Below are 57,671 nucleotides of genomic sequence, written 5' to 3'. Positions count from 1 at the left end.
GGGGCTATCGCTATGACGCGAACGGCAACGTGGTTCAGAAGAATCATCCGACGGCTGGCTCCGTCCCGAACGGCGCGACGGTCGAGGTGGGCGTCAACGCCAACATGGTCGACGAGCGCCAGAACGTGACCTTCGTTCTCTCGGAGCCTGACTACACGACGGCAAGTCGCGTGGCTGATGCGATCAACCAGCAACTCGGTGGCGGCTTGGCAAAGGCGCGGGACGCCACGGGAATCGAGATTGCGGTGCCTCCGGTCCAGCGCGACCAACTCGTGAGCTTGTTTACCCGCATCGAGAACGTCACTGTGGAGCCAGACCGGCGCGCCAAGGTCGTGATCAACGAACGCACCGGGACTGTGGTGTCCGGAGGCGACGTACGAATCTCCCGTGTTGCGATCTCGCATGGCGACATCAAGATCGCGATCTCCAGCCAGAACACAGCCTCCCAGCCCTACAACGTGATCGGAGGCGGGCCCGATATTCGCACGGCGATCGTGACCAACACGCGCGTCGATGTGGAGGAAGCCAATGGAACCGGCTTCGTCAGCGGCAGCAACACCGTATCGGACCTGGTTCAGTCGCTGGCTCGCCTGAAGACCAGCACCCGTGACGTGATCTCGATCCTGCGGGCAGTCAAGGCCGCCGGTGCCTTGCACGGCGAGCTGGTTGTCCAGTAGCCGCCGCTTGCCGCCCAACACCCCATCGAAGACTTTCATGAATTTTCTCGGTATGTGGAGACAAGAATGACTGACGGAATCGAAGCAGTGACCCGATCGGCGCTCGCGCTCGCGCTCGATGCGGCCAGCATGCGCCAGCAGGCGATCGCGACCAACATCGCCAACGCGAACGTCGTGGGCTACGTACCGCAGCGTGTGAGCTTTGAATCTCAGATGGTCGAGGTCCAGCGCAGCATGGAGCAGTCGGGTCGCATCGACGCATTCGCACTTGCGCAAGTTCGCCCGCGCATCGAACCGGCCGTGGACGAAACGGGTGCTGCGGGGCAGGTGCAACTCGATGTGGAGGCCGTCGATATGGCCCGCAATGCTGTCCATTACCAGGCGCTCGTCAAGGGTCTGTCGCGGCATTTTTCGATTCTTTCAATGGCTGCCGGCGACGGCAGGAAGTGAGTACAGCCATGGACTACAGCCAATCTTTCGCCATCAGTGCCGTGGGCATGAACATCGAGCGCACACGCGTGGATGTGGCGGCGTTGAACCTTGCCAATGCCAACACGGTGCAGGGGGTGGGAGGTGTCAGCTATCAGCCGCTTCGCGTCATTGCCCAGGCGGGCGGATCCGGGCCGGTGGGCTCTGGTGGAGGCGTTGCAGCTGCGTTCGGCGCGCTTGTTGCCCAGGGTCTGGATGCCGACACGAGCGGGGCATCGGCACCTACGGTGCAGGTCGTGCCGACCAATGCGCCTGCGCGCCTGGTCTACGAGCCGACCCACCCGCTGGCCAACGACAAGGGATACGTGGCCTACGCGGCGGTGGATAGCGCGACGGAGATGGTCAGCATGATGAGCGCCACGCGTGCCTACGAGGCCAATGTGTCGGCCATGAACACGACGCGCACGCTCGCGTTGCGCGCTCTGGACATCGGGAGCAACGCATGAGCACGTTCTTGCCCGTCGAAGCCCTGTCGGCGCTTTCTCCGCAGGCGCAGTCCATGGTCGTCGGCGCCCAGGCGTTGCCTGCCGTACAGGCAGGTGGTGCTGCTGGCGCGGTCGATGCGTCGAGCGCCCAGGACATTGCCAGCGTGTCGGCGCCAGGTTCCTTTGGCCGCATGGTGTCCGACGGCATCACGCAGATCAACAGCAAGTTGGTCGAAGGCGAGATCGGGCTGCAGAAACTGGCTGTCGGTGACGCGCAGAACCTGCACCAGCTCATGATCAACCTCGAGGAAAGCCGCCTGTCGTTTCAGGTCATGATGCAGGTCAGAAGCCGGCTGCTTGAGGCGTATCAAGACATCATGAAGATGCCGATATGAACTTCTGGCAAGGTTTGACGCACCGCGCTCGCGCGGGGTTGATCGGTGGTGTCCTGATCATCGTCATCGCGGTCGGCGTGGCCGCGTGGTGGGTGTTCCATACGGAGTACCAGGTTCTCTTTTCGGATCTCAAGCCGCAGGATGCGCAGGCGATGACGACCGAGCTCGAACGGTTGAAGATCCCGTACCGTCTCGGCGACAGCGGCACCGCGATCCTCGTCGACAAGGCGACGGTCCATGCCACGCGCATCAAGCTGATGGGCAAGGAACTGCCGCTGCAGGGCGCGGTGGGGTTGGAGTTGTTCAACAACACGGATTTCGGGATGACCGAGTTCGCGCAGAAGATCAACTATCAGCGTGCACTGCAGGGCGAGCTCACCCGCACCATCCAATCGCTGTCCGAGGTGCGCGAGGTCCGTGTGCTGCTTGCGCTGCCGGAGCAGGGGCTCTTCAAGCAGGCGACCTCCAAGGCCAAGGCCTCGGTCACGCTCACGATGCGCCAGGGCCAAGCTTTGCGGCCGGAGCAGATCACAGGCGTGCAGCGTCTGGTTGCAGCGGCGGTACCTGGCATGGCGACGCAGGACGTCACGATCGTCGATGGCCACGGAGTGGCACTCACCAGGGCCGAGGCTGGCAACGGCGAGTTCGACTTGAACAGTGCCCGGCTCGACCTCAAGCGCGACACGGAGGCCTATCTTTCCCGCAAGGTGGCTGCCGTGCTGGACCGCAGCTTTGGCGCGGGACAGGCGCTCGCCAGCGTCGACGTCACTCTCAACATGGATCAGATCCGTACGACGACGGAGGATGTGCTGCCTGCCGCTTCGCGCTCCGGCCTTCAGTCCACGGGCGTGATCGTGCGCGAACGCGAGATGCTGCGGGACAACGCGGGCAACGACAGCCGGATGGTCGACATGGGCGGCCCCCGCGCTGGCAGTGCGCAGCGTGATGTCGAGTACGCGGTGGGACGCCGGGTCGAGCAGGTCGTGAGCCAACCGGGCTCGATTCGCCGTGTCCAGGTCGTTGCCGTGGTGCGCAAGGCGCTCGATGCCGTCCAGGAAGAGCAACTGCGCAAGGTGATCGCCGCAGCGGTAGGGGCTTCGCTCGAGCGAGGCGACACGGTGGTCGTCCAGTCACTGGCGAACCCAGCCACGACCTCGTCCAGCGTGCCCATGACATCGGCATTGGACGCAGGTGCAAAGGGAGGGTCGGGATCCGTGCCGGTGGCGATCGATGAGGAGATCGTCGCTGCGCCTGCAACCGTTGTCGCGACGGATGCCGGCGATATGGGATGGCTGCGCTGGATCGTGGGCGGTGCACTGCTGGCGGGGGGAGGCCTGTGGCTGTGGCGTGCGAGAGCGCGTGATCAACGGGGTACCGGACGTGCGGCTCACGGTGCGGCGATGACCGATGCCGAGCGCGCCGTGGCGCTGCGCCGAGTGCGCGAATGGTTGAACGAGTCGGACGCGATGCCGGCCGGTGGAGCGGTCAATGCCCGCGGAGGCCGCGGATGATGTCGCTCGTTGGAGGCTCGGTCATCGGTTCGCCCGAACAAACAGGCGGCCCCGAGCGCAGTCGTCGCCCGGGTGCGGCCGTATCCGAGTCGGGTGGCGCACGCCATGCGGCATTGCTGCTGCATGCCATGGATGCGGAAGATCGCACGTGGGTGCTGAACGCCCTGTCCGACGGCGAGCGGGCGTCGATGCACCGTTTGCTGGCGGAGCTCGAAGCGTTGGGCATCCAGCGCGACGCGACGCTCATTGCGCAGGCCACCACTGGCATCGATTTCGATACACCCTCAGAGCCGAACGACGAGGCCAGGCTTATGGCGCTCGACGTGGTGGGTATTCAGCGGGCGATCGATTGCCTGCGCGCGGAGCCGGTCGGACTGATCGCCCAATGGCTGCGTATGGCGCCATGGCCATGGAAGCCGCAGTTGATCCAAGCGCTGGAGCCGGTACAGCGCAGGCGCCTCGAAGAGGCTCTGTCCACGCCGCCAACCGTCAGGGAATCTGTGCCGCCGGCGATGCGCGCGGCCCTCATCGCCGAGGTGGCGCGATACGTACGGTCGGCTCCCGCGAGGGGCGACCGTATCCGCTCGCCCTGGCAGCAGATCCGGCACTCGGTCGGCAGCCTTTGGGCTCAGCGTTCGGTGCGCCGGAGTACACAGCGATGACGTCGCCGTTTCCTCGCGAAAGAGCCCTCCATCACGTGACTGAGGCGCTCGGGCCTGCCGCTCGGGTGCTGCGAGATGTTGTCTTTCAGGGGCAGATTTCGCCTGGGCGGCCTCCTCGCGCGGCCGTGGAGGTGTCCGTCCCGAAGGACGAGGCTGCCCTGAGGTTGGCGGCCGCGCGTGCTCCTGCGGGTGGAGTCGCATCGCCCTCGCGAACACCGCTGCTGACCACCCCGCCAGCGTCCGCTGCAGCCTCCACCCGTGCAACCGTGACCCAGACTGCCGACCCCTCGGCAGAGGACGTCGGCTATCGCCGTGGGTACGACGCGGGCCTGGCCAAAGGTCTGGCCGAAGGCCGTGCAAGAGCCGCCGAGGAAGCGAGCCAGGCAAGCGAGGTGGTAAACCGCCAGGCGCAGCAGGAGCTTGCCGAGCGTTCGGAGAAGATGGGCCGCGAGCTGACACAGCAGGCGCAGGCCGCGTATCAGGCCCGTGCCAAGGTGTTGACGCAGCTCCTGGAGGCATTGCCTCAGCGTATCGAGGAGCGGCTCGCGGCCGTCGAAGACGACATGCTGGCGCTGTCGTTCGAGGCAGTGTGTCGAATCCTTGGGGAACATGCCGCAACGCCCGAAGGTTTGCGTTCCCAACTGCTGCAGTCTGTGCGCGCGCTGCGTGGAAGACGCTTGGTAGCGGTACATCTGCATCCCGACGATCTCGCTGCCGTGCAGCGCGAGTCCGCGCATGCGCAAGTCCTTGCCAACGAGGAAATTCAGTGGATCGCGGATCCCGAGATTCTTCTGGGCGGTTGCATCGTTCGCTCGCCCGAGGGCGGTCTCGACGCCCGGCTGGAAGTACAACTCCAGTCGTTGCGAGGCCTGCTGCTGGATTCGCGGTCTTCGGAAAGACCCGCTGCCGCGGAGGGTGGAGTTTGATATGAATGCATTGGCCACGAGCCGCCAGGCATTGCGCGCCGCTGTCTTGTCGCGGCGCATTGGCTGGGTGCGGGAGATGCAGGGTCTGGCGATCGATGCCTCGGGTCCCGACGCCGCTGTGGGTGAGTTGTGTCGAATCGTGGTTCGGTCTGCTGGTGGCACGGATCGCGCAGCCGGACGGAGTGCCGATGCCGGCGGTGTCCTGGCCGAAGTGGTCGGTCTCAAGCCGGGCCGCGTCACGCTGATGCCCTACGGGTCCATCGAAGGCATTGCCGCCGGCTGCGAGGTTCATGCCCTGGGAGCGGATTCGCAGATCGGTGTTGGTCCCGCTTTGCTCGGGCGCGTGATCGATGGCTTTGGTGAGCCGCTCGACGGCAAACCCAGGCCGGCGGCGATTTCGCGTCGCTCGCTCAAGGCCAAACCTATCAATCCGATGCAGCGCCCGCCAATCGATCGCGTGCTGGAGACCGGCATTCGAAGCATCGACGGGTTGCTCACGCTCGGGCTGGGCCAGCGTGTAGGCATCTTCGCGGGCAGTGGCGTCGGCAAGAGCACATTGCTTGGGTTGCTGGCCCGTCATGTCAAGCCGCAAGGCACCGTGGGCGGAGTCGCACAGCCAAGCGGGATCAACGTGATCGCACTGATTGGTGAGCGTGGGCGGGAAGTGCGCGAGTTCATCGAGAAGCAACTTGGCCCGGAAGGACTGGCCCGTTCGGTGGTCATCGTGGCCACCTCAGACCAGCCCGCGCTTGCGCGGTTGCGCGCGGCGTACGCGGCACTGTCGATTGCCGAGCACTTTCGCGACGAGGGCCGCCATGTGCTGCTGACCATGGATTCGATCACGCGTTTCGCGATGGCGCGCCGCGAGGTTGGCCTATCGGCCGGCGAGCCACCAACGGCTCGTGGTTACACGCCTTCGGTGTTCGCCGAGCTTCCGGAACTGTGCGAGCGGTGCGGCATGGCGCCCGGCGGTGGGTCGATCACGGCGTTGCTGACAGTGCTGGTCGAGGGTGACGATTTCAACGAACCCGTTTCGGACGCCCTGCGCGCCATCCTGGACGGCCACATCGTTTTGACGCGTCAACTGGCCCATCGTGGCCACTATCCGGCGATCGACGTGCTCAAGAGCGTCAGCCGGTTGATGCCGGAGTTGGCCAGTAAGGAGGAGCGCTCGCTTGCGGTGCTGGCCGTGCAGAAGCTCGCCCTGTTGGAGCGCAACCGCCAGATGATCGACATCGGCGCCTACGAACGAGGCTCGAACGCCGAACTCGATCGCGCATTGGATATCGAGCCGGCGTTGCAGGATTGGCTTCGTCAGAGCCAGGGTGGCGTGGACCGCGCGCAGGCCATCCAGGCGCTGAGCACCGCGCTGGCTTCGAATCCGGGTGCGGTGCAGCGTGCTGCCGGAGGCAACGCATGATGGCCTCATCCAGCGTGGAGAAAGCGGGCGTGTCGCGCGATATCGATGCACGAGGCTTCGTTTACGCGCTCGAACCGGTACGGCAACGCCAGGAGTGGCGCCTCGACAAAGCGATGGCTGCACTGGCTCAAGCGCAAAAGAGGCTTGCCGAAACCGAGGCGAAGATGACAAAGCTGATGGCGTCACACGATGAGCAAGCGCAGCGACTGAGCCAAGCGCTGGTCCAGCGCCTCGATCCGGCCGTGCACCGCCGCAGTCTGGCTTATCTGACCGATCTACGTGGACAGTGGCACCAGGCCGACGTGCTGGGGAAGGAGCAACGCGCGGAATGTGACGCGTTGCGAGCGCTGTGCCTGCAGGAACAGGTGCGTCTCGAGGGCCTTACCCAGCACAAGGAAGACGCGCTCTTGCAGTACGGCGACGAGGCGCGTCAGCGCAGCCTCACCGAGCAGGATCGTGACTGGCTGGCGCGTCTGCCGGCCAACGCCGATCGCTCCGATTTTCAGGAGGACCGTCAATGAGCACGACCGATCCCACCGGAGCCTCGCCCAATCTGGCGGGCCTTCTCAAGCGGCCGGTCTTTCCGGATGATGCCCGGTTCGGCGACAACTCCGAGCGTCGTCTTGCCTGGGCCCGTGAAATGGAGCGTGCGCAACTGGACAGCTGGTTCAAGCCGATGCTGGCCGCACCCAGGAACAACGAGCCTGAAGTCTCCAGGACAGCGAGCGCAGGGCCGATGCGTGGTGTTCACACGTCCTTTGCGTTGTCACAGCCGTCGCGGCGGTTCGTGACGGCCGAGGATGCACCGTCTTCGAAGCAAACGTCCCACGAAATCTACGATCAGTCTCTTTCGGAACGAGAGCGGCTCGGTCAAGAAGCTGGAGAGGGCGAAGCTCTCCCGCAATCGTTGTCTGCGAAGCACGATGTCCGGAGCGCGCTCCGGACGGATGCCTCGTCACATTCACGGTCGGCATCGCAGGCCCTCTCCGCGGAGACGCCCAGTGCTTCCGCGAGCGAACTTGTCGAGCACCCCGGTGTGTTGCCCGCGCAGAAGTTCGTGCAAGGTGAGCATTTCGCCGGTCACGCGCTCGATGAACCCGGGTCTTCCGGCATGTCTAGCCTTGCGACCGTTGCATCCAGCGCGCAAGCCATCGCCACCACGCAGGTCCCGTCGATGCCTGTGTCCGTTGCGACATCGGAAGGGCTGGATGCATCGCCTGTGGGGATGCTGGATGCACCAGGGAGGGCACTTCCTGCGCAGGTCGAGATTTCTTTTTCGCTTGCGGCTGTACAGGCGCCCGCGCTTGCCAGCCCAGAGGTCGATATCGCTTCGACGCGAGCGGGCTTTGACTTCGCACTTACAGCGGATCCGACGGGTGAGGCGCCAGTTGGTGCACAGACCTCAACGCAAGCCCGAGGTGTGGACGTCCACCCCGCCTCACAGAACCGAAGCCCAAGTCCGGTCCGCTTGCATGAGGAGAGCACGCCGAAAGGGCAGGCCGTGTGGATTGCCATGCGAGCGGACGACGCCACGCTTGCCGCGATGCTCCCCCAATGGGTCGACGATCTGCAACGTGCGATGCGATCCCGCGGCGAGCGGCTGCACCAGGTCGTGTGCAACGGTCAGATTGTCTGGCGTGACGGCAAGTCGACGCCTGTGCGGGCAGCGATGGGTGCGAATGCTCCCTCGTACCCATTCATGTTCGATTCGATCAAATCCAAGGAGGCGTGATGGCCATCGATGCAGTGAGCGGTTCCGGTACAGCCAACCTTCAGGCGAACAGCCTGGGGATGGAGGACTTCCTCAAGATCCTTCTGACGCAGCTGACCTATCAAGATCCCATGAAGCCCGTGGACAACCAGCAGTTCATGGCACAGATGGCCCAGTTCACGAGCCTGGAGCAGACGCAGCAGCTCAACACCAAGATCGAGACGCTGATCACCAATCAGGCCGCGCTGCAGTCTGTGGGGCTGATCGGCAAGACCGTGGACGTGATCAGCGCCTCCGGCACGGTCACCGGCACTGTCAGCGCGTTGTCGCTGTCGGGCGATGCGCCGCTTCTGACGGTCCAGACCGCCGCTGGCGCCACGCTGAACAACGTGTCCCTCAGTCAACTCGCCGCGGTCCGCTGATCGCAACTTCATTCCAAAGGAAAAACCCATGCTTGAATCGATCTATGTTGGCATGACAGGCCTGTTGGGCTACTCGAAAGGCTTGCGCGTGATTGCCAACAACACAGCCAACCTCAATACCCCGGGCTTCAAGAGTTCGAGCCTGCAGTTCGCCGATATGTTCTACAGCGGCAGCGGTGCGAGCGGCAGCGCCAATCAGGGTGAGCACGTGGGTTTCGGCCTGAATACGGCCGGTACGACCTTGTCGTTCAAACAGGGCGAGTTGCGCCAGACCGGCAACGACCTGGACATGGCCATCGATGGACAAGGGCTCTTCGTGCTCAAGGACGAGCAAGGAAAGATCACCTACACGCGCGCCGGTCAGTTCAAGTTCGACACGGATGGCACGCTGGTGAATCGGATCAACGGCGAGAAGGTCATGTCGATGGACGACAGCGGTAGTCTGGCCTCGATCTCTTTGAACGGCAAGATGATCAACCTAGGCAAACCCACGACACGCGTGGATTTTTCCGGCAACTTGTCTAACACGGTCACCGAGCAGACAACGGCTGGAATCAACGTCATCGACGCCGGTGGTGCCAGTCACGCACTGTCGGTCAAGTTCTCCGTCAAGAGTTCTGACGCGACCGGCACGACGATGAAGGTGGAGTTGCTCGATGGCAGTGCCGTCGTCAACACCAGCGAGATGGTGTTCGTCAACGGCAAGCCGACGGCCGCCACCGCGACTATCCAGGCCACCTACACCCCGACCGGCCAGCCTCCCATGGCCCTCACGCTGGATTTCAGTTCCGACGTCGTGTTGTTCGCCGGCCAAACCAGCCTCAAGGTTGACTCTCAGGATGGCGTCGGACCTGGCTCGCTCAGCGGCGCTGCCTTCGACACCACCGGGACCTTGGTGATGACCTACTCGAATGGGCAGACCGTCAAGGGAGCCCGATTGGCGCTTGCACGCTTCGACTCGTTGGACGCCGTGGGTTCGGTTGGCGACAACCAGTTCGAAGCACTGGACCAGAACGCCTGGCACTACGGCTCGGCAAGCGACGGTGCCTTCGGCAAGGTCCAATCCGGGCGCGTGGAAATCTCCAACGTGGACTTGTCCCAGGAGTTCAGCGACCTTGTCATCATGCAGCGTGGTTACCAAGCCAGTTCGCAGGTCATCTCGACGGCCAACGACATGCTGCAGGAACTGTTCTCGATGAAGAGCAGATGATTGCCTTGACGATTCAGGAGCGGCACCAAGGTGCGCCGAAGAGCGCGCTGCTGGATGCGGATGCATCGATGCGCTACGCGCGGACGCTGCGCAGCTGGTCGCAAGCACACAGAGCCGACCTGAGCTCGCGCTTCGCGGCGCTGGTCGATGCGTGGAGCCAGGAATGGCTTCCTGTGCGTACCGATGTCGTCGCAACGCGCGTGGATGTGCTGGAGCCCGATGGCACCTGGGGTCTGGAGTGCGCGGAGATCGCGCGCTGGGCGTTCGATCCGGCGCGCCGTGCGGGCGGTGCCCGACCCAGTCTCTCCGGGCTGCAAGGCGCCTCGGCGACGCAAACTGACCCGGCTTTGCCAGCAATTCGCGCGCTGGGGGAACGCATGTTTGCCACGGATGACGGTTCGGCGGGCCTGTCGAGCGCTTCGAGTCAGCTCAAGGCCGGTTTCACCGATCCAGGCAGTACCGGGTTGGCGGGGACCTTGGCGCGCGCGGCCTGGTCCGACTGGATGAATCGCCTCGGCATGTTTCTGGAGGATTGGCCGCTTCAAGCGCGCACCGTCCTCGACACGGCCGTTGCACTACCTTGGTCCGGTGCTCTGCTCATTCGTGCAGCCTGGTGCGGCGGGGAATGGACGCTTGCCTTGCCTTGGGAAACTGCGAAGCGCGTGCTTGGCGACGATTCGAAACATCCTGCCGGCGCGAGCTCGACCACCGTGGAAAGCCGCCAGCCCAAGGCGCGGCTCGACAACGTGCTGTCCGATCATCGCGTGACGTTGCGTGTGATGCTCGAAGGAGTCCAACTCGATCTCGGGCAGATCCAGGGGCTGCGCGCAGGCGATGTCATCCCGCTCGAGCATCGTCTCGATGCGGCCGCCCGGATCTTTGGCACAGACGGCGAGCATGTCTGCGACGCCTGGTTGGGGCAGAGCGAAGGCCACCTGGCCGTGGAGCTCGCCGCAATGCCCTTGCCCAGTGCTTCCAGTCCAGCGGTGCCACCGCGACAAGCAGTGCCATCGGTCTCGTTCGGGCGCCCCCAGAACAACACTCCAACATCGAAGGGAAACTTCAAATGACGACTGCTGTAGAAGGGATCGCGGCAGACACTCGCGTGAGTGCCGCGGATACCAGAACCCGTTTGGGACAGAGCCAAGCGGCTCATCCGACCGCCCAGATCATCGCCTTGCCGGATCTGCATCCGAACCCGGACGGTGACGACGTGCAGCCTTCCACTGGCGGTCCCGTGCTCAAGGGCTGGAATCCGCTCCATCAGATCAAGGCCAGGCTCCAGGTCGTGGTGGGCGAGGCCAGCATCTCCGTGGGCGAGCTGCTCGGTGCCAAGGAGCATCAGGTCTTGCGGCTGGACCGCGAGGTCGATCAGGCGGTAGACCTCACCATCGAGGGCAAGGTCGTCGCGCGCGGTCAACTGGTTGCCGTGGATGGACATTTCGCGGTTCGCATCACCGAGCTGCCTGTGGCACTAGACCTGACTGCCGGGAACTGAGGGATGACCGAACGGGCATCGTGGTCGACCGCGGTCGAGAGAGCCTGCGCGCGCGGCGCCTCTTGGCGGCGATTCGCTGCCGCAGGAATGTGGGTGGCCGCCGTTTGCCTTGCGGTACCCAGCTGGGCGCAAGGTGAACGAGTCGACACCGATCCAGCAGGACGATCTGCCGAGGGAGGTGCTCAGCAGCAGCCACACGTTGTGGGCACGCCCCTGCCTTCGAGCATTCCGGTGCGACGGGACAGCGCAGCCAGCGAGGATCCGGACTTTGGTGGCCGCTGGTGGGCATTGTTACTGCCTCTGGGCGGTTTGCTGTTCTACGGTGTCGTGATGGGGCGCCGCAGGCGCAGCGCCAAATGGTCGAGCGATGGGCCGGGCGCTCCAGGCAATGCGACCGTCTCCTGGCTGCGCTTCGGTGGGTGGATCGACAAGGTGTCTTCGAACGAGATCCAGCGTGTCGCGAGCACCCGGCTGTCACCCCGGCACAGCCTCCACGTCGTGGTCTGGGACGGCAAGCGGCTGTTGCTGGGCTGCACGGACCAATCGATCCAGGTGCTGTCGCAGGCCTCGGCATCAGAGCATGCTCCGTTCTCGGCCGCAGGAGAGAGCACGCAGGGGGAGAGCAGGCAATGACGACCTGTCGCCAATCCCGCTCGCTGGCATGGTTCGTCCTGCAGATGCTGATGTTCATCGTCTTCGTCGGCGCGTCCGTTTCCAGTGCGAGGGCCCAGGAGGTCGTTGGCACCGAGCCCGTCGCAGCGGAGTCGCAGAGCACGACCTCGCCTCGTGATTCCGCCTCGTCGAATGCGCCGGCCCCACCGGAGCCCGGTGGCGACGTCCATGCGCGGTCGGTGTCCTCGGCACAAGCGCCTCCGCCCTCCGTGCCGCCTGCGCAAGGCCCGTCGGTATCGGGTTCCGGGGAAAGTTCGTCGAGTGTCGCGAAAGCGCCGTCGGTGAGCGTGGGCGCCGTGCGCTCTGGTGCGACTCAGGCTGCGCGCGGTCCCGCGTCCGGTGGCTTGGCGTCGGCCGCGGCTACGCCCGCGACCGAAACTGCGCAGGCGTTGCGCGTCGTGCTCGGCCTGACGGTTCTGGCGATCCTGCCGGCACTGCTGGTCTGCCTGACCAGCTTCCTGCGCATCATCGTGGTCTTGTCGATGCTTCGGCACGCCATCGGGATGAACGAGACGCCCCCCAACACGGTGCTGATCGGGCTGGCGCTCTTTCTTACCCTGTTCACCATGTCGCCCGTGCTGCAGAAGGTCAATCACGATGCCTTCGAGCCCTTCATGGCAGGAAAGCTTTCGATGGAAGACGGCTATGGCAAGGGCGTGGCGCCGCTGCGCGAGTTCATGGTGCGGCAAACTCGCGAAGCAGACCTTGCGCTCATGGTGGAACTCTCGAAAGCACCGACGCCGAAATCGATGGACGACATCAGCAACGTGCAACTCATCCCGTCGTTCATGCTGTCGGAACTGCGCGCGGCCTTTCAGATCGGCTTCGTGATCTTCCTGCCGTTCCTGTTGATCGATCTGATCGTCTCGAGCGTGCTCATGGCCCTCGGCATGATGATGATGCCGCCGACGACGATCGCATTGCCTCTGAAGATTCTGATGTTCATCCTGGTCGACGGCTGGAGTCTGGTGCTCAAGGCGCTGGTCGGCAGTTTTCACTGATTCGCCATCGTCGATTCGCGACTGAACACCCATGGGACGTTTGAGCTCCTCGCTGCCCAAGGCGCCGATTACCCCGCTTGCCCCGCTTCCGCGGCAGGAAACGGCGGCTGGCGGCACTGCGATGCGCGAAGAACCGAACAAGCTTCCGAAAGAGCCGGACCTGAGCGCGCCGCTCTGGGCGCGCTGGCGCACGGCGGGCGACGAAAGCGCGCGCGAGGCTTTGATTCGGCACTATCTGCCCTACGCACGCATGATGGCGGCAGGGCTGTATGGCCGCCGCTCCCACAACGACGTGGAGTTCGAAGACTACCTGCAGCTTGCGAGGGTCGGCTTGATCGAAGCGGTGGACCGGTTCGACCCGACGCAGGGCAACCAGTTCAACAGTTTCGCTTCCAAGCGCGTGCATGGGGCGATCTTGAATGGCCTGGTACGGCTGACCGAGAAGAATCAGCAGATCAGCGTACTGATGCGCTTGCGGCAAGAGCGGCTCGCATCGATCAAGGAAGCTGCGGCGCATGAGGAGGCGGATGCCACGGCAGAGCCCGACGCCGCGAATTCATCGCCACGTCCGGAAACAGCCACCGCACGCGGCGCCGACAAACTTTTCAAGTACCTGGCAGAGGTCGGGATCGGTATCGCGCTGGGGATACTGCTCGAAGACACCGGAATGGTGGATGCGGAAGCCTTCGACGGGGAGGAGGCTGCGCACGCACCCTCGCCAGAGGTCAGCTATTTCCGCAGAACCGAGATCGTGCAGCTTGGCACTCTCTTGCGCAGCTTGATGGATCGTCTCAGCGATCACCAGAAGACAGTGATCCGCTATCACTACCTGCAGGAGGTCCCGTTCGACGAGATCGCCTCGCGAATGGGCCTGACTCGCGGACGGATCTCCCAGCTGCATCGACAAGGGTTGCTGCGACTGCGCGAACTGCTCGGCAAGGATGCCCGACTGGACGTGTCGTTGTGAACTCGCCATTCATCCAGATCTTCATCACCGATTTCCTTACTCACTGTTGCCATGAATGACATTCCCCTGAACCCGAGCACTTCTTCGACGGCGGCCCCCTTGCATGCCGAGCCGCGCGTGATCGCTGCGCGGCAGCGGCTTGACCGGATGGAGGGATTCTTGCGCGAAGACCCGTCGAACAATGCACTGCTGATCACTGCCTTCGAAACGGCACTGTCCTGCGGCGAATGGGAGCGTGCCGAGTTTTATATGCGCCAGGCGCAGGCATTGCGGGGCGACGAGCTCGGGTGGCGGTTGCGGGAAGGCGACTACTGGTTGGCCCAGCAGCGCTACGACGAGGCACAAGCGGTGCTGGAAGCCCTGGCGGGTACCCCGCAGCCCCCGCCCGGGTTCATCGACGTGCTGATGCACAACCTCGCGTTCATAGAGATGCGCCGAGGCCGCAACGCCGACTGCGTGGAGCGACTCGCAAGGTTCCTGGAAGTGCCGGTTGCCACCGCCGCGGCAGCCGGGCAGGGGTCTTCGCCGGCTGTGGCCGCGCGTGCCTTGCAACAGCTTTGGCTGCGCGCCTTGCACCACGACGGGCAGATCGAGAGGGCGATGAACTGGGCGCTCGCCGCACAGCAGAATGGAACGCTCGACGCGCAAGCGGCGGGAATCGCAGCCCTGATCGCGATCGACGCGTCTGACTTCGCCGCTGCACAGCGATGGTCGGATCTGAGCCTCGGTAGCGGGACACCGCAGGAGCAACCTCCTGAGGCGTTCACGACCAAAGCTTCATTGGCCCTGGCTCGACGCGATGCGGCAACGGCCAGCAAGTTCGCCGACGCGGCACTCGAGCGTCATCCCGGGGATGGACGAGCCTGGTCGACGCGTGGATTCGCGTTCCTGCTGAGCGGGGATTTGGGTCAGGCTTTTCAGGCGTTCCGGCGGTCCCTTGCCGTCATGGGCCAGCACATCGGAACCTGGCACGGACTGGGTTGGACGCAGCTTCTGCAAGGCGATCTGGCCGGTGCTCAGGAGAGTTTCGAGACCGCACTCGGCCTGGATCGGAACTTCGCGGAAAGCCATGGCGGGTTGGCGGTTGCACTGGCCATGCAGGAGAGGCAGGGAGAGGCGAGAGAGCATGCGGAACTGGCACTGCGGTTGGATCGAGCCAACCTTTCCGGCCGCTATGCCCAGGCACTGCTGACGGGAGACGTGAAGGATGCCGGCGACGTACAGCGATTCGGGCGGCGTTTGCTGGCGGGGATGCCGGGCCCCTTCGGGGAGGATCTTGGCGACCTTCTCCCCGCGCTCGCCGAGCATCCGCCAAAGTAAGGCTTGTGGGGGGATGACTAGCGTGCCACGGGCGCACCGGGTGCGCCTGGCCCCGTGGCGATCGCATCGGCCAGCAGGAAGTCCCCCGCTTCGCACATGGCCGCTTGCAGTTCCGCATCGGCCTCCATGCGTTGGATCACCGTGTCGACCAATTGATCGAAAGCATGGCCATCGATCCGGTCCCGCCCAAGGGTTTGCAGCAGAAGGGATTCCAGAAAAAGACGGAAAGCCTTGCGCTGACGCTGAGGGTCATCAGGAGACAAGGCTCGTACTCGTACAGCAACCATCCGCTGTACCTGTGCATCGGCACCACCGGGTTCCAGCGTGTTTGATCTGTCGTCATCCGACAGGCTTGCACGGCCTCGAGCCGTCTCGCGCGAAGCGGCGTCATGCGTTCGCGACTGCACCTGGAACTGCGCTCGAAGCTGAGCGCGGATCATTGTTGCGAGTTGCGTGGTCGGATCGATCATCAAGAGCCAATGCGGAAGGCTTGCCGAAAACGGGGGCGTGGCAATCAGTGCATCCGACCCTGCTGCCCGTAGTTGGCGAGCAGGACATGCGCGAGCGAATCCTCCGAGTCTTCGCCGGCACCACCCGACGGAGATTTTTGCTCCGCGGGCGAGCCACCCGAGCGGCCCGGGAGTGCATGGATGCCGTCGATCACCTTCTGGATATCGCTGGACAGCGCCTTGTTCGAACCCTCGAGTGCCAGCCCCTGCGCATAGCAGGCAAGGGCATCGTCGAATTGGTCCTGGGCCAGCGCGGCAAAGCCCCTGACGAAATGAGGCAGCGGATCCGTGGGGGAAAGATCGAGCAAGGGCTGCCAGGTCAGCAGGGCCACTGCAGCACGCCCCGAACTGAACTGGAGCAGGCCGAGTTGATAGCGTGCCAGGGGAAAGTCGGGCGCGAGCCTCGTCGCGTTCGCCAGGGCCGTCTCGGCATTGACCATGTCTCCAAGCGCCGCGTATTCCGAACCCAGCATGAACTGAGGCAGCGACGCGCCTGGCAGAAGTGCGCTCGCATTCTGAAAGCCTTCAATCGCACGCGCGGCGTCGTTTGCCTGGCTGGCAGCGATGGCGTCGGCCATCAGTGCATCGAATGCTTGTTGGCTGGAGTCTTGCATGAAGCTTGCCTCGGAATCTTGCTTGGATGATCGAACTGGCAGGGAAGCATTTTCCTCTGCTCTGGTCCAGCAGAGAAGGAATCTGCAGGATCGATCAGCTTTTTTATCGACTTTGCTAAACAACACGAAGATCTGGCGGATAAGTTGCAAAGGTGCGCTCTCGCCGGGTTCAACCCAGATCAACGCCTGGAGAAAAGCCGGCTGCATGTCGACGAGGTCGGAAAGATCTCGAAGACGGACGTTGCGGACTGGACGAACACGAGTCGATTGCTCGCCATGTGGGCGCGCGCAACTCGTACCTTCCATCCGTCATCGACCGAAGAACATCCGTGTTTGGTAAAGCGACAATGAACCACCCAGGATGAGCGGCCTTCCGATGAGGATTGGCTGCATGCGAATCGGTGGAAAAGAACCCGTCGGAAGAGATATGCAGAGTGATCCCGGGATGAGCTAGGGCGAGAAGTACCCCCTTGGATGCTGGCAATGATGTCGGTGAATACAACAACTTGAGGAGCTTGAATGTCGAATATTGGAAGAGGGAAGATTTCCCTTGCGGTCTGCCTTGCACTGTTGATTTCTGCCTGTGGTGGAGGGGGCGGCGGCGGCGGGGGAATTCCGCTGTTGCCCACGACATCGGTGCCGGACTCGAACTCAAACGCAAACTCGAATCCACCGTCGACCGACACTCCGGGCGATCCGCCGGTGAGCCCTTCGGCGATCACGCACTACTCCTACAAACTGGGGGACGCCGATCTGGCCAGTTTCGACGCTTTCTCCAAGGAGCTCGAGAGTCCGGCGGTCGCAGGGTTGAGGCCGTTCATGATGCTGGGCATCACTATTTCTCCACCCGATACGCTCTTCGCTACCCGCGCGATCTATCGGCGTGACGGCGAGAAAAGCGACTATGTACATCGGGTCGTTCCAGCAACCGACTCCTCGAATTTTTCCAAGATCCAAGCCCTCGGCGCCGAAGGCTATCAGCTCACTCAGGTGGTGCCGCTTTCTACCGACGGCGCGTTCAGCTCGATCTTCAGCAAGGACAAATCGGCAAACATCACCTATGTCTTCACGGACGCTGGAAGGCTTCCTTTGAAGGACGCCGACAAACCGGCATTCCTGGAGTCGTTGAACAAGCTGGGAGGCGAGGGGTTCTGCAACCCGCTGCTCGCCATCGATACCGAGGGTGCCGAAGCCAGCTTTCGCGTGCGCCTCATGCGAGAACAGCCGACGACCGCTCGTTGCTCTTTCGCGTTGTTTCCGTTGGCCAAGAGTGCCGACGAGCACATGGCCCAAGCAAACACGTTGGGTGCGGAGGGCCGGAAGTTCGTGATGGACGTTCCAGGAGCGCTTGCAGAAAGCTTGTACGTCCGGGATACAGCCCAGAAGACGGTGTTCAAGTACCACTCGGTGGAAACCGAATTGAAGGATGGGCCGGGCAGCCTCGACTACCTGAAGACCTTGGTGTCGCTGCTGAATCAAGAGGGAGCGAAGGGCGCCATTCCCACAGACTATCGGGTGGATGGAAGCCGCAGCTACACGACTTTTTCGACGGCCTACGATTGCACCGGAATTCTTTGCCGATAGTGGGTAGCGTGTAGAACCATCCCTGCCTCACCTGGCCGCCGTGGCTGCGGACCGGGTCGAGGCGGGAGTTGGGTCGTTGGTTGCCTTGGCTGAGCGCTATGAGTGCGCCGAGGCCAGAATGGGGATCTTTTTGCGCATGCTCGGGCGCATGACCGGACCGTCGATGCGTTCCAGGCGCAGTCCGAAGGCTCTGCGAAGGGTCCCGTCGAGGATACCCAAGCCAAACTGATATTCGTTTTCGCAGGACTGCGCGAACTGGTCTCCTTCGAGATACATGCAGGAGCCGCCGCAGATCTGCAGCACCGGGCAGTTGCTGCAGCATTCCCTGTGCGCCCAGTGCGTGGACGTATCCAGGCGCACATCTTCCATTTTCAAGGCGGAGCCAAGGCGGTGCTCGCCCGAACCGCCCGTGTTGTGACAGGTCAGAACATTTGAGTGGAGATCCACGGCGAGATGGTCGCTGCGATCCATGCCGCATTTCTGCCCCATCGACGTGGACGGGGTCTCCAGTTCGATGAACTTCAGGAAATTCCTTGCCCGCTCTACGAGCGCCGGCATCTTGAGTGCTTCGCCGGTTTCGAATGATTCGGCGACGGCTCCCTTGAGCTTGCCGTACTGTTCCGTGGACCATACGCCCGGACCCGCGAGTGCCTTTTCGTCATGGGTGGCGACCACCCCTTCGAAGGACGTGACGATCGAGTCGTCGCCAAACTTGTCGATGAACCAGCGTCGAATCTCGGTTGGATCGCAGTTCTGCGGCGTCAGTACCGAACTGATCACCATTCGCCGGTGAACCTTTCGATCCTCCCACAGGGCTCGAATCGCCTGGAAGCGGTCGGGATCGTCGAATGGATCCTCGCCCCGCACATGCTGGCCGGGGCCGTCATGCGAGAGCGTGATATTGATGTCGTACCGCGCGATGAAATCGACGATCTCCTGGGTCAGCAGACTTCCGTTCGTCACCATGGAGAAGTCTGCATCCGGGAACCTCCGGTCGAGCTCGGGGACAAGAATCTCGAGCTTTCGGAAGTAGAGCAGAGGCTCACCCCCCCAGAACTCGATCTGGTCCGGTGCCCCTTCGATCCAGGAGTCGAGATCGCGCAAGAAGGCGTGTGCGTCCGAGGTCCTGGTCAGTGCCATCGAGCCGACCTGGCTGGACTGATTGCAGTAGGCGCAACTGTAGTTGCAAGCCAGGCCGAGTTGGATCTTCAGGACGGAGGGGTTGGCTTGCTTGCGGGCCGGCTGCCGTGGGTGGACTCGAAAGGCGTCCTCCCAAGCCACCGATTCGGCGGTGGCTGCGCTTTTCGCGAGAACGGGTGTCCCGTCGAAATTCGTGAGGCTGCTCGTGTGCGGGTCGTACTGCAGGCGTACGGCACTCCCGGCTGCATTCTTGCAATGGAACGTGAACATCCGGGAGGCCTCCGTCGATTCGTTCGATCAGTGCGCAGCCGCGCGCAGCACGCGGCGCTTGCCGCGCGGCGTGTCGGGCAGCGGCGAGATGGTACCGCAGTCGTTGGTTGCGGAACCCGCGATGAAGATGGACTGATCGGAAAGAAAGTCGATGTTCCTGGCTTCGACCACCACTTTGCATTCGAGCGGAAGAGCGGAGGGGCGACGCTCCACGGTGTTGTTGGCGAGATGGTTCTTCATGGGTACTCCGGGTTGAAAAAATGCTGAAGGGAAGGAAATGGGTTGGGGTTCTCGATACTGGCCTCCTGGCATGCCGACGTCAGGTGCAGGGATGAACGCCGCGGGTGGCAGGAAACCTCGATGTCGCTGCGAGGGACACCACGCTCTGGAGGCCCAGAGGCTCCAGTCCGAAGCCGAACCACAGCGGAATCAGGCCGGTCGCGAACGCCCTGGCGACATGCAGGGGGCGGCGACCCTGGTCGATCGCGGCTTCCGGCGGAGTCAGGTCGCAGAAGAGGATGTGGTGTCCCTTTTCAAGCAGCACCGCCAGGAGCTCGGCTGGGCTTCGTGCACAGGTGGCGGCGGCGATTTCCCCGGCTGTCACGGCCACCGTGTTCCGGACCCACCAGTCCGCCTTGTCGAAGGCCGATTGCGTAGCGAAATACTCACCGTGCTGGCTGGCGCTGATTACCTGGTTGGTTCGCAGGGCCACGGCAGCAGCTTTACCGTGATGTTGCTGGATGCGGCTTTCCGCCTCGCCGATGCAGGCGTCGAGCGCTTCATCCAGCCCGAGGCCCGAACCGGTCGTCAAGGCAGTCATGCATCCGACTCGGCTTTGGGCAAAGCACGCGACCACCGGCAGCGTATCGGACGGCAGCCAGTGCAGGGAAATGCCATATCCAGCCGCGCGCAGTTGCTGGAGGCGTCCGCGGGCGATGGGTTCGATCGTGGACTCATCGATCCTTGCGGGGGCGCTACCGGACAGCCAGTGGCGACAGAAGGCATCGCGTTCGACGAGTTCGATGAGCGCGCGGGTCTGGGCCGTTTCCCTGTCGGTGAATGCGGCCAACCCCGAAGTGTTGGAGCGGGTGAAAGGCGGCTCCGAATTGCCGTTGCTCAGAGCGCTGGCCGCGTAGACGCACTGTGCCATGACCCATCTGGTCCTTCCGTTCGACGCATCGATGGCCGGGACCCATGGATATGCGCGCGCGGGAGAGAACGGCTGAAATGGAAAGCTCGAACGGCGATGCTGCGCGGCCGAATAGGCCACCAGTTTCCGGGGATCCAGGGCGTCCTTGCCGACGTCCGAGATCGTCGTGTGCTCCAGGCCGCGAGGAGCGCTGCACCAGCCCATTCGCTCCCAGGCCTCGGCTTCTGCCTTGATGGCTGCAGTTCTCGGGCTCTGCGAGCGACCGGCCGCCCAAAGGGCTTGGCCTTCGATACCCGGGATGACGAGCGGACCGGCGACGGCGATCCGCGCGGCCAGCGGAAGCGCCAGCGTGTGCTGCGGTACGGGGTGGACCGGAACCTGTTCGTTCGCGCGGTGGGCAAGCGCCTCCTGTTCGGGCGTAGGTGCCGCGCCGAGTAGCAGCGCGGGGAGCGGGTAGAGCGCCTCGGGAAGCCCGAACAGCGCCTGGACTTCGGTCTCCACCGTGTCGCCGCGCACGATGGAACTCGCCTGCTCCTCGAGCGCGGCTAGCGCGGCGTTCTGCAATGCGTGGCCCGCCTCGATCATGGCCAGCGTCAGAGCGCGATTGCCGTATTTCTCGCTGATGAAAGCCAGGTCTGCGACCGGGAAGATCGCCGCGTGCGCGTAGCGCAGCGAATGAGGGGCAAGAAGGGTGCTCCACACGTTTTCGGTGGCGCCAGGCAGTATGGAAAGGGTGAGCGCGCCGCCGAACTCATCGGTGGCGTGGTATTTGATTTCGTAAAGGCCTGGCACGTAGTGCCCGGCCGGGCGCATGAGTGCGATGAACCACCGCAGCCCGTACAGTGCACCTCCAGATGGGACGGTGCGGCGCACTCGTCCGCGGTGTTCTTCGAGCACCCCATAGAGCGACCACAGGATATTGACGAGCGCTTGCAGGGATAGCGCGCGATCGTCGAATGTCTGAGTGCTCTTGCGTCGGCGCAAAGCCTCTTGGAGATGGGTATTCGCGGGCCGAAGAAGACTTGCCGACGCTGCGAAGGTCTTGAGCCCGTCGTCCGTCTTCTGGCGCAGTGCCTGCACCGCTTCCAGGCTCCTGGCTGGGACGCTGAGCGGTTGGGGGGCCCAGCCGATTCGAGCCTGACTGGCGAGCGCATGGCTGGCCTCGATCAGGACTCCCTGATCGATCAGGGCCTGCAAGGAACGTTCGACTTCGCCACCGGGCCAGCGCTGGCTGAGTCCGGAATGCACATCCGTCCAAGCCGTCTTGCCGTCGCAATGTCGTTCCACCTCCCGCAGGAATTCCGGCGGTGCATGGACGCGAAGACGCTTCAGGGGGAGTTCGCACTGAACCCCATTGCGCAGGTATGTCCAACGGCCGGCAACCACCGGCCATCTCGGTCTGAGGTTCGATGAGGTGCTCGCGCCCACGAGGTCCATCACCCTTCGATTGCGGCTGTGGCGAGCGGCGACGGCTGACTCGCCGCTGGCGCCGCGTGCCTGATGTCGAGCAGAGAAGCCAGCATGGGGCCGTATCCGGAGGGGGGCAGGATGGGATTCGAGTTCGCCTCGAGCCACCACACCTTTTCGTCCCGGTCGACCACCGCATCGAGCGCGCACAGGACCGGAAGCCCGAGCTCCTCCTCCAGTGCCGCGTTGATGCAGTTGCCCATGCGCCGGATCTGCGCATGCAGCGCAGCCGAGAGCTTGTCCAGATCGCTGTCGGATTGGGCCTGCACGGGGCTTTCCGCATACCTGCGTCCGTACCGGTATTCGACCCAGGCGACCTTGCCGGCTTCCAGGACGTCACTCAGCCCCAAGCCCTGAAACGCAAGCGTGGAGGTCAGCCACCGCTTGTCCTTGTTTTCCGGCACCTGGCCGTCGAGGCGATTGAGCTTTCTCGCGACCAGCATGCCGACGGTCGAGACGCCATCTCCGACGATGGTCGGGCGTTCGTGGCAGTGGGCGTGGAACGGTCGATTTCCCCAGAACCAGACCTTCAGGTTCTTGCCGGCGATGAATTGCTCGGCAAAGAGCCGCTGCGATTTCAGGCCCGCGAGTTCCGGTGAGGTCCACGCTTGCGAGAGCGAGGGATATGGGCCGAAGACCGCGTCGCCGAACGAGCCCGCGGGCAGCTTGAGCAGATAGTCCTTCGGGATGGGGGCGGTGAGTTCCCAGTGTTCAGGGGTCGGCAGGCCATGGCGAGCCAGGAATTCCTTGAACATCAGCTTGTCGCTCGACAGCGGCCACCGCAGGGGACGATAGGGAAGCCAGCCAATGAATCCGGTCGCATTCGGGCTGAGTGTGCTGGCGTAGCTCATCGTGCCGCCGCCATTGAAGAACTGCGGATGCAGCTGGCAGCGCACGCGCCCCCATTCGATCTCCAACCGAAAGGTCTTCATGTCCAGCCGGACTTCCGCGCTGTGAGCCAGCGCCCAGTCCTGTACGGCTCGGAAATGATTCAGCGTGACACCAATGTAAGACACAGATCCCTCAGTGACGGGTTCGACAAGACCCCCTTGATCAACCTATCCAGCAAATACACGGTTTGTTTAGCGATTACCCGATGGGTTTGATCGGGATTGGCTAAACGGACCGCGAAAGCCGCGGATGTGTTGGTGAGAACTGCGTGTGGGGGTGAGGGTCGGAGCCGGGGTGCTGTGTCGGGTGCCCATGGGAAGCGGCTCAATCCGTCTTTGCCGCTCATGTGGTTCGACATCAATTTCTGATCTCGAACGGACACGATCATGGTAGCCATCGTCAGCGGTAACAGCCTGGGCCTGAGCCTGACCTCTCTGAACACACTGGGCCAACGCGGCTCGCTCGGGGTTGCGGGGCAGGGTCGAAACGGAGAGCTGGCCTATGTCAATATCGCCAACGGCAACCTGGTCCTGCAGGATCTGGATGACAAGCTCGTTGCGCGCGGGGGCGATGTCGGGGTTGTTCGAACCTACAACAGCCAGGGTCTGCTGAACGACGACAACGGCGACAACTGGGCTGTGGGCGCCTATGGCCAAAGCGTGAAGCTCACCGGCACCGTGGCCACCGCCGGAAGCACCTTGGTGCGTACGGATCGCGATGGTGCGGCTGCCACCTACGCCTGGGACGCTGCGCGCAGTCTCTACGTGAGTTCGGCCGGCGCGGGGGCTTTCGACACGATCGCCTACGACTCCGCCGCCCTGCGCTTCGTCTGGACCGATGGGGATACGGGGCTTCAGGAGCGCTACGAGTCCACGGGCCTCGGGCGGCTGATGTCTGCCAGCGATCCCGTAGGCAATACTCTTGCCTACACATACAACGGCAGCACCAATACGGTCCAGAAGATCGTCGACGCCAACGGCGAGACGACCTATTTCGACTACAGCGGCACGAATCTCACGCAGATCCGCACCGAGGCGACGGGCGGGGTGATATTGACTCGCGTTCGTTACGCTTACGACACGTCGAACCGTCTGACGAGCGTGACGGTCGACCTGAGTCCCGAAGACAACAGCGTGGCCGATGCCAAGACGTACGTCACGACCTATACCTACGATGGCACCAGCAAGCGCATCGCTTCGGTCACGCAAAGCGACGGAACGAGCCTCGCGTTCACGTATGGGGCCGACAACCGCATTGCAACCGTCAAGGATGGCCTTGGTCAGACCACTACCTATACCTACGACACCACGAACCGGCGCACCACGGTCACGGATCCGCTCGGCCTGGCGACCTTCTACAGCTATGACGCGGCCGGACAACTGACGCAGATCCAGGCGCCGGCCGTTGCCGGTGTCTCGCAGGTCACGCTGTTCAGCTATGACGCCAACGGCAATGTCACCCAGGTCACCGATCCGCTCGCGCTGACGGTGACGATGCAGTACGACGCGTACGGCAATCAGACCCTGCAAAGGGATGCAGCCGGCAACACGATCACCCGCACCTTCGACGTGCGCAATCAGTTGCTGACCGAGACTGTCTACCTCACGCCCGATCCGGACGGTGCAGGTAGCGGTCAGCCCGGTCAGCCCCTGACCACTCGCTATGTCTACGACAGCACGGGCAAAAACCAACTGCGCTTCGTGCTGAGTGCCGAAGGCCGGGTGACGGAGTACCGCTACGACAGCTACGGCCAGCGGACCACCGCGCTGCAGTATGCGGGTGGCAAGTACGACGTCTCGTCCTTGGCTGCAACAGCCGTGCCCACGGAGGCTCAGTTGGTCACCTGGACGGGCACGCAGGACCGCACGCAGGCCAGCCGCACCGACACCGTGTACGACGCCCGCGGCCAGATCCAGAAGGTGACGGTCTTTGGGGCGGTCGACGCCAGCGGCAATGGCGTTGCCGACGGTACTCAATCCGTGCTCCAGTACGTCTACGATCGCGCCGGCTTGCTGCTGAGCACGGTGAGTGCCACCACGGGAAGCACCGTGTTCACCTACGACGGCAAGGGGCGCGTGCTCTCGAGCCTGAATGCACTCAACCAGACCACCCTGACGAGCTACGACGACGCGAACAACAAGACCGTCGTCACGCTGGCCAACGGCCTGATCACGACCAGCGCCTACGACAAGAATGGACGGCTCACGAGCGTGACGCAAGGCTCGGCCGCCACACCCAACCTCGGCGCCACGACGAACAGCTACGACAAGGATGGGCGGCTGATCCGCCAGGTCGATCCGACGGGGGTGTCCACCGGACGCGTTTACGACGAAGCGGGGCGCCTGATCGCCGAGATCGACGGCACCAACGCGCTGACCGAATACGTCTACGACAAGAACAACCAGGTCACGCAGAAGATCGTCTATGCCACGGCGGCCTCCACGACCGCGGTGGCGAGCTACTACGCCGATCCCAACAGTGCACCGGTCAACCGCCTGAGCGCGCTTCGTCCCGGCCTCACGGGCAGCGACCAGAAGTCCTGGCGCCTCTACGACGGCGCGGGCCGCCTGGTGCGCACGGTCGATGCTGCGGGTGCCGTCACGGACTTCTTCTACGACGGCGCGTCGCGTCTGATCGGAACGACCCAGTACGTCAAGACATTGGTGCCCGGCACATTGGGCGCGGCACCGACATTCACGGCGACTACGCCAGGACTCGATGGCAACGATCGTGTCACGCGACGTTTCTATGACAATGACGGCCTGCTTCTCGGGACCCTGGATGCGGAAGGCTACCTGAGCGAATCGCGCTATGACGCCAAGGGTCGGCTGATCACGCAGATCTCCTATGCCAAGCCGACCACCGGCACGCTGCGCGCCGCCGGGACGCTGGCTCAGCTGATCCCCCTGACGGACTCCCAGGACCAGACCTCGCGCTGGATGTACGACGATCAAGGCCGGATGCTGGCCCAGATCGATGCCGAAGGCTACATGACGGAGTACGTCTACGACGGCAACGGAAACGTCACGACTTCCACCCGTTACGCCACGCCGGTGAGCGCAACCTTGTTGTCGTCGATGACGACCGCCACCACAGTGGCCAGCCTGCGTCCGGCGACTGCCGGAGGTTTCCGCACCACGACGAGCGTCTACGACAAGCTCAACCGCGTCACGCAGCGCACCAATTTCGAAGGCACGGTCTCCACGTACGAGTACGACAGTGTTGGCAACCTGGTCAAGACCACCAATGCGGTGGGCACGGCCGAGGTGCAGACGATCAATGCGCGCTATGACATCCAGGGGCGTCTCACGGGCGAGCTCACGGCCGAAGGGGGAGCCCTGCTCGTGGCCGGCCAGACCCAGGCGCAGATAGACGCCATCTGGTCGCAGTACGGACTGACCCATGCATACGATACGGCCGGCCGCCGCACCAGCACCACGGACGCCTACGGAAACAAGACGCTCTTCTACTACGACGCGGATGGCCGCCTGACGCACAGCGTGAACGCGCGCGGCGAGGTCACCGAGCAGCACTACAACCCGATCGGACAGCTGGACTATTCCACCCGCTATGCCGCCCGCTTCCTCAGCCTGACGGGTCTCACCGGCGGACTGGCGACCGATGCTTTCAAGACGAGCGTCGCCGCTCTCAGGAACGTCCCGCTCGACAGCACGCAGAGCTTCACTTACAACGCGGCCGGCAAGGTTGCCACGGCGACCGACGAAAAAGGCAACGTCACTCAATCGACCTACAACGCGTTCGGTGATCTGACGGGCCGGACCCAGGCACTCGGCGGCGGCCAGCAGCTGGTCCAGTCGATGACGGTGGACCGCCGGGGCCTTGTCACGGGCACGGTGTCCGATGCGACGGGCATCAACGCCATCACCAGCGCCGTCTACGATGCCTTCGGCCGGCTGACCAGCAGCACGGACGCGAACCTGAACGTCCGCCAACAGCGCTACGACCGCCTCGGGCGCGTTGTCGGAACCACCGACGCCGCGTCGGCCGTACGCTCGTCGACCTACGATGCCTTCGATCGGGTCCTGACCCAGACGGATGCGCTGAATCAGGTCACGACTTTCACCTACGACAAGGCACTGCGCAGCGTCGCCATCAAGACCCCCGAAAACATCACCGTGACGACGGTGTACACGCGGCTCGGGCAGAAGCAAAGCGTGGTGGACGGCAACCTCAACACCACGACGTACGCCTACGACAAGGACGGGCATCTCCTCACGACGACGACGGCGCTCACGTCGACCTCGAACACCTACGACCGCGCGGGTCGCCTGGCCACGACCAAGGACGCCAATGGCACGATCACGACGTTGGCCTATGACGCGGCGAACCGTGTGCTCACCCGCACCGTGGACGCCACCGGACTGAACCTGATCACGACCTACGCGTACGACGCCAAGGGTCAGCAGATCAGCGTGACCGACCCCAACAACGTCGTCACGACGATTGCCTACGATCTCAAGGGACAGGTGACCAGCCGCACGGTCGATGCGACGGGGCTGAACCTCGTCACGCAGTACACCTACGACGCCGTGGGCAACACGCTCACCGTGATCGATCCCAACCTGGTCACGACCCAGTACATCTATGACAAGCTCGGCCGGCGCACGCAGATGCTGGTGGACCCCGCGGGCCTGAACCTCACGACCAGCTACGCCTACGACAAGAACGGCAACCTCACGAGCAAGACGGATCCGAATCTCCAGGTCACGCGCTACGCCTACGACGCCGAGAACCGGCTGGTCTTCACGCTCGATCCCGTCGGCAACCTGCAGCGCACCAAGTACGACGCGGAAGGTCGCGTCATCCTGACCGTCGACTATGCGGCACCCATCGATACGGCAAATCTGGGTGCCGCGCCGACGGTGAATCAGATCGAAGCCAAGGTTCCGGCGGCCGCGAATCCGGCCAAGGACATCACGGTACACCGTGTGCTCGACAAGGACGGGCGGGTCGTTGCCACGGTCAACGGGCTGGGCGAAGTCGTCAAGTTCGTCTACGACAGCAATGGCAATGTGATCGACCGCACGGCCTACGCGGCGCGCATCGTGATGGCCAACTGGACCGTCGGCACGGTTCCGGCACCGACGCCGAACACGGCACTGGATCTGCGCCTGCGCACGGTGTATGACCAGGTCAATCGCGCCGTCTACACCATCGACGGCATCGGGGCGGTCACGCGCAACATCTACGACGGCAATGGCAACGTGCTGGAGCGGTTCGCGTACGCGGCACCGGTGCCCACTGCCACCGCCGCGACCACCAGCGCGCTCGCAGCAGCCGTCGCCCTGGTGGCGAATCCGGCAACGGATGCGCATGACCGCTATCTCTACGATCGCGCCGACCGCATGATCTGGCGCGCGAATGGCGTCGGGGGCGTCACCCAGCTGGTCTACGACAAGAACGGCAACGTTCTGAAGACGATTCAGTACGCCACGGCGATCTCGGCCACGGCACTCGCCTCGGCGGCCGTGGCGGGGGCGGGCGATCGCATCACCGACATGGTGTACGACACGGCGAACCGCCGGGTCTTCGTGACGGACGCTCTGGGTGGATTGACCGAAACCGTCTACGACAAGAACGGGAACGTCACGACCCGCTATGCGTACGGCAAGTCGGTAGCGGTTCCCACGGCGACCAGCAAGCTCACCGAAGCGCAAGTGAGAACGGCTCGAGTCCCCGATTACGACGTGTCCGATCGCGTGACGCGCGCAGCCTACGACAAGGCCAACCGACTGGTCCTGGCGGTGGACGCCATCGGCGCAGTGACGGAGACGTCCTATGACGCGGTCGGCAATGCGATTCAGACCAAGAGCTACGCCAAGTCGATCGTCCTGACTTCCCTGAAGTCCAATTTGACGGCCAGCGTCGAAACGCTGCGCGCGCTGCTGACGGCCGACACCACCAACGATCGCACGGTCAAACGTGCCTACGACGGCGCCAATCGTCTGGTCTACACCGTGGACCCGATGGGCTTCGTCAAGAAGAACGTCTACAACGGCCTCGATCTGGTCACGCAAACGACCGAATACTGGTATTCGATTCCCGCATCCACGACCAACGCGGGGATCGGAACTGCGGTTTCTGCAGCGCCGACGCTGGATCGCACGAACACCTTTGTCTACGATGCTGCCGGTCGGATGCTGAGTACGACCGACTCTCTGAGCAACACGGAGAGCTATACCTACAACGGTCTGGGACAGAAGGTCAGCTTCACCAACAAGAAGACTTCCGTCTGGTCCTATATCTACGACGCGGCGGGGCGGATGATCAAGGAGACCGCGCCTGCGGTCGAGGTCACTGCGGTCAAGACGGACGCGAGTGGCAAGCTGATCGTCGACACAGCCAACTCCGCCACGGCGAACATCATCACCCAGATGACGTACGACGCGCTGGGTAACCTGAAGTCGCGGACGGAGGCCGCCGGGCGGGTCGAACAACGCGTCACGAGCTACGAGTACGACGCGGTCGGACACCAGGTTCGTACGATCTTCCCGACGGTCAACGTCTACAACCCGGCCGGCGACACGCTCACGACGAACGGCACGAGCGGGCTGGCCACGCGCACCGAGACAACCACCACGCTGGACACGCGCACCACATACAACGTGTTCGGAGAGGCCATCGCCAACAAGGACGTGGCCGGCAGCTACAGCTACAAGGCCTATGACCTCCTGGGCCGGCTCGCCTACGACGTGGATGCCCTGGGGTTCGTGACCGGCTACGTCTACAACGTCTGGGGCGAGGTCAACGAATTGACCCGCTTTGCCAACGCGACCACGCTGGCCAGCACCACGCCGGCGAGCCTGAGCGTCACCCAGATCAGCACCGCGGTGAATGCCGCTGGCATCGATCACGGCAAGGATCGCAAGATCACGACCACCTATGACCGGGCCGGACGGGCCATCAAGGTTATCGAGCCGGTCTCCTATACCTACGACTCGTCGGCGGCGGCGGCCTCGCAGTACGCCACGGCCGGGCGTACCACGGTCAACACGTACAACGCTTTCGGAGAGATCACTCGCGTTGGCCTGTTGAAGAACGCGGCGCTGAACACCTGGGTCTACACCAACAACTACTACAACCTGGCGGGTCGGCAGATCGCTACGGTCGACGCGCTGGGCTATCTGACCAAGCAGGAGTTCGACCCGTGGGGCAACGTGACCCTGCGCAGCGAGTACGCCAAGCCGGTGGTGGGATGGAACGCCGCGGCCGCGCCGGCGGCGGTGCCGACCGCTCCCACCGACGCGGTCAACGATCGCCAGGTCGCCTATGCGTACGACCGCATGGGTCGCAAGACCAGCGAGACGCGCATGAGCGTCGAGTTCAGCGCCAGCGCCAACGGAACCAGCACCCGTGCCAACCTGGTCACGAGCTATGCCTACGACGCGGTCGGCAACCTGACCGTCACGACCGACGCCAATGGCGGGACGACCTACAGCTATTACGACGCGCTGGGCCGCGTGCGTGCGACGGCCTCCCCGAGCACGAGCAACGGCAACCTGACGGCCGTGACCAAGTTCCAACGCGATGCTTATGGCAACGTGGTGGTCAAGACCGAGACGCACGTCTACAAGAGTTCGCCATCTGCCGACGCTCTTGCATCTCCCGGTGCGTCCACGCTGAGTTCCGGGCAACGCCTCTTGCCCGGTCAAAGCATCTACTCGGCCGACGGCCGCTACAACTTCACCTTGCAGACCGATGGCAACCTGGTGGTCTATGACCGCCAGGACAACAACCAGGTCCTTTGGACCTCGAACACCTCCGGGTCCGGTGCCACGAGCCTGGACGTCCAGGCCGACGGCAACGTGGTGCTGTATGGCCCGAGTGGCGCCATCTGGCACACCTACACCAACGGCAAGGGCAGCGTCAATCTGGTGATGCAGAGCGACGGCAATCTCGTCCTCTACACCGCTGGCGGCACGTGGGCATGGGACACCGATCCCGACAACAACGTCGACATCAACGCGGACCGCGTGACCTTCACGCAGTACGACAAGATGGGCCACGCCACGCAGACCACGGACGCGGCGGGCTTCAATCACTATAGCTCCTACGACGCGCGCGGCAACATCGCCAAGGAATGGCAGTTGGTGACCGACAACGACAACGTCTCGAGCACGATGTTCCGCGTCTACCAGTACGACAAGCTCGGCCAGCAGACGCATGTCATCGACCCTGCATCGCGCAGCCAGGTCAGCGGCGGCACAGTCGCGACCGTCACGCAGGCCCAGGCGGGTCTCGTAGACACGGCGCTCGAATACAACGGCTTCGGTGAAGTGACGCGCAAGGGCGTCAATGGAGGCCGCCAGGAGTACCTGGACTACGACAACGCCGGACACGTCTGGCGGACGAACTCGGGCGACGGCGCCGACAAGGTTGCGCTCTACGACCTGCTGGGCAACCAGACGGCGAACATCACGAGCTACGGCACCGCAGCCAGCGATGTCAACCTCTATACCAGCTACTCCACACCCGACGCCGTGGCAGCCGCAAGCCTGCGCCGTACCGACATGGTCTATGACCTGCTCGGACGGGTCGTGAGCACGATCCAGCCCGAGCGCAGCCAGGCCACGGGCGGTGCGCAAGTCAGCCGGCTGTTCACGCAGGCCAGCATTGCAGGTTCGAGTTCGCCCACTCGCGACGGCAACGGCACGGTGAACGGCAACAGCGGCACCAACATCGTGGACCTGGGCTGGTCGCCTTTGCGCAACCTCGGAAGTGGCGAACTGAAGGTCGTGCTCGAGTACACCTCGAAAACCTATCCGGTCAGCGACAACCCGGGCGGCTCGGGGGAATCCGGCCCACCTCAGATGGCTGGAGGCGTCGCACGTTCTCGCACGGAGATCATCAGTACTGCGGCCCTGGGCACGAACGGTTACCAGATGAAGTGGGCCGATGCGCCCAACGAAACCAATGGCGGGATCGACCGCGTCACGCGGGTGTCGATCTACAAGAAGGACACCTTCGGCACCTGGCAGCCGGTGATCACCGAAGGGTCGGTCGGCTACAGTGGTCAGGTCATCGACTTCGATGCGCCGGACGATCCCTCCACCACCCTGACCCTGCAGATCCGCGCGGCAGGCAGTCCGGGCGAGACGGGCTGGAGCAATGCACCGCTGGTCAATTTCGGCGACATGTGGCGCTACAACGCGAGTGCCTTGCCCCCTGGCAGCTACGAGTATCGCGTCACACAGACGACGAGAACGGGCGTGGCGACCGTCACCGCACGCGGTACCGTGGGGCTCACGTCGCCGCCGCTGGCCACCATCAGCGCGCAGATCGGTTTCTATCAAAGCGGCTACAACACCAGTGGACTGCTGACCTGGGCGTCGCCGGGGGCCGGCGTCGAGCAGGTGCTGCGCTATCGCCTGGCGGGAACCAACGGGGCCTGGATCACGGCACCCGTGGCAGATCGCGGCAACGGACGCGACGGAGTGGACCTTACCAGCGTCGCCGGCGGAACCTACGACTACGAATTGCTCTGGATCCATGAAGGCCAGGGAGTTCCATATGCGCATGCCACGGGCCAGGTGATCAGCACTGGATGGGTCCTGCCGCAGTGGATTCCCCCAGCCAACCTTCCGGTCATCACCAACGTGACGGTGCAGACCGTGACGAGCGGCGGCAACAACAACGAATCCGGCAATCCGGCCGGGCCACCGCGAACGAAGATTCAGTGGCCCTACACGCTGACGATCAACGCCGGCAACACTTTCTCGTTCCGCTATCGCCCGCAGGGAAGCACCGGCGACTGGAGCACCTTGCCCGTGCAAAGCAGCACCGACGGCAACAACGAATCCGGTTTGCCTTTCGTCTCCCAGAGCGTCGACATCACGGATCTCGCGAGCGGGATGTACGAATACCAGATCCTGTCCACGCTCAACGGGATCGGTACCACGCAGGCGGTCGCCCAGGCCACCGGCGTTCTGGACAACCGGAAGGCACCGATCATCGTGACGCATTCGGGCGTCAACGTGATTCCCTACCTGTTCCAGACCGGAACCACGCCGGTCTATGCGCGCGACGAGAACGGCAACATCATCTACGAGACGGTGACCGAGACCCAGTACCAGACCCAGTCGGTCGCGGTCTGGGGCTGGGCCCAGGTACCGCGCGTCGAGGCCTATCAAGTCGGCGTGCAAGGGCCGCCCCTGGTTTCGGGCTACGACGAGCAGGGCCAGCCGATCTACGTCCGCGACGCTTGGGGCAACATCCAGTACGAGACCGTTTATCACTGGGAGTACCGTACGGTGTGGGACACCGTCTGGACCATCGTTGGATGGCAGGACCAGCAGGTTCCAGTGCAGGTCCAGGTCCAGAAGCCGGTCATCCTGAGCTACACGCCGGTCTATGAGACGCGCTACCAATACATTCCCTATTCTTGGGACGAGCAGGTGGGCGTGACGCCAGTCACGGTTCAAGACAACACGCCGTCGTATTCCCCCGGATTCTGGACGCCGTTGATGCCGCCTCTTTTCGGGTCGGCGAGCAATACCGCGGCCAGCAGCGCCGCTGTGAGCGAAAACAATACCGACGCCGTAGCTGCCACACAGACCACGACGGTCCAAGGTGTCAGCAGCACCGTGCGCCCGGTGGTCAACCAGAACGTGGACCGTTGGGGCAATGTCACTTCCATCAGCGACCCGCGTTCCGCCGCATGGGTCACGACCTACCGCTACAACGCCAACAACCAGCTCGTCGAGCAGAAGCAGCCCGACGAGAACGGAAATGTGGGCACCACCGCGGCACCGGTCACGCAGCTCTTCTATGACAAGCTCGGCCGCCAAGTGGCAACGAAGGACGCCAAGGGGAATATCCAAGGCAAGGCCTACGATGCGCGGGGCAACCTGATCCAGGAGATCCAGGCCGACGGCCAGGCGGTCAACAACAGCTACGACGTGTTTGGCCAGAAGCTGGCGACGGTCGACGCGGAAGGGGTCGCGACCACCTTCAAGTACGACGCGCTGGGGCGTTTGACGACCACCACCCACATGGCGGTGGACGTCTGGGGCTGGCCGAACCTCTACGCGCCGGCCGTCCTCGCCAATCAGGCGATCGTCGAAACGAACAAGTGGGACCAGGCCGGGCGAAAGCTCAACCAGATCAATGGCGCTGGCGAAATCATTCGCTATGCCTACGACCTGCGAGGCAACCTCATCAGCACCACCCAGGACATGAACCAGGTCACGCGGGCGGCCTACGATGCGATGAACCGCAAGATCGGCGAATACGACGCCAACGGTGCATTGGCAACGTGGAGCTACACCTACTTCGGCCAGCTTTCCGGGCATACGGACATCGGCGGCGCGACCTACAGCTACACCTACGACAACGCGCGGCAATTGACGAAGCAGACCAACACGCGTGGTCAGAACCTGAGCTACACGTACGACAAGGCCGGCCAGCTCGTCAAGATCAACGACACGGGCGCGAACAAGGTCACGACCTATGTCTATGACCTGGCGGGCCGCCACGTGCGCGAGACCACGACCCAGGACAACGTGACCTACCAGGACAACCAGATGGCGTACGACGCCCTGGGACGCCTGCGCTGGATTGCGGACGGCAACGCCTACATCACGATCGACTACGACAAGGTCGGCAACCGCACCCACACCCAGACCAAGGTGGTCTATACCGGCACGAGCACGACCATCGGTCAGGTGGACCAGCCCGAGACGACCGATCGCTACTTCGCGTACGACCAGATGAATCGCCAGACGCTGGTTGATTCGGCCACGGCAGACGGCAGCGTCCTGGGGGCGGAGGGCCACAAGCTCACCTATTACCGCAACGGCAATCGCAAGACCGACGAGCATTCGGGCATGCGCATCGTGCAGGTCAACGGCCAGTGGACACCGGTGGTTGGCAACATCGTCGAGACCTACAGCTACGACAAACTCAACCGTCTGACGACAACGGTGCGTGACGGGGCGTTGGTGGAGTCGCGAGGCTACGATGCGGCGAGCCGCCTGATCTCGAGTGCTCCTGCGGCATTGGGCGCGGACTATGTCAATCTGCACCGCACCTATCGCGGCATCAACGGCACGGATGCACTGCAGGGACGTACGAGCATGTACGACCGCAACGGTCGGGTGACCTATCAGTCGACTGCCGAATACATGGTGGCCGCCAGCGCGGTCAACTACACGTACGACAACATGGGCAATGCCTTGTCGTACAAGGTGGCGGACACTGTCAATCTCACGTTTACCGACACGACGGTCGCGGTCGAGCGCGCCGAGGGATACCGTACGTCAACGAGCAGTAGTGAAACTCGAAAGGCGGGTACGAACGCTTTGGTTTCCTTGGGCATTCTTGGGTACAACTACGATACCAATGGGCACCTCAAATCCACTGGCGACCCCGGTCAGACCAAGCAACCGGATCTGCGCGTCCACAACTTCGTGAGCGATGCCAACGGCAACGTGGTGTACTCGTACTACACCAACGAGTTCACGCCCGACAAGCGCATGAATGCGCAACATCAGCTGGTGGTGAATGGGGAAGTGCTCGGCCGCTATGGCCTGCTCACGGACAGCCGTTTCGATGGCACGCCGTACACGCAATTCGGTCCGATCTTCACGCCGCAGAGCGATTTCAGCTTTGGCTATCAGCCGATCAGCCGCACTTATCCTGGAGACGCGCCGAGCACGTACTCGGTGGGCATGAATGACACGCTGCAGGGCATTGCCAAGGGTGTGTATGGCGACTCGAGCCTGTGGTACCTGATTGCCGATGCGAATGGGTTGAGCGGCAACGTCGATCTAAGGCCAGGCCAGGTGCTGCGCATTCCGGCCGCTACCAGCAACGCGAACAACGCCAATACGTTCAAGCCCTACGACCCAAGCAAGGTTTATAACGACTCGGCGACGATGATGGCGGCGCCTGGTGGCCAGGGGGGAGGCTGCGGTGGGGTCGGGCAGATCATCGTGGCGGTGGTGGCCGTGGTCGCGGCGGTTTTCACCGCTGGGGCCGCTGCTGTTGCCATGGCCGGAGTTGAAGCCGGGGTGGGGGCGGGCGTCGCGCTCGCGGATGCCGGGCTGGCTGGCATCATGTCCGCGGGCGGAGCCGCCATGACCGGGGGGGCCATTGCGGGTGCTGTCGGTATGGGTGGGGCTGTAGCGCTGACCGGGATTGGGGCTGCAACTGCAATCGGCGCTGCGGTGGTCGGCGGAGCGGTTGGTTCCATCGTCAGCCAAGGCGTCGGCATTGCGATTGGCGCTCAAGACAGCTTCAGCTGGAAGAGCGTTGCCTTGAGCGCAGTGGGCGCAGGAGTGTCCGCAGGAGTAGGCGGAGCCTTTGGAGATATCAGCAAGCTCGACACGCCCCAAAAGCTGGGGGCTTTCGCCGCTCGATCTGCCGTTTCCAATGCGGTAACGCAGGGCGTAGCAGTTGCTACTGGTTTGCAGTCGAGCTTTAACTGGCGAGGGGTTGCCGCATCTGCGGTCGGTGCAGGAGTTGGCGCGGCTGTTTCCGGACCAGCAGCGGATTTCTTCGGCGATACCCCGCTTGGTCAATTCGGTACGCAATTGACCTCTGGAATTGCAGCGGGCCTAACCGCGACCGCACTCAGAGGCGGCAAAGTTGGTGTAATTCAAGTCGCGACCGATGCCTTTGGCAATGCGTTGGGGGAAAGCCTTGCTGCGGTCAACAGGAGCAGTGCTGGCAGCAGTTCACCTTCGCCGGAGTTCGACACCGGGCTGCCTGACATGGCGATGGAAGTCGCCCCGGGGCGCAACGATAACGATTGGAACGATAGTGCGTCAACTGGCTATACGGGACCGGGTGGTGGATATGCGGGCATCCCTACTGGTGGCATGCCCACGTCCATTGACGGCCGACCCATCGATGCGCTGGGACGCATCACCGGGGCCATTGGTAATCAAGGCAGCGTGCTGAGGATGTTCGCGGATATGAAAATTGATCAGCGCGCAGGCTATGGGCAATTGCTGCGCACCGGTCAGTTGACGCAAGCTGACTTCGACGCGAAGGGCACACCTATCGTGCAGCCTGGGCAGACATTCACAATTGATCCGAACAATTTGACCAGCGCGGACGCAGCGCTTGGAGGCTCATACATTGCCAAAGAGTCTAGTAATAGAGCGGAATTGTTTCGTAAAGCGCAGGAAGAAGCCGCGCAGGCGGAGTCCTATGGCAATGAGGGTCGTCAGAGTATGCAAGCTCGCGCAGACGATGTTGCGTTTGTAGCGAGCATCTTTGAAAAGAAGCCTGCCATTCCGATGTCTGTTGTGCCTCCTGTCCAGTGGAGTTTGACTGAGCAGGTATCGCCAGCGATGCGAGGCACGACAATTGGACAGGTCCTAACGGGAGGAGTTGATGTCAGGGGCGGTCGTTCTAGCTTTGTTGATCAAGGAATGGAGACTGGAAGCCTGCAGAGACAACAGCTGACACCATTCCAGCGAGATTTGGCGACGTTTGCTCAGGATATTCCAAAGGTTCCAGGTAATCTTGTTGTTGGAGTGATTGAGGGGGGGCTCAATCTTCTTTGGGGCGCTAATCCTGGGTCTCCGGATTACATTCCGTACCTGAATTCGCTGAGGGTGCCTTACAGTAGTCCCGTATCCGAGTACGCAGAATTTGGGCTTGGCTTGACCGCTGCGGTTTTGGCGCGGCCGTCGAGCCCGACTGCATCAAGATCTACTGCTGCGAGTGATAGGAATTTGCTTCGGGAGCCTGGCGCTGTTGGTGATTTGTTGTATGGCGCACGAGTAGGGGAAGGGTTGCCTGGGGCGGCTGGAGTGGGGATACCCAAGCGGCCAACGGTACAAGAGTTAGCAAACCTTAGCGCTAAACATGAAGTCGAGTTTGCCGTTACTTATACACTAGGCCCGGGAAGAAATGGCCGAGGTGGAAGCTATACTCTTTATTCGGGGGGCAAAGACTATGTAAGCATTGGGGAGTTGAATGGTAATAAAATCTTGATCGATCACGTTCATCCGGACGGAAACATCGCAGCGAGCGGCTATTGGGATCCGGGGCCAAATGGTAGTTTGATATTCAAGGGCGATCAGGCGGTATTGAAGGCTCTTCAGGAGGCTGGATCCCCTCAGAAAAGCTCGAGAATTATTCCTCTTACCCGAAAGGATGGACTCGTTGCTCCCCCGTTCAGGTTTACTGTTGATAATCACAATACTAGTTATGTAATTGCTGGTGGTCGAATTGTACCGAAGAGATAATTTCGATGAAAAATCCAGTTGACTTTGATATTTGGTGCACCATTAAAGCCGGAGGCGCGAAAAGTGCTGTGGATTGGATCAAAAAGCTGCATGATGTTGATCTTGCCGAAGCATTGAAGATTTTAAAAAGTCAAGGCGGGTACATACAGATTTTTAAGAATTGCGGATGGGATGATATTCCGGAGCACTTGAGAAATTTGCCAAATTTTACAAATGAGGAATCGTGGGTGATTACTGAGTCTTCATATTCCCCATTCTTTTCTGGGGGGTTTTGTGATGTGCACAAGATCCGGTTTCCAAATGAAGTTTGTCCCGTTTGCAATGGTTTTTATATCAGCCGAGTAGTCGATGGACGGCGAATTTTGGCTCAGCAAAAAATATCTTAAAATTTTTGACCAACTGGCCCGGGCGCGTGAGTTGATAGGGTGGTAGTTTTCTGTTTCTGAGAGGGCAGCACTACTGAGACTGCCGCGCCAGCCTGCAATGCCACGCTCACGACCGCGTCTTGACCAAGGCCTGCCGGTGTGCTTCTGCTAGATATTGGGGTCGGACTCCAATTTGATCCGAGCCGCGCCTCACGGCCAGCGGCGCAATCGTCTGGACCCCTGCGCTGTCGATGCGCTCGGCGCCACGCTCGGCGGCTATGCGGGCGGCGCGGCGGCTACGGCCCGAGCTGGTGCGTGGCTTCGTGGTGCTGACGGGGTGTGCGATGACAGGGGCCTTCTCTCTCAGTGCGCGCCGAGGTATGAGCTGTTTGCGGCACATTTGTGCTACAGTGGCTCACGACCTCTGACCAAGAGAAGGACTCGCATGTCTACCACCACCATCCGAATCGAAGACGCTCTGAAGGCAAGGATTGCAGCGGCCGCGGAGCGTGCAGGGAAGACGTCTCATGGATTCATCCTCGACACGCTCGCGGAAACCGTCGAGCGCAGCGAGATGGATGAGGAACTGCACCGCGTGGCGGAGGAGCGCTGGGCTTTGCTGCTGCAAACCCGGCAGACGGTCTCCTGGACGGATGCCAAGGCGTACCTCGAGGCCCGCGCCAAGGGAGAAAAGCCGCGCCGCCCGCGCGCCCGTGTGGGGGCGCGCTGACCCTGTGGCGCGTATCGAGCTCGCCCCAGCCGTCCTCGAGGACATAGATCGCTTCGTGGAGCACATGGCGCATCACCAGGCGGCGGACATGCCCGAGCGGGTCGACGAAATCATCCAGGCGATTCAAGTCCTGACCCACAGTCCGCTGATCGGAAGGCCGGTGCGGCAAGGCAAGCGAGAGCTGGTGATCGGCAAAGGCGTTCGTGGATACGTCGCGCTCTACCGCTACCTGGCCGAGATCGATACCGTCTTCATCCTTGCGCTTCGCGCGCAGCGCGAATCAGGGTTCAAACACTAGCGCGGCCCTGTAGTCCTGAATTCAGCGCCCGCCTACAAACGCCGTGCTCCGGCACTGACGGGTCCCCACCCGCCCGGCCTCCACCATCGGTCCCCATGCGCCGGGCCTGTTGCCCGGCAAGCACCAGGAGCCGCACATGACGAAAAAAATAGGATCGCTGGCAGCCGGTGCTGCCCTGCTGGGGTCGTTCTTCCTCGCGATCCTCGCGCCCATGGCGTGGGCGGTGGAGAAGGACGATGCCGCCGGCGCCACAGTCATCCAGACCGCCGCGCCGGCCTGCGAGGCCACGGCCGCGCACGATGGCGTCTTCACCAAGACCTGCCTCAAGTAGCCGTCATTCGGCCTTGATGCCGCGCTCGCGCACCACGCGGCCCCACTTGGTGGTCTCGGACTGGATGTACTGGGTGAACTGCTTTCAAACACTAGCGCGGCCCTGTAGTCCTGAATTCAGCGCCCGCCTACAAACGCCGTGCTCCGGCACTGACGGGTCCCCACCCGCCCGGCCTCCACCATCGGTCCCCATGCGCCGGGCCTGTTGCCCGGCAAGCACCAGGAGCCGCACATGACGAAAAAAATAGGATCGCTGGCAGCCGGTGCTGCCCTGCTGGGGTCGTTCTTCCTCGCGATCCTCGCGCCCATGGCGTGGGCGGTGGAGAAGGACGATGCCGCCGGCGCCACAGTCATCCAGACCGCCGCGCCGGCCTGCGAGGCCACGGCCGCGCACGATGGCGTCTTCACCAAGACCTGCCTCAAGTAGCCGTCATTCGGCCTTGATGCCGCGCTCGCGCACCACGCGGCCCCACTTGGTGGTCTCGGACTGGATGTACTGGGTGAACTGCTCGGGCGTGCCGCCCACCGGGTCGATGCCCGCCTCGCCGAGCTTGCGCCGAATCTCGGCCGGCGCGATGGCCTTGAGATAGGCGGCCTGCAGCGCCTGCACCACGGCATCGGGCGTGCCGGTGCGCACGGTGAAGCCCTGCCAGCCTTCGACCTCGAAACCCTTCACGCCCTGCTCGGCCACGGTCGGCACCTCGGGATAGGCCGCGATGCGCTTGGCGCCGGCCGCGGCGATCGGGCGCAGCCGGCCCGACTCGATGTGCGGCCGCGCGGTGGCGCGGTCGAGGAACATCAAACCCACCTGGCCGCCCAGCAGGTCCTGCACCGCGGGGCCGCCGCCCTTGTAGGTGATGGCGACCAGCTTCATGCCGGTCTCGCGCGCCAGCAACTCGGTGGCGAGATGGTGCGTGGTGCCCACGCTCGGCGAGGCGTAGTTCAGGCCCTCGGGCGTGCGCGCGGCCAGCGCGATCAGTTCCTGCAGGTTGCGCACCGGCAGCGTGTTGGGATTGACCACCAGCAGGAAGTCGAACTTCGCGGTCATGGTCACGGTGCGCAGGTCCTTGAGCGGGTCGTACGACAGCTTGTCGAACATCGCCGGGTTGACCGCATAGGTGGTCATGTCGCCGAGCAGGAAGTTGTGGCCGTCGGGCGCGAGCTGCTTCGCCACGGCGGTCGCGCCGATGATGCCGGAGGCGCCGGGGCGGTTGTCCACGATCACCGGCTGGCCCAGCACCTCGCCCATGCCGGGCGCGACCAGGCGCGCAAAGAAGTCGGTGCCGCCGCCGGCCGGGTAGGGCACGATCAGGCGGATCGGCTGGCTGGGCCAGTTGCCTTGGGCAGCGGCGCCGAAGGCCGCGGGGGCCAGGGCGCCGGTGGCCAGGAGCGAAAGCAGGGTGCGTCGTTGCATGGGGGCTGTCTCCTCGTTCGTTGGAATGTCAGGCCGCGAGATCGCGCTGCAGGATCTTCGCGAAGGCGGCCGCGAGCTGGCCGCGCGCGCTGTCGCTGCGGCCCATGGCGCGCCAGGCCACGTGCTGGTCGGGCCGCACCAGGATCGCGCCGTCCGACGACACGCCGCGCAGGCAGCGCCAGGTTCCTTCGATGTCGCGCACCGCGGCCGTGTCGTGGATCTCGACGATGTCCACCGGCAGGCCGGCACCATGCGCCAGCGTGGCCGCGGCGTCGGCCCAGGCCGAGCCCTGGCGGCCGGTCAGCAGCGTGAAGCGGCCCGGGCGCACCAGGTCGAGCGTGGAGATCTTCCTGCCGTCGCGCTCGAGCCAGGCATGCGGCAACCGGTGGCCGGGCCGGGTGGTGGGCACGTAGGTCTGGCCCAGCGGATCGCGCTCGGGCGTGGGCGTGCCGTCGGGCATGACGGCGCCGAGGTCGTAGTGATAGCCGAGCTCGATGTCGTGCGCCTGCCATTCCATGCGCTGCACTTCCATGATCTGTGCCAGCCGCGCGCGCCGCGTGCGGCCCTCGGCGTCATCGGCGAAGTAGCGGCGGAAGTTCGCCTGGCTCAGCTCGGCGTTGCCGCGCACCAGGCCGATGCCGGCATCGGTGAGCTGGTGGTTCTGGAAGGTCATCAGCGCCCACTGGATGTTGAACGCGGCCACCGGGCGGCGCTCGGCCTCGTAGCTGTCGAGCAGGCTGTCGTGCGCCTCGCCCTTCAGCACGGCCGCGAGCTTCCAGGCCAGGTTGTGCGCGTCCTGGATCGCCGAGTTCAGGCCCAGGCCGGTGGTCGGCGGATGGCGGTGCGCGGCATCGCCCGCGAGCAGCGCGCGGCCCCAGCGGTAGCGGTCGACCAGCACGCCCTCGACCGTCCAGTGGCCGATGCCGATGATGTCGGGATGCAGGTCGGGGATCTTGAGCAGCTCGCGCATGCGCGGCAGCAGCGACGACTCCTCGAAGCGCGAGGGATCGTCGGGCCGGAAGCTGAAGTGGAACATCCACTCCTCGGAATGCCGGCCGAAGCGCGTGGGCCCGAGCTGGCCCAGCACGCCGCTGGCCCAGGAGCCGCCCTCGGGGTTGACGAACCAGGTGGTCATCGAATGGTCGTCGTCCCAGTACTTCGAGAGGTCGGCGCGGAAGTAGACCGTGACCATGTGCGCGAGGTCGGTCGCGCCGCTCATCACGGCGCCCAGCGCCGGGCCCACGGTCTTGCCGCCGTCGGCGCCGATCAGGTACTTCGCGCGCACGCGGTATTCCTCGCCGCTGTCGCGGTCGAGCACGCGCGCGGTCACGCCGTTGTCGTCCTGCTCGAAGGACTGCAGCTGGTGGTGGTAGCGCACCTGCGCGTTCGCCTCGGCCGAGGCCAGCTCGCGCAGCAGCGGCTCCATGCGCACCTGCGGGTAGAGCGTCGACTCGCAGGGGCTGTCCTTCGCATAGTGCTGCGCGAGCGAGCCGCCGCCGAAGGACTCGATGCGGTAGAAGGTGCGGCGGTCGAGCTCGCCGTCGCCGGCCAGCGTGGTGCACCAGCGGATGTGCGAGATGTGGGCCAGCGGCATCGAGCGTTCGTAGACGCGCTCGGCCACCTCGAACTGGCGCAGCAGTTCCATGGTGCGCTGGCTGATGTAGCGCGCCTTGGGCAGCCGGCCCGGCGCCGGATGGCGTTCGATCAGCAGGCTGGCGATGCCCTGGCGCGAGAGGAACAGCGAGGCCGCGAGGCCGCAGCCTCCGCCGCCGACGATGAGAACGGGAACGTCGATGTCTTGCATGGTCATTTCTGGAGCGTGGGATCGGGGCAGGAGGTCCGGGCGGTGATGCGCGCGAACAGGGCCCGGTGGCCCTGCGTCATCGCGGCATCGGTGTCGCCGCGCTGGCGCGCCAGCGCCTCGGCGAGTTCGCGCCAGTCGGCGGGCGAGAGGTAGTCGGCGGCCACGGGCAGCACGTAGCTTTCCTCGACCTCCATGTGGCCGAGGTAGACGGTCGAGTGCGTGTGCAGCAGCAGCTGGAAGGATTCGCGGTGCACCTCGCCCATCAGCTCCCAGGCGGTCAGCGCATGCTCGAGCTCGCGCACCGACGATTCGCCGCGCTCGTGCTCGGCCTCGAGCCGGGCCAGCACCGGGCGCAGCGCCGGGCAGCGTTCGCGGATCTTCGGGAACAGCAGCTCGCTCTCGCTCGCGTGGTGCATGCGCGCGGGCATCTCGTCGAGGTAGAACAGCATGGCGCGCAGCTCGTCGAAATCGGGCCGGCGGGCCGAGCGGCGCGCCTGCTCGACGCTGTCGCCCAGGGCCCGCAGCACCGTCGCGAGGGCCTGGTGATCCTCGAGGATCAGCTGGACGGCGGAGGGTTGGAGCAGGGGCGGCATCGGTGCGACTCGGGCATGGCCTCATTGGGGCACAGCCGGGCGCCGGGGTCAGTCCCGCTGCAGGGGACGCTCGAGGTTGCGGGTAAGGGAGGGTCTGCAAGCAGGCGCCCAATGGGAACGATTCGCCCCTCATGTTTGCTAAACGCGTAACTTCCTGAATCAACTCAGTTTGAACCTGAACCTGTCGACCAAGCGCGAATTTTTCGGCGAGATGGATCGGGTGCTTCCCTGGCGGGCTTGTGCAAATCGACGCCAGACCGCCCGTGGACCGACGAGGGGCGTCTGTCGTTTTTTTGACCGATACCATTCTGCGGATTCACTACTTTCAATATCGGGTCAGGCCGAGCGATTCGGCGATGAAAGAGGTGCTGTACGGCGTGTGACTGTGCTAAGGGCTCTTCCACCTGGGATACGGCGTTGCCTGCCCGATGAGACAAGAAGGGGAGCCAATGGCGCTTCGGGATGAAAGTTTCCGTCGGCGTGGACACTTCGTCGGAATTTGTGAGCCCTGTGGGGGCATAGACGCCAATTGAGCTAAATCAACGTGGTCTGGGTATTGCTGCAGCGCGAAAGGCATGCCGCCCCGGTGAAGAAGTCTACCGGTGCGCTTAGAAGCGACTGGGTGCCAAAAGGGCCGGTCTGGCATTGGCGATGCATCCGAGCACGCAGGTTGCCCGGCTCCTTCGTGGCGCCTGAGTTTGCGGCCCCGGGCGGCTGGAAAAATTGAAGAACCTGCATCATCCGGCTCAAGGTCAAGCACGCGCTCTTCGTCCTCAAGTAGCAGTTCGGCTTTACCAAGGTGCGCTCTCGGGCTTGCAAGGAGCACGAACTAGATCATCGCGCTGTTGAATCTGCAGATGGCGCGGCAGCAAAGGACGGGGGATCTCAGAGGATGTGTTCGTCTCAATAGGCCACAACCGCGTTGAGATAACCTGTAAATAGATACCAAATCCAATCAAACGAGTCGCATTTTCGATTTTCACTTAATTCTCAAAAGACTCTCGTGTATTGGGGTTGGGATTTCCCGTCATTTCCCAAATGAGAGAGAAATCGTGCGTTTACTTTCGAAAGTGAACTCTTAATTTGAACTTCAACCAACCAATCTCAACATGGGCATTGCTGTAAATGCATCCGTCGAACTCACATTTGATTTTAAAAGCAATGCACTAAAATCACCCCTGAAGAATGTCCGAGCAATTACGGCTACAGACAATTCATCCAGATAAATAGATGAGATTTTTATCGCCGACAAAGGCCTGTCAATCAGAATGCTATAAACAAGCTCAAGCATGAGTTGATCCAAATAAATCAAAAGTGGAAATTTCAATTCCATTTGAAATTTACGCTCGATTTCAATCGCTAGCATATGATACAAACTCCCCAGACTAAGGTCGCTATCACAGCAATCGGAAGGAGAAAGTAGCCAATCCATCTTGCGCTGGCCAAAAACTACTTCGGGGTTGTAATATTCATGATCCAATTTATGTGCTTGAATATTAAGCTCGCCGGCAATTTCTATGACTTGCTGATAGCAACTCGAGCGCCCGGTAAGAAGTTGGACAGTAGGATGCGCTGCAATTATTGGTTGAAGTGAATTTAGAAATCTTGCTTCGTCAAGCTGGGCGGCACGCCGCATCAAAATAATAAGCACAACCGCTCCCCCCTTAGATTTTCGAAGATTCTTCAATTAGAGCGCTCAGATGCTCGAAGGTTGTTGCCCCAACGATGCATGCGAGAACTTGAATGTGCCTAAACGCATAGTCGAAAGCCGGCCCCAGGGGGATTCGACCGCCCGCGAGGCAATGAATTCCAAAAATTGGAACAATGGATCTGATTTTCGTGAGATACGCCTCATTTTGAAAATTCAGTATATTCACGGGAACAGCCGCACCTGCAATCCAAGGTGCTTGTAGTAACTGAAGAAATTTATCGGAAGGCTTGAAACTCATTAGTATCTTGTACGTGTAGCTTGGGATTGATTGCGTGATGTTTTTGAGGATGCGTTCTAGCAAAGAAAATTCTTGTCTTGCAATCAGAATGTCAATCCAGTCGCCACCAATTGTCACGATTCCAGGAGATAACTTTCTAATGATCTCGATGTCTTCTTCGAATTGATGCTCGTTGATCTCTATACGATATTTTCCCGTTGCGTAAAAATGTTCTAGATTGGCCTGCACTTCCGAAACGGAAACTATCGTATTCTTCGTTGGATTGCTGACTTTTAAAAGAAAACGTGAGTGATAGATGTGCCTAAGATTGGATTCGTCTTTCAAAGCTCGTTTAATTGAAGAAGCCGAAGGCCAGTCTCCGCTGGCAAAGCCAAGCGAAGAACCAAGACTGATACTCCGAACTGTTTTTTCAATTTCTTCGGGCGTGTATGGGCTGTTATATCGTTCGAGAAAGCCTCGATCACCCAAGTAAACTTTCGGGACTCTTTTTTGAATCGATTCGGATAATTTCATAGAAATCTATGTTTTGATCGAGGTGGCATCGATGATCCACGATTAAAAATGTATTCCCAGTGATTTCTGCATACTTTTGCAGCGTTGAAATTTTCTCCTCAAGTTGATCTTCGGACACGCAAGAAAACACTTCATCCAAGAAAACAAGGTGGTTTTCAGTAACGCCAAAGTTTTCGAAAAATTCCTTCAAATTTCTCATGCAGGGGATACTTAATCCCAATAACTTCATAACTTCGCCATTAATATAAATTGCGAAAACCTGCTCGTTGGAGGGTTTTGGCGCATTCAGCGGACTGATCTGCGAAATGCCCGCGACTCCTTTGAGATACTCACTTTTCCCCGCTCCCGAAGGGCCAGATAAGGAGTTCACAGTTCCTCTTCTTAAGGCCAGTCCTCGATACTCATGTCGACCCGTAAAGGCATCGATTTCAAGGAATTCATCGCAGCGTAAAATCGAAACTTGATATTTGGTGGTCGCAAAATCTTGCAGCCGCGCGACGGAAATCGATTGGGACTTAAATCCAGTCGCGGCAAGAAAAAAATTCGATAAATCGGACCTAATCAACAGCAAAGTTGTAATTGCCAAGACAAAAGAGGAGTTCCTTCCATCATGCACCGCGCTAACAAATACCAAACTAATAATCACGAGGTCGCTGACCAACCGGCACGACACGCTCATCATCGTACGGCTAATAATACTTTGAATGCGTGTAATAAAAAATTGGTCGACGCCAGGTGTGATCGCCCTCTTTTGGCTATTTGCCAACCAAAATTGCGATTGGGAAAAGTCGGGTCCAAAATCTTTGGAGAAAGCAATGCATGACTGTACCGAGCGCATCAAGGCATTAAACCCACTAACGGTCGCGAGCCGTGTTTGATAGAGATCATTAATAAAGGATTGGTAAACAAAAAATAGAGCAAGAAAAAAAAGAAAAGCGACCACCATTCCAATTATCCCGAACCCGATCCATAGAGTAAAAATGCTGCAGATAAGCAGTGCTACGACCCAGCAAATGTCGTGGGTGTACCAAGCAATTCGTTCAAATGCGGTTGCAATGTCTCGGGACACGATTTGCATGCTATTTGATAGCTCTCCCATTTGAACTTCTCGCAACCCTTTCAAAAGCTGATCCGCAAATTTCTTCCGTAGAGAGTTTTCCACTAATACGCCGGCACTAACTCCGGCCGTTATACCGACGATGACATAGAGCAAAATTTGCCCCGACGTCGCACCAATTTCGGGCAAGGTTAAGTTCCCCGAGAAGCTCAGCATCGCTGCCGGAACGAGGAGCAAGGCGGCTGCCCAAGCATTCATTCTCAACAGATTTGGAAGAGTGAAGTCAGACTGACGCAACTCCCCTGGTGGCCCTTGTTGCGCCGCGGGTGTTCGCCGCGTTTCATCCAGAGAATGGCTTCCAGATATCGAAATTAGCGATCTTGCGCTAAATTTCACATTGGATTTCCCTTTCAATGCTGCGAAGACCTCGCGAATGGCTGGTCCATCAAGGGAGGAAAAATCTTCATCTATGCGCAGATCTCGCTTTTGCATTAGAGACAAAAATACGCCTCGCAAAATCTGCAACCGTAGCTTTTGCCCTTCCGAGAGATTGCGACCATCGGCTTCGATGATTCGAGAGGAAACTTCTTGTGCATCAGATCCCAACTCTGGAACAAGCCGAAACGCTTTGAGCAGTTTGTGCAGTTCAAATCTATCGAATTTATTGTCAAGAGGAATCAAATCGACGAGAGGAGCTGGCCAGATAGGCCATGTTTTGTCGAAAAGAATCTCAGAACTTTCGAATTTTGAATTGTCTTGCTCTTTCGAAAATGCTGGGCAAGAGTTGAGTTCGAGAGAATGTATTTGTGACATCGAGCGATAGGTCGCTCGATGATTCAAGTACGCCCTGGGAAATCCGAGAAGGGCGGACAAGATAGGGATGCTGAGCCATATGATCGAACCGCTCCACAATGATGCTGAAAGTGCCCCACCAATTGTTGTGAGCAGAACGTACGGAATCAATCTTCCAAAACCGATGATATAGCTGTCGGCGCCACGTAATACGGAATCAAAATTTCTCCAAACCAACTCTTTGGCCAATAAATTTTCGACCTTGCCAATCGAGTCATATTTGAAAAATTGCCTCAAAAATGGGCCTTCCCGTATCCATTTTGAGCATTCTTCAATTCTTTGGGCAGCGGTTCCCATAACTCTTTCGTAATTTCTATCGGCGGCCTTTGACAGAAAGTATGAAAGCGGAAGAAAGGCCGCAATCGCTAAAACACCCCAAAGTCCGGTCTCTCCGTAAAGAAAAATGGCCACAACTCCGGCAAATAGTAAGTAGACAGGCAGCGTCAATAGATCCACGCTGGCAGAAAAACCGTCTAGGACAAGATTGAAGTCACGAGAGGCTATTCTCTCTATCTCAGATGTTTTAGTGTTCTCGAAACGTTTATTTAGAAGTGACTCAAATCGACAGCAGAAGGCAAATGAAAAAAAATGCTCCAAGCGAAGGCGAAATAAAGCAAGAAAATAAGAGGCAATGCAAATTCCTAAAAGATAGATTCCATTTTGAAGAATAAATCTCGCGCTCAAGCTACTAGTGACAAAAGTACTGAGGGAATATACAAAAATTAGTGGAAGGAAATACTGAGCAAGGGAGACAAGAAAGCAAAAAAAAGTGGCGGGCACCGAAACTCGGAGCAACACGCGCAGTGGGTGCCCTTCAAACGTCTTGACGAAGACTTGGTTGCTTGATTGCTCTTTGAACGAGAATCTGAATGGGCGTAGCACTTTTGGCGGACCTTTCAATTTCTTTCTGTAAATCCAAGTTTTTTGATTTCCTCAAATAGTAATTGTATTTTTTCTTGGTCGTGATGTTCTGGACGCATTTTTCTGAACTTGCAATAAAACTCGATGATAGATTCCATCTCGCGCTCAAATAAATCAGATGATTTTAGTAGTCGACTTAGCGACAAAACATCGTACCAAATTGACCGTCTCAGAGAGTATGTTTCTAAGTCCACCATGACAACTTGCCTAGATGTAAATAATAAATGCCCGGCCTTGCAATCGCCTACGCTTATAGCCTGCCATTTCAACCCTTTTCGAGTGAAATGTGAAATAGCACAAGGTTCTGGAAAAAAAGCGTCTGATTGGTCAGTCCTTAGAGCTTGTAGATTAGTCACAGCTTGAGTGTGCATTGCGGCGTAGGTCTTTACGGCTCGATAGAGATCTTCACGCTGAGAAAGGAAGGCTCGGCCAGGGACTTTTTTTAAAACAATAATATTTATTTTTGTATCGTAATGCAATAACTCGGCAATCGGTCCTCCGCGAAATAGTAGATAACCTTCAATTTCTAAGAAAAAAGGTTTTTTTTCAAAAAATCTTTTAATTACCACCATTTTTTTCAATTTGAGGCAAAACGCTGAGCAGACAATAGATTTGCTCGTTTGCTGGATAAGTGAAAGCTCTTTATATTCAGTGCCCAGTCTTCTACTTAGATAGGACAATTGCTGATCTATTTGATCCTCTGAAAGAGAACCCAATTTAATGTTGATGATTTTTTGCTCTCTCATTGCGAGGATTGCAAGGCTGATTTTAAAAGATGCAGTTGTAGTTGTTTATTGGAGTACTCGCCAGCGAAAGTGTGCACATTAAAGACAAAAGCACCTCACCCAAACGGAGGGGTCTTGAACGCATCGAGAAGCCCTTCGGAAAATATGGTATTCACTTGCGCAACACAGTGGCGGTAGGCGGGTGCACTAGCAGCACGATTAACAATTGGCAGAATCGCTAGGCTGCAGCTGCCATTTTTTTGGAACTTCCGACCGCGTTTTAGACGATTTTTTGCAAATAGTTAATGATTTTTTGAATAGATAGTTAATGATCTTTTGAATATTTTGTTAACTGATTTTTCTTTCCGAGCTCAATCATACGTTCATCGTGGCCTGAGTGGCTAGAGTCGCTGCTTGACGATCAGAAGCAAGCTAGATAGTCTGCACCGGCCACGTGTAAGTGGTGCTTTAACTGAAAGGGAATCATATGAATAATGCTTCGAATCTGAAAATTAAAGAAGCTGCGGCGGCTGTGCAGAAGACGGCTTTTACCAAGGAAGAGCTCAAGGCACTTTCTAAAGTAATTAAAGATGCAAAAACTAAGGGTGCAACGACTAAAGCCCATCATTGTGGTGATAGTGGATTAGCTGCGGCTTGCTACCATCGTTGATCAAGCATTTTGCGACCTAGTAAAAGCGCATAAAAAATTCTTGTGTGGCATGGAATTTCTTGCGCATTAGCGTAAGTGCAAAATCCCAAGGTGGAATGGCCCAAAGTTAGCGCCTTTGGGCTGTTTCCCTTTTTCGTCTTCCTTGATATGGAATTCGCCAAGTGCATTGCACTAAATGATTTCTTTGACGGTTTAAATTTTATTGACTTATGCCGAGTAGTACTTCATTGACGGCAACATTTCTAGGACACCAAACCTGGCTTATCGAGAGGGGCGCGACCAAAATTTTGATTGACCCGCTGCTTTGCAAGGATTTTGGATTGATAGATGAATTTCGTATCGATATCTACCCTCCGCGTGCTGTTGACTCCTCCGCATTAGCCGATATTGATCTTATTTTTCTCAGCCACGAGCATACGGATCATTTTGATATTCAGTCTCTCGATTTACTCCCGCGTACCGCAAAGTTTTTCGTCGGAAGCACTATCGTTGAACCAGTAAAATCATGCATAAGAAAGTTAGGATTTAAGCTCGTCGAAATATGCAGTTCTCGACCTCTGGAATTCAAAAACCTTACTCTCCGGTTTTATCCAGCCGATCCCCGGACCGCATTTTGGGAAGGGCGGGTAACTCAGATACTCGTAGAGCCTCGCGAGCATGATGAGGGCGGCGTTTTCATTGCTGTGGATGCTCTTGTATCGGAAGAATTCAAACGAGATTTGCGCCAAGGGCATGTGAGAAACCCAAAGCTGATAGTTGTTTCGAATAATTCCAGAACATCACCGCCTGGGGCGTTTCAGTCACTCGAAAATTGGTCTAAAAATTCTGCAGAGAATGGGAAAAAAACCGGCCCACTTGGCATAGGCGTACTCACCTCCGTGGTCACTAGCTATTTAAAGGACTTTACGGAGCACCCAATGAATGTTGCGCTTTGTGGTGGAGGGTTTGTGAAACGGATGGGTGAATTTGCGGCATTCCCATTCTCAGAGCAGCCAAACTTAGGCTCGCTTGCGAATAAGCTTAGCCTTGATATTAATGTAGTAGGTTTGTTGCCCGGACAGGTTTTTGATTTATGTGATGAAAAAGGCAGGCCAAATGAGGTGGACTGGGTTCAATTGGATCGGTTACAGCACAAGTTTTTGACCGATGAGCTCGAAGAATTTATAGCGCGGGGAAAGCGTGCTGAGGTTGCCTCCTCTGTTTTGAAAGATTTTTCTTCCAAAGAAAACTTTGAAATCGCTTTGCAAAATATCGTTCTCGAACTTAAAAAACTGCAAAAGCCGTTGGCTCTTTTTGCTACGGGAAAAAGATCCTTGGAGATGAAAGCCCACAACGGTACGTCGCTGGGTGCTCGAAGAGTAGTCTTCCTTTTTCATTCTGAAACGTTGAAAATAAAAAAAGCTTTTGTTTTTGATTTGATATTAGGGGAGTTTGTGGATGAGGCTTGCGTCGAAGAGGCGGCGTTGATAAAAAAATATCCATATGGAGTGAGCATCCCTTTTGTTGATTTCTTAGGTATGGCTAATGGTGATGTGCAAATTTGGGACATTGTTGGAGTCTCCGTAAAATCGTGGTTTCCCGGGGGGATATTTGACGGATTGATTCCCTTCTTCTACTGTTACTACGGAGAGAACGGTAGTCCAGAATTGCTAGAGAAAGTGATTTTGAAAAAATTAAAAAAAATGGGAGTGGTGATATGAAGCTAACGGCAATTGGCCATGAGAGTTGGTTGGTTTCCTCTAAAAATGATTTTTTCCTTGTGGATCCCATTATTGAAAATACATTTGGTTCTTGCCCAGATCGACAGTTTTGTTTCCTGCCAAACAGAATTGTCCATCCTGAAATGATGCCCAAGGTGTCGGCGATCATCTATACCACTGAGCATTTACAACATTTTCATCCGCGATCACTCAAAAGAATTCGCGATCTTCCATTTGGAAGGGAAATTCGTGTATTTATTCCTGAGCTATTTCCAGCGGCAGCGGAGAAAATAATAATGGAGTTGGGCTTCCAGTGCATAAGAGTCCAAATCGGTGTCTCGGTGGAAATTGGTGAATGCAGTTTTCGCTACTATATGCCCCGCGTAAATGTTCTTTTTTGGGATTCTAGGGTCGCTTCGGTGCATTTAAGCGACGATCAAGATTCCATATTTTTGCAATCTGACACTGCGATTGCAGATGATTTTTATGAGGATGTTTCGAGGTTGGTCGTAGCTAAGCCAGATCTCATTGTGGTAACAAATAACTTTCAACGCTCTATGCAAGGTGATTCTTTGGGGTTGGATAATTTGTTGCCAATTCCTGATGAACGCTTGGCGCGTGCCGCAGGGCTGAGGTTGTTGGAGGAGATTGTTTACTTGCCAATTCGAAGGCTGGGATATACGCCTGATGTGATTGTTGCTGGGAATGGATATACAAATTGCTACGCCACCATAGATCATATTTGGAAAAATAGCGAACTGGCTTCAATTGCGCAGGAACTATCAATATTGGGGAGAGTTATCTCTCTGGAGCCAGGAGAGTCCTATGATGTTTCAATGGTGAAAATTGAGCGCACTGAATATTGGATTTCCACGACCACGCCATGTGCGGCGATTCAAAAAAAATCGGGAGGCACTGATCCGAAGAACATTGATTTGGATATGGTTAAAAGTCACCTCGATTTGATGGCCAAGACTTGGTTGATCACAACCTACGGGCAACCGATTTTGGCCGAAAACGAATATTTAGGGCGTCCCCTAGGGGTTGAACGGCTCGCAATTGTCCTGACGAATCGAGGTGAGAGATTTCAATTCGTATTGGATGTCTCTAGGAATAATTTTAAATTGGTGAATGACTCAAGTGATCCCATTCGCATGTATCCATTTGGCATTGTTCTTGAGTACCAGGATTTCGTGGATCTTTTAAATGGTGATTTGCAGATTTGGGAGATTGCGAATTTCAGTGCTTCTCAATGGTACGTGTGCGGACGTTATGAAAGCCCTGTTGCATTTTGGTTAGAGTATTTCAATGAGCAAGTCGATAACGCCAGAGCTTATAGAGGCTATTTCAGTTCTTTGACCGATCAAGGGGGAGCGGTCATGACACCCTGGATTGAAGCGAAAATGAAATGAAAATTTTCGGCATATTTATTGCGTTGATTTTTTTCTTAGAGCCTACAGTCGGTGCTGAATTGAGCGAAGATGAACGCTGCGGATTTCTCGCAATCAGTTATGAAGTGGCGAGTGATGTTGGCTTCCCAAAGGTTGGCCGAACGGTGAATATTGAAATATTGCCTGATGGTAAAATCTACCCAGCTCAGGTGCTCGTTGTAGAGGGCGAGATCTTGCGCTTCATTGTGAAGCGATCTGGCCTTGTGTCTCATAACATGGCTTTTGAAGATAATTTCTATTTTAACCTCAAGCGTGATAAATCAGAGAGATTCTCTTGTGTAAATCAATTTGGTGAAATTGATTCAACAACGGAGGGGGCGCCCAGAAATTTTTCCTATAAATTTCTCGAAGCGGGTAGTATTAATCTGAGATGCTTTCAATTTTCTCGAAATGCACGCGCGGCAATTTTTTGATCAACGCCTGGCTTTTCCGGAGTGCTTATGCCAGGTGCTATAGTTTGCTTAAACCGTCAACATTTTTTGTAAGCTAGGTCGGGGCATTCATTCTTCGGGTGCCTGCGCAAAGAGCCATTTGCGGTAGGGGCTAGTTCGGGGAGTTAGAAGCCGCCGGCAAGGCCTCTCGAAATTTCCGAGGAAGCCTCGGCAGTCCCCGGCTAGCGAAGGTTTCGGCTTGATTTTGTTGACATTGTCCAGATACTCTTGGATGGCCTGCTCGAGCTTTCGTGTGGAGCGATGCATACTGCGGCGGATACATCGCTGTATGAGCGTTGCGAACCAGCGCCCGATCTGATTGATCGCGGCGCCGAGATGACTGTGAAATGCGGGGGGCGCGCCAGCTATGAATTAATCGATATCGTCTTGCGTGTGCCGTAGTTTTCCGTGCCCAGGTAGATGTCTAGCACTGGATGCATGCAGGACTCCACGGTTGGTGGGAACTGCAAAATTCGCGGCTAGGTGTCGCGGGTGCATTTCACCGATGGCCGATTTCCTCCCGCAATGTTCAGGCTGCAAAACAGCGTGGCTCTGCTGTGACGCTCATAGCCTGCTATGGGGTGCGGTTGGAGTTTGCCGGGGATCAAAGGCCGTAGCGTTGCGTGAGATCCATAGTCCGGATCTGACTCTTTTCGTCCACGTAAAAGCACTATCGCGATTAAGGGTGAGTCCACGTACAAGCGCGGCGATGTCGCGCACTTCTCAACAAACATTGGATCGGTGCACCGCTGAACGTCTCTTGGCGATGGAGCTGCAAGCTGAAAGTGCGCCAGATGCGCGGGCAGGGCCTGCGCGCGCCGTGGTGCGCGTACTACAGTGCGTCGTTCGCGTGGCACGCTTTTCCGTGTCTGAGTCACTGCATCGCTGCATCACTGCATCACTGCATCACTGCAGTCATCATCATCTTTCCTAGCGCACCGGAGCATGGCGCATCCTGCAACCCCTCAAGTAGATGTTCGACGAACCGTGCTCCCCACTGCGGGCTCGTTGCAACTACCTTGTTGTCTATTCGTTAACACTCCGACGCCAAAGAGTTGTTCAACGAACTTCCACTTCACGAAACTAGTGCAGCGCGCGCGAGGCCATGGTCTGGAAGCGCTCCGCGCTCCAGCGGCCCCAGCGCGCGAGGTACCAGGTCAGCAGCTCGCGTTCGCTGCCGATCACCAGCCGCTGGTAGGCGCGCTTGCGGTAGGTCTTCACGGTCTCCTCGCTCACCGCGAGGTCGAGCGCGATGCCGACCGACGACAGCCCATAGAGGATGCGCGCGCAGACCTCGGCCTCGCGGCGCGGCAGCGGGCTGGTCGCCACGATGCAGTTCTCGATCTCGTCGAGCGTGGTCAGCGCCTGCGACACGTCGGGCCGGCTCTGGCAGACGTCGGCATGCTTCGAGAGCATCGCCAGCAGCAGCTCGGCCGCCTGCGCGAGGCGCTCGATGCCGTCGTGCGCGAACGGCGTGTGCGGGTCGGCGCGCAGCACGCTGAGACCGAAGGCGCCGTTGGTGCCGCGGCCGCACAGCAGGATGCGGTCGCGCACGTGCGGGTAGACGCGCGGGCGCAGGTCGTCGTACTCGTGGTCGCTGAAGTCGACGTGGATGATGGTCGCGGCCGCGCCGTCGACGCGGCGCTGGGCCTCGGTCATGGCCGGGTCGTGCTTCCACAGGCCCTGCTTGACGTAGCTCTCGACGCGGTCGCGCGCGGTGCGCTCGGGCTGCACGCAGCAGGCCGCCACTTCGCGCAGCTCGTCCTGGCCGAGGCGAAAGGCCGCGAAGTGATCGGCGCCGCACAGCGCATGCAGGTAGTTCGCGAGCGCGGGGGCGAAGCGCTCGCTGCCCATGCCGTCGACCAGGCGCGCGAGCTGCGCTTCCGAGGTGGAGGCGACCGGGGGCCGGTCCTGGATCGTCACCGTCATCATCGTTGTCTCCTGGGGTGCTGCCATGCGCCTTCGAGGGCGCTCGCTGCCCGGACTTCTGTGTTCCGGGCAGGTTTCAAATTCCGTAATCAGATTACGCTCATCGAAATCCTGACTGTGTGAGGAGAAACCCTCCGCTGCGCTGCGGCAGGCGGTTTCAGCCCCAGCCCATGCGGCGCGAAACGTCCTCGGCGCGCGCCGACAGCACGGTCGCCACATGGCCGTCGAGCCGGGTGTCGATCAGGCCGGCCGAGCCCATCACGGTGATCACGCCGGCCACCGCGCCCGCGTGGTCGAAGATCGGCGCCGACACGCCGTGCAGCCCCGGATTGAGGTCGCCCTGGATGCGCGCGAGCTTGCGCTTGCGCACCGACTCGAACAGCGCGTCGACGTCGGCGCGCGTCATCTTCCCGGCGGCCGGGTTCGGGGTCGCGCCCGGATGCGGCACGCCCGAGAGCTCGCGATCGATCAGCGGCGCCGTGACCGAGGCCGGCAGGTAGGCGCCGAAGATTCGGCCGGTGGAGGAGGTCAGCATCGGCATCACCGAACCGGGGCGGCCGCTGATGATCAGCGCGTCGTTGGTTTCCTCGAAGCGCACGAAGGTCGGGCCGGCCGCGCCCCAGACCGCGAGGCCGACGGTGAAGCCGAGCTCGTCGCGCAGCTCGCCGAGGGTGGGAGAGGCCACCTGCACCACGTTGAGCCGGCGCAGCGCCGCGAGGCCCAGCCGCACCGCCAGCGGTCCGAGCCGGTAGCCGCCGCTGGCGGCATCGCGCTCGGCCAGCCCGTTGCGGCAGAAGCTCACGAGGTAGCGGTGCGCCTTCGGCGGCTGCATCTCGGCGCGCTCGGCCACGGTCTTGAGCATCAGCGGCGCGCCGGTGTCGATCAGCGCGGACAGCACGCGCACCGCGGTGTCGACCGCCTGCACGCCGCCCGCGTCCTCGTCGCCGGCACCCGGGCCCGCGCCGGTCGTCTCGTCGGCGCCATGGCCGGTCTTCGCATCTTTCAGGGGGGAGGGCGGCACCATCCGCACGAGACTAGCACGCGCATAGTCGCCGCCGGCCCCCCTGCGGCGGGACAGACAGCCGCCGCGCCATGGCTATGGTGGCGGCCATGATCCACGAACTGCGCCTTTACTCGGTGGCACCGGGCCGCATGGCCGACGTGCACGACCGCTTCAATCACCACTTCCCGGCCCTGTTCGAGAAGCACGGCGTCGACTGCGTCGCGCGCTGGCAGGCCGTGGCCGGCCCCGACGCGCCGCGCTTCGCCTACCTGATGGCCTACCGCGACTATGCGCACCGCGAGGCCGTGTGGGCCAGCTTCTATGCCGATGCCGAGTGGTGGCGCGTGCGCGCCGAGACCAACGCGGGCCACGAGATGGTGGAGCGCCACGACCTGTTCTTCCTGAAGCCGAACGCGGCCTGGCCGGCGCTCGCGGGGGCCGAGGCCGCGGAGCCCGTGGGTGGCCTGCACGAGCTGGTGCAGCAGCAGATCGCGCCCGGGCAGAACGCCAACGCCAATGTCTTCCTGCACGAGACCTGGCTGCCGCGCGTGCGCGAGGCCGGCGCGCGCGTGCTCGCGGTGTGGGACATGGCGGCCGGTGCCGGCATGCAGAAGATCGTGCTGCTCTACGCCTGGCCCGATGCCGCGGCCTGGCATGCCGGCCGCCAGCGGCTGGATCGTGATACCGCGCTGCAGGCCGAGTTCGCGGCGCAGCGCGCGCGCCATGGCACGGCGCTGTTCCAGCGCGCCGAGGTCAACCTGCTCGAGCCCGCGCCGGGCGCGAC

45 protein-coding genes (1 of these 45 running past the window's edge) are annotated in these 57,671 nt (G+C 60.5%); 30 read left to right on the top strand and 15 right to left on the bottom strand.

Annotated features, from left to right (window positions below):
• The 18 genes from AC27VN_RS00225 to AC27VN_RS00140 all read left to right on the top strand — a co-directional run.
• Window positions 1-677 carry the 3' portion of a flagellar basal body P-ring protein FlgI gene (locus AC27VN_RS00225; RefSeq protein WP_490875183.1) on the top strand. Its footprint begins 517 nt before the window's first position, so the window shows 677 of its 1,194 coding nt (coding positions 518-1,194); its start codon lies beyond the left edge, outside the window; its stop codon occupies window positions 675-677.
• 66 nt (window positions 678-743) lie between these two features.
• Complete coding sequence (locus tag AC27VN_RS00220; RefSeq protein ID WP_490875182.1) at window positions 744-1,127, top strand: flagellar basal body rod protein FlgB; 384 nt, start codon at window positions 744-746, stop codon at window positions 1,125-1,127.
• 8 nt (window positions 1,128-1,135) lie between these two features.
• The gene (flgC, locus tag AC27VN_RS00215) at window positions 1,136-1,612 is read left to right on the top strand and encodes a flagellar basal body rod protein FlgC (protein ID WP_490875181.1); all 477 of its coding nucleotides are present in this window, start codon (window positions 1,136-1,138) and stop codon (window positions 1,610-1,612) included.
• Window positions 1,609-1,986, top strand: a complete 378-nt coding sequence (gene fliE, locus AC27VN_RS00210; protein ID WP_490875180.1) for a flagellar hook-basal body complex protein FliE — start codon at window positions 1,609-1,611, stop codon at window positions 1,984-1,986. The genes flgC and fliE overlap by 4 nt, the downstream gene beginning before the upstream one ends.
• Window positions 1,983-3,497, top strand: a complete 1,515-nt coding sequence (gene fliF, locus AC27VN_RS00205; RefSeq protein ID WP_490875179.1) for a flagellar basal-body MS-ring/collar protein FliF — start codon at window positions 1,983-1,985, stop codon at window positions 3,495-3,497. The genes fliE and fliF overlap by 4 nt, the downstream gene beginning before the upstream one ends.
• Window positions 3,494-4,159 carry a hypothetical protein gene (locus tag AC27VN_RS00200; protein WP_490875178.1) on the top strand — a complete coding sequence of 222 codons (666 nt, stop codon included), beginning with the start codon at window positions 3,494-3,496 and terminating at the stop codon, window positions 4,157-4,159. The genes fliF and AC27VN_RS00200 overlap by 4 nt, the downstream gene beginning before the upstream one ends.
• 266 nt (window positions 4,160-4,425) lie before the next feature.
• On the top strand, window positions 4,426-5,085 hold the full coding sequence (locus tag AC27VN_RS00195) for a FliH/SctL family protein (RefSeq protein ID WP_490875177.1): 660 nt from the start codon (window positions 4,426-4,428) through the stop codon (window positions 5,083-5,085).
• Window position 5,086: 1 nt separating this feature from the next.
• Entirely contained in the window at window positions 5,087-6,505 is a 1,419-nt protein-coding gene (locus AC27VN_RS00190) for a FliI/YscN family ATPase (RefSeq protein ID WP_490875176.1), read from the top strand.
• Window positions 6,502-7,026: a hypothetical protein gene (locus AC27VN_RS00185; RefSeq protein WP_490875175.1), complete on the top strand. Its 525-nt coding sequence runs from the start codon at window positions 6,502-6,504 to the stop codon at window positions 7,024-7,026. The genes AC27VN_RS00190 and AC27VN_RS00185 overlap by 4 nt, the downstream gene beginning before the upstream one ends.
• Window positions 7,023-8,237, top strand: coding sequence for a hypothetical protein (locus AC27VN_RS00180; RefSeq protein WP_490875174.1), 1,215 nt, complete (start codon window positions 7,023-7,025; stop codon window positions 8,235-8,237). Before AC27VN_RS00185 ends, AC27VN_RS00180 begins: the two co-directional genes overlap by 4 nt.
• Window positions 8,237-8,638, top strand: a complete 402-nt coding sequence (locus tag AC27VN_RS00175) for a flagellar hook capping FlgD N-terminal domain-containing protein (RefSeq protein WP_490875173.1) — start codon at window positions 8,237-8,239, stop codon at window positions 8,636-8,638. The genes AC27VN_RS00180 and AC27VN_RS00175 overlap by 1 nt, the downstream gene beginning before the upstream one ends.
• Before the next feature lie 28 nt (window positions 8,639-8,666).
• Window positions 8,667-9,848 (top strand): flagellar hook protein FlgE, encoded by a 1,182-nt coding sequence (locus tag AC27VN_RS00170; RefSeq protein ID WP_490875172.1) that lies wholly within the window; start codon window positions 8,667-8,669, stop codon window positions 9,846-9,848.
• Window positions 9,845-10,918, top strand: coding sequence for a FliM/FliN family flagellar motor switch protein (locus AC27VN_RS00165; RefSeq protein WP_490875171.1), 1,074 nt, complete (start codon window positions 9,845-9,847; stop codon window positions 10,916-10,918). Before AC27VN_RS00170 ends, AC27VN_RS00165 begins: the two co-directional genes overlap by 4 nt.
• On the top strand, window positions 10,915-11,346 hold the full coding sequence (locus AC27VN_RS00160; RefSeq protein ID WP_490875170.1) for a FliM/FliN family flagellar motor switch protein: 432 nt from the start codon (window positions 10,915-10,917) through the stop codon (window positions 11,344-11,346). Before AC27VN_RS00165 ends, AC27VN_RS00160 begins: the two co-directional genes overlap by 4 nt.
• 201 nt (window positions 11,347-11,547) lie before the next feature.
• Window positions 11,548-11,979, top strand: coding sequence for a flagellar biosynthetic protein FliO (locus tag AC27VN_RS00155; RefSeq protein WP_490875169.1), 432 nt, complete (start codon window positions 11,548-11,550; stop codon window positions 11,977-11,979).
• Window positions 11,976-13,019: a flagellar type III secretion system pore protein FliP gene (fliP, locus tag AC27VN_RS00150; RefSeq protein ID WP_490875168.1), complete on the top strand. Its 1,044-nt coding sequence runs from the start codon at window positions 11,976-11,978 to the stop codon at window positions 13,017-13,019. The genes AC27VN_RS00155 and fliP overlap by 4 nt, the downstream gene beginning before the upstream one ends.
• A gap of 31 nt (window positions 13,020-13,050) precedes the next feature.
• The gene (locus AC27VN_RS00145; protein WP_490875167.1) at window positions 13,051-13,986 is read left to right on the top strand and encodes a sigma-70 family RNA polymerase sigma factor; all 936 of its coding nucleotides are present in this window, start codon (window positions 13,051-13,053) and stop codon (window positions 13,984-13,986) included.
• 51 nt (window positions 13,987-14,037) lie between these two features.
• Complete coding sequence (locus AC27VN_RS00140) at window positions 14,038-15,306, top strand: tetratricopeptide repeat protein (RefSeq protein WP_490875166.1); 1,269 nt, start codon at window positions 14,038-14,040, stop codon at window positions 15,304-15,306.
• 17 nt (window positions 15,307-15,323) lie between these two features.
• On the opposite strand, the gene AC27VN_RS00135 is transcribed toward AC27VN_RS00140, so the two are convergent.
• Both AC27VN_RS00135 and AC27VN_RS00130 read right to left on the bottom strand, forming a co-directional pair.
• Window positions 15,324-15,776: a hypothetical protein gene (locus AC27VN_RS00135; RefSeq protein WP_490875165.1), complete on the bottom strand. Its 453-nt coding sequence runs from the start codon at window positions 15,774-15,776 to the stop codon at window positions 15,324-15,326.
• A gap of 44 nt (window positions 15,777-15,820) precedes the next feature.
• Window positions 15,821-16,636 carry a hypothetical protein gene (locus AC27VN_RS00130; protein WP_490875164.1) on the bottom strand — a complete coding sequence of 272 codons (816 nt, stop codon included), beginning with the start codon at window positions 16,634-16,636 and terminating at the stop codon, window positions 15,821-15,823.
• Window positions 16,637-16,948: 312 nt separating this feature from the next.
• Here AC27VN_RS00130 and AC27VN_RS00125 point away from each other — a divergent pair, with 312 nt between their 5' ends.
• Window positions 16,949-18,013 carry a hypothetical protein gene (locus AC27VN_RS00125; protein ID WP_490875163.1) on the top strand — a complete coding sequence of 355 codons (1,065 nt, stop codon included), beginning with the start codon at window positions 16,949-16,951 and terminating at the stop codon, window positions 18,011-18,013.
• Window positions 18,014-18,109: 96 nt separating this feature from the next.
• On the opposite strand, the gene AC27VN_RS00120 is transcribed toward AC27VN_RS00125, so the two are convergent.
• From AC27VN_RS00120 to AC27VN_RS00105, 4 genes are all read right to left on the bottom strand, one after another.
• On the bottom strand, window positions 18,110-19,423 hold the full coding sequence (locus AC27VN_RS00120; RefSeq protein WP_490875162.1) for a radical SAM protein: 1,314 nt from the start codon (window positions 19,421-19,423) through the stop codon (window positions 18,110-18,112).
• 27 nt (window positions 19,424-19,450) lie between these two features.
• On the bottom strand, window positions 19,451-19,663 hold the full coding sequence (locus AC27VN_RS00115) for a hypothetical protein (protein ID WP_490875161.1): 213 nt from the start codon (window positions 19,661-19,663) through the stop codon (window positions 19,451-19,453).
• Between the two features lie 79 nt (window positions 19,664-19,742).
• Window positions 19,743-22,010 (bottom strand): YcaO-like family protein, encoded by a 2,268-nt coding sequence (locus tag AC27VN_RS00110; protein ID WP_490875160.1) that lies wholly within the window; start codon window positions 22,008-22,010, stop codon window positions 19,743-19,745.
• Entirely contained in the window at window positions 22,010-22,972 is a 963-nt protein-coding gene (locus tag AC27VN_RS00105; protein WP_490875159.1) for a hypothetical protein, read from the bottom strand. Before AC27VN_RS00105 ends, AC27VN_RS00110 begins: the two co-directional genes overlap by 1 nt.
• 345 nt (window positions 22,973-23,317) lie before the next feature.
• Between AC27VN_RS00105 and AC27VN_RS00100 the strand changes: the two genes are divergently transcribed.
• The 6 genes from AC27VN_RS00100 (at window position 23,318) to AC27VN_RS00075 (ending at window position 40,302) form a co-directional block, all read left to right on the top strand.
• Entirely contained in the window at window positions 23,318-38,152 is a 14,835-nt protein-coding gene (locus tag AC27VN_RS00100; RefSeq protein WP_490875158.1) for a LysM peptidoglycan-binding domain-containing protein, read from the top strand.
• Window positions 38,153-38,157: 5 nt separating this feature from the next.
• Window positions 38,158-38,538 carry a hypothetical protein gene (locus tag AC27VN_RS00095; RefSeq protein WP_490875157.1) on the top strand — a complete coding sequence of 127 codons (381 nt, stop codon included), beginning with the start codon at window positions 38,158-38,160 and terminating at the stop codon, window positions 38,536-38,538.
• A gap of 424 nt (window positions 38,539-38,962) precedes the next feature.
• Entirely contained in the window at window positions 38,963-39,247 is a 285-nt protein-coding gene (locus AC27VN_RS00090) for a CopG family transcriptional regulator (RefSeq protein ID WP_203206896.1), read from the top strand.
• Complete coding sequence (locus AC27VN_RS00085) at window positions 39,171-39,545, top strand: type II toxin-antitoxin system RelE/ParE family toxin (protein ID WP_490875156.1); 375 nt, start codon at window positions 39,171-39,173, stop codon at window positions 39,543-39,545. Before AC27VN_RS00090 ends, AC27VN_RS00085 begins: the two co-directional genes overlap by 77 nt.
• Window positions 39,546-39,681: 136 nt before the next feature.
• Entirely contained in the window at window positions 39,682-39,876 is a 195-nt protein-coding gene (locus AC27VN_RS00080; RefSeq protein ID WP_143129235.1) for a hypothetical protein, read from the top strand.
• Window positions 39,877-40,107: 231 nt separating this feature from the next.
• Entirely contained in the window at window positions 40,108-40,302 is a 195-nt protein-coding gene (locus AC27VN_RS00075) for a hypothetical protein (RefSeq protein ID WP_143129235.1), read from the top strand.
• A gap of 3 nt (window positions 40,303-40,305) precedes the next feature.
• Here the strand turns inward: AC27VN_RS00075 and AC27VN_RS00070 are convergent, their stop codons facing one another.
• The 7 genes from AC27VN_RS00070 to AC27VN_RS00040 form a co-directional block, all read right to left on the bottom strand.
• Complete coding sequence (locus AC27VN_RS00070; protein WP_490875155.1) at window positions 40,306-41,289, bottom strand: Bug family tripartite tricarboxylate transporter substrate binding protein; 984 nt, start codon at window positions 41,287-41,289, stop codon at window positions 40,306-40,308.
• A gap of 28 nt (window positions 41,290-41,317) precedes the next feature.
• Window positions 41,318-43,099 carry an FAD-dependent monooxygenase gene (locus AC27VN_RS00065; RefSeq protein ID WP_444814002.1) on the bottom strand — a complete coding sequence of 594 codons (1,782 nt, stop codon included), beginning with the start codon at window positions 43,097-43,099 and terminating at the stop codon, window positions 41,318-41,320.
• A complete protein-coding gene (locus tag AC27VN_RS00060; protein ID WP_057594193.1) occupies window positions 43,096-43,686 on the bottom strand; it encodes a hemerythrin domain-containing protein in 591 nt (196 codons plus the stop codon). Before AC27VN_RS00060 ends, AC27VN_RS00065 begins: the two co-directional genes overlap by 4 nt.
• 1,090 nt (window positions 43,687-44,776) lie before the next feature.
• A complete protein-coding gene (locus AC27VN_RS00055; protein ID WP_490875154.1) occupies window positions 44,777-45,373 on the bottom strand; it encodes a hypothetical protein in 597 nt (198 codons plus the stop codon).
• Window positions 45,351-46,148, bottom strand: coding sequence for a hypothetical protein (locus AC27VN_RS00050; RefSeq protein ID WP_490875153.1), 798 nt, complete (start codon window positions 46,146-46,148; stop codon window positions 45,351-45,353). The genes AC27VN_RS00055 and AC27VN_RS00050 overlap by 23 nt, the downstream gene beginning before the upstream one ends.
• Window positions 46,096-48,837 carry a 6TM ABC transporter family protein gene (locus tag AC27VN_RS00045; protein WP_490875152.1) on the bottom strand — a complete coding sequence of 914 codons (2,742 nt, stop codon included), beginning with the start codon at window positions 48,835-48,837 and terminating at the stop codon, window positions 46,096-46,098. The genes AC27VN_RS00050 and AC27VN_RS00045 overlap by 53 nt, the downstream gene beginning before the upstream one ends.
• A 116-nt stretch (window positions 48,838-48,953) precedes the next feature.
• Window positions 48,954-49,724, bottom strand: a complete 771-nt coding sequence (locus AC27VN_RS00040) for a hypothetical protein (RefSeq protein WP_490875151.1) — start codon at window positions 49,722-49,724, stop codon at window positions 48,954-48,956.
• A gap of 466 nt (window positions 49,725-50,190) precedes the next feature.
• Here AC27VN_RS00040 and AC27VN_RS00035 point away from each other — a divergent pair, with 466 nt between their 5' ends.
• The 4 genes from AC27VN_RS00035 to AC27VN_RS00020 all read left to right on the top strand — a co-directional run bounded on the left by AC27VN_RS00035 (window position 50,191) and on the right by AC27VN_RS00020 (window position 53,937).
• Window positions 50,191-50,373, top strand: a complete 183-nt coding sequence (locus tag AC27VN_RS00035; protein ID WP_490875150.1) for a hypothetical protein — start codon at window positions 50,191-50,193, stop codon at window positions 50,371-50,373.
• Window positions 50,374-50,600: 227 nt separating this feature from the next.
• Entirely contained in the window at window positions 50,601-52,073 is a 1,473-nt protein-coding gene (locus AC27VN_RS00030; RefSeq protein ID WP_490875149.1) for an MBL fold metallo-hydrolase, read from the top strand.
• Window positions 52,070-53,485, top strand: coding sequence for an MBL fold metallo-hydrolase (locus AC27VN_RS00025; protein ID WP_490875148.1), 1,416 nt, complete (start codon window positions 52,070-52,072; stop codon window positions 53,483-53,485). The genes AC27VN_RS00030 and AC27VN_RS00025 overlap by 4 nt, the downstream gene beginning before the upstream one ends.
• Entirely contained in the window at window positions 53,482-53,937 is a 456-nt protein-coding gene (locus AC27VN_RS00020; protein WP_490875147.1) for a hypothetical protein, read from the top strand. Before AC27VN_RS00025 ends, AC27VN_RS00020 begins: the two co-directional genes overlap by 4 nt.
• A 1,101-nt stretch (window positions 53,938-55,038) precedes the next feature.
• On the opposite strand, the gene AC27VN_RS00015 is transcribed toward AC27VN_RS00020, so the two are convergent.
• Window positions 55,039-55,884: a helix-turn-helix transcriptional regulator gene (locus tag AC27VN_RS00015; protein ID WP_296785943.1), complete on the bottom strand. Its 846-nt coding sequence runs from the start codon at window positions 55,882-55,884 to the stop codon at window positions 55,039-55,041.
• A 157-nt stretch (window positions 55,885-56,041) separates the two neighbouring features.
• Complete coding sequence (locus tag AC27VN_RS00010; RefSeq protein ID WP_490875146.1) at window positions 56,042-56,905, bottom strand: IclR family transcriptional regulator; 864 nt, start codon at window positions 56,903-56,905, stop codon at window positions 56,042-56,044.
• An 89-nt stretch (window positions 56,906-56,994) separates the two neighbouring features.
• Between AC27VN_RS00010 and AC27VN_RS00005 the strand changes: the two genes are divergently transcribed.
• Window positions 56,995-57,671, top strand: a 677-nt coding sequence (locus tag AC27VN_RS00005; protein ID WP_490875145.1) for an NIPSNAP family protein, incomplete at its 3' end; no start/stop codon positions are given.

Source organism: Variovorax sp. 20P10.2.4, assembly GCF_058244205.1.
This window is presented reverse-complemented; position numbering and strand designations above follow the sequence as displayed.

What these genes read in the sequence shown, in the direction of transcription:
- fliF (WP_490875179.1), top strand. Translation starts at nt 1,983, where the DNA reads ATGAACTTCTGGCAAGGTTTGACGCACCGCGCTCGCGCGGGGTTGATC.
- AC27VN_RS00040 (WP_490875151.1), bottom strand. Translation starts at nt 49,724, where the DNA reads ATGAGAGAGCAAAAAATCATCAACATTAAATTGGGTTCTCTTTCAGAG.
- AC27VN_RS00220 (WP_490875182.1), top strand. Translation starts at nt 744, where the DNA reads ATGACTGACGGAATCGAAGCAGTGACCCGATCGGCGCTCGCGCTCGCG.
- AC27VN_RS00065 (WP_444814002.1), bottom strand. Translation starts at nt 43,099, where the DNA reads ATGACCATGCAAGACATCGACGTTCCCGTTCTCATCGTCGGCGGCGGA.
- AC27VN_RS00110 (WP_490875160.1), bottom strand. Translation starts at nt 22,010, where the DNA reads ATGGACCTCGTGGGCGCGAGCACCTCATCGAACCTCAGACCGAGATGG.
- AC27VN_RS00200 (WP_490875178.1), top strand. Translation starts at nt 3,494, where the DNA reads ATGATGTCGCTCGTTGGAGGCTCGGTCATCGGTTCGCCCGAACAAACA.
- AC27VN_RS00145 (WP_490875167.1), top strand. Translation starts at nt 13,051, where the DNA reads ATGGGACGTTTGAGCTCCTCGCTGCCCAAGGCGCCGATTACCCCGCTT.
- AC27VN_RS00190 (WP_490875176.1), top strand. Translation starts at nt 5,087, where the DNA reads ATGAATGCATTGGCCACGAGCCGCCAGGCATTGCGCGCCGCTGTCTTG.
- AC27VN_RS00125 (WP_490875163.1), top strand. Translation starts at nt 16,949, where the DNA reads ATGTCGAATATTGGAAGAGGGAAGATTTCCCTTGCGGTCTGCCTTGCA.
- AC27VN_RS00020 (WP_490875147.1), top strand. Translation starts at nt 53,482, where the DNA reads ATGAAAATTTTCGGCATATTTATTGCGTTGATTTTTTTCTTAGAGCCT.
- AC27VN_RS00090 (WP_203206896.1), top strand. Translation starts at nt 38,963, where the DNA reads ATGTCTACCACCACCATCCGAATCGAAGACGCTCTGAAGGCAAGGATT.
- AC27VN_RS00135 (WP_490875165.1), bottom strand. Translation starts at nt 15,776, where the DNA reads ATGATCGATCCGACCACGCAACTCGCAACAATGATCCGCGCTCAGCTT.
- AC27VN_RS00170 (WP_490875172.1), top strand. Translation starts at nt 8,667, where the DNA reads ATGCTTGAATCGATCTATGTTGGCATGACAGGCCTGTTGGGCTACTCG.
- AC27VN_RS00185 (WP_490875175.1), top strand. Translation starts at nt 6,502, where the DNA reads ATGATGGCCTCATCCAGCGTGGAGAAAGCGGGCGTGTCGCGCGATATC.
- AC27VN_RS00050 (WP_490875153.1), bottom strand. Translation starts at nt 46,148, where the DNA reads ATGAAATTATCCGAATCGATTCAAAAAAGAGTCCCGAAAGTTTACTTG.
- AC27VN_RS00060 (WP_057594193.1), bottom strand. Translation starts at nt 43,686, where the DNA reads ATGCCGCCCCTGCTCCAACCCTCCGCCGTCCAGCTGATCCTCGAGGAT.
- AC27VN_RS00070 (WP_490875155.1), bottom strand. Translation starts at nt 41,289, where the DNA reads ATGCAACGACGCACCCTGCTTTCGCTCCTGGCCACCGGCGCCCTGGCC.
- AC27VN_RS00115 (WP_490875161.1), bottom strand. Translation starts at nt 19,663, where the DNA reads ATGAAGAACCATCTCGCCAACAACACCGTGGAGCGTCGCCCCTCCGCT.
- AC27VN_RS00120 (WP_490875162.1), bottom strand. Translation starts at nt 19,423, where the DNA reads ATGTTCACGTTCCATTGCAAGAATGCAGCCGGGAGTGCCGTACGCCTG.
- AC27VN_RS00180 (WP_490875174.1), top strand. Translation starts at nt 7,023, where the DNA reads ATGAGCACGACCGATCCCACCGGAGCCTCGCCCAATCTGGCGGGCCTT.
- flgC (WP_490875181.1), top strand. Translation starts at nt 1,136, where the DNA reads ATGGACTACAGCCAATCTTTCGCCATCAGTGCCGTGGGCATGAACATC.
- AC27VN_RS00165 (WP_490875171.1), top strand. Translation starts at nt 9,845, where the DNA reads ATGATTGCCTTGACGATTCAGGAGCGGCACCAAGGTGCGCCGAAGAGC.
- AC27VN_RS00175 (WP_490875173.1), top strand. Translation starts at nt 8,237, where the DNA reads ATGGCCATCGATGCAGTGAGCGGTTCCGGTACAGCCAACCTTCAGGCG.
- fliE (WP_490875180.1), top strand. Translation starts at nt 1,609, where the DNA reads ATGAGCACGTTCTTGCCCGTCGAAGCCCTGTCGGCGCTTTCTCCGCAG.
- AC27VN_RS00035 (WP_490875150.1), top strand. Translation starts at nt 50,191, where the DNA reads ATGAATAATGCTTCGAATCTGAAAATTAAAGAAGCTGCGGCGGCTGTG.
- AC27VN_RS00015 (WP_296785943.1), bottom strand. Translation starts at nt 55,884, where the DNA reads ATGACGGTGACGATCCAGGACCGGCCCCCGGTCGCCTCCACCTCGGAA.
- AC27VN_RS00075 (WP_143129235.1), top strand. Translation starts at nt 40,108, where the DNA reads ATGACGAAAAAAATAGGATCGCTGGCAGCCGGTGCTGCCCTGCTGGGG.
- AC27VN_RS00105 (WP_490875159.1), bottom strand. Translation starts at nt 22,972, where the DNA reads ATGAAGACCTTTCGGTTGGAGATCGAATGGGGGCGCGTGCGCTGCCAG.
- AC27VN_RS00100 (WP_490875158.1), top strand. Translation starts at nt 23,318, where the DNA reads ATGGTAGCCATCGTCAGCGGTAACAGCCTGGGCCTGAGCCTGACCTCT.
- AC27VN_RS00095 (WP_490875157.1), top strand. Translation starts at nt 38,158, where the DNA reads ATGAAAAATCCAGTTGACTTTGATATTTGGTGCACCATTAAAGCCGGA.
- AC27VN_RS00130 (WP_490875164.1), bottom strand. Translation starts at nt 16,636, where the DNA reads ATGCAGCCGGCTTTTCTCCAGGCGTTGATCTGGGTTGAACCCGGCGAG.
- AC27VN_RS00025 (WP_490875148.1), top strand. Translation starts at nt 52,070, where the DNA reads ATGAAGCTAACGGCAATTGGCCATGAGAGTTGGTTGGTTTCCTCTAAA.
- AC27VN_RS00085 (WP_490875156.1), top strand. Translation starts at nt 39,171, where the DNA reads ATGCCAAGGCGTACCTCGAGGCCCGCGCCAAGGGAGAAAAGCCGCGCC.
- fliP (WP_490875168.1), top strand. Translation starts at nt 11,976, where the DNA reads ATGACGACCTGTCGCCAATCCCGCTCGCTGGCATGGTTCGTCCTGCAG.
- AC27VN_RS00140 (WP_490875166.1), top strand. Translation starts at nt 14,038, where the DNA reads ATGAATGACATTCCCCTGAACCCGAGCACTTCTTCGACGGCGGCCCCC.
- AC27VN_RS00080 (WP_143129235.1), top strand. Translation starts at nt 39,682, where the DNA reads ATGACGAAAAAAATAGGATCGCTGGCAGCCGGTGCTGCCCTGCTGGGG.
- AC27VN_RS00160 (WP_490875170.1), top strand. Translation starts at nt 10,915, where the DNA reads ATGACGACTGCTGTAGAAGGGATCGCGGCAGACACTCGCGTGAGTGCC.